This is a genomic window from Bradyrhizobium sp. B120 (assembly GCF_049075665.1).
In the GTDB taxonomy this organism is placed as follows: Bacteria; Pseudomonadota; Alphaproteobacteria; order Rhizobiales; family Xanthobacteraceae; genus Bradyrhizobium.
On the sequence record NZ_CP185242.1, the window covers coordinates 2,497,393 to 2,555,063 of the forward strand.

The 57,671-nt window shown below is 64.9% G+C and carries 48 protein-coding genes (1 of these 48 running past the window's edge); 19 read left to right on the forward strand and 29 right to left on the reverse strand.

Annotated elements, in window-relative coordinates; all coding sequences use genetic code 11:
* Together ACOIX3_RS11520 and ACOIX3_RS11525 are read left to right on the forward strand one after the other, a co-directional pair.
* Positions 1-6,457: the final stretch of a filamentous haemagglutinin family protein gene (locus ACOIX3_RS11520; protein ID WP_420969891.1), read on the forward strand. It extends 6,896 nt beyond the left edge of the window; 6,457 of the gene's 13,353 nt are visible here — the last part of the coding sequence; its start codon lies beyond the left edge, outside the window; it ends in the stop codon at positions 6,455-6,457.
* 176 nt (positions 6,458-6,633) lie between these two features.
* Positions 6,634-7,542: an FkbM family methyltransferase gene (locus tag ACOIX3_RS11525; protein ID WP_420969893.1), complete on the forward strand. Its 909-nt coding sequence runs from the start codon at positions 6,634-6,636 to the stop codon at positions 7,540-7,542.
* 114 nt (positions 7,543-7,656) lie between these two features.
* Here the strand turns inward: ACOIX3_RS11525 and ACOIX3_RS11530 are convergent, their stop codons facing one another.
* On the reverse strand, positions 7,657-9,630 hold the full coding sequence (locus ACOIX3_RS11530) for a substrate-binding domain-containing protein (RefSeq protein ID WP_420969895.1): 1,974 nt from the start codon (positions 9,628-9,630) through the stop codon (positions 7,657-7,659).
* A 107-nt stretch (positions 9,631-9,737) separates the two neighbouring features.
* On the opposite strand from ACOIX3_RS11530, the gene ACOIX3_RS11535 reads away from it, so the two are divergent.
* The 3 genes from ACOIX3_RS11535 (at position 9,738) to ACOIX3_RS11545 (ending at position 15,741) form a co-directional block, all read left to right on the forward strand.
* Positions 9,738-9,941 (forward strand): hypothetical protein, encoded by a 204-nt coding sequence (locus tag ACOIX3_RS11535; protein WP_420969896.1) that lies wholly within the window; start codon positions 9,738-9,740, stop codon positions 9,939-9,941.
* A 301-nt stretch (positions 9,942-10,242) separates the two neighbouring features.
* Positions 10,243-13,347, forward strand: a complete 3,105-nt coding sequence (locus tag ACOIX3_RS11540) for a DEAD/DEAH box helicase (protein WP_420971714.1) — start codon at positions 10,243-10,245, stop codon at positions 13,345-13,347.
* A gap of 843 nt (positions 13,348-14,190) precedes the next feature.
* Positions 14,191-15,741: a porin gene (locus ACOIX3_RS11545; protein ID WP_420969898.1), complete on the forward strand. Its 1,551-nt coding sequence runs from the start codon at positions 14,191-14,193 to the stop codon at positions 15,739-15,741.
* A 496-nt stretch (positions 15,742-16,237) separates the two neighbouring features.
* Here the strand turns inward: ACOIX3_RS11545 and ACOIX3_RS11550 are convergent, their stop codons facing one another.
* The 4 genes from ACOIX3_RS11550 to ACOIX3_RS11565 all read right to left on the reverse strand — a co-directional run bounded on the left by ACOIX3_RS11550 (position 16,238) and on the right by ACOIX3_RS11565 (position 19,891).
* Positions 16,238-17,272 carry an LLM class flavin-dependent oxidoreductase gene (locus ACOIX3_RS11550; RefSeq protein ID WP_420969900.1) on the reverse strand — a complete coding sequence of 345 codons (1,035 nt, stop codon included), beginning with the start codon at positions 17,270-17,272 and terminating at the stop codon, positions 16,238-16,240.
* Positions 17,273-17,489: 217 nt separating this feature from the next.
* A complete protein-coding gene (locus tag ACOIX3_RS11555; protein WP_420969902.1) occupies positions 17,490-18,413 on the reverse strand; it encodes a glutathione S-transferase family protein in 924 nt (307 codons plus the stop codon).
* Positions 18,414-18,525: 112 nt separating this feature from the next.
* The gene (locus ACOIX3_RS11560) at positions 18,526-19,284 is read right to left on the reverse strand and encodes an SDR family NAD(P)-dependent oxidoreductase (RefSeq protein WP_420969904.1); all 759 of its coding nucleotides are present in this window, start codon (positions 19,282-19,284) and stop codon (positions 18,526-18,528) included.
* A 37-nt stretch (positions 19,285-19,321) separates the two neighbouring features.
* The gene (locus tag ACOIX3_RS11565; protein ID WP_420969906.1) at positions 19,322-19,891 is read right to left on the reverse strand and encodes a TetR/AcrR family transcriptional regulator; all 570 of its coding nucleotides are present in this window, start codon (positions 19,889-19,891) and stop codon (positions 19,322-19,324) included.
* Positions 19,892-19,993: 102 nt separating this feature from the next.
* On the opposite strand from ACOIX3_RS11565, the gene ACOIX3_RS11570 reads away from it, so the two are divergent.
* Both ACOIX3_RS11570 and ACOIX3_RS11575 read left to right on the forward strand, forming a co-directional pair.
* Entirely contained in the window at positions 19,994-20,782 is a 789-nt protein-coding gene (locus tag ACOIX3_RS11570) for a crotonase/enoyl-CoA hydratase family protein (RefSeq protein ID WP_420969908.1), read from the forward strand.
* A 275-nt stretch (positions 20,783-21,057) separates the two neighbouring features.
* Complete coding sequence (locus tag ACOIX3_RS11575; protein ID WP_420969910.1) at positions 21,058-21,843, forward strand: division plane positioning ATPase MipZ; 786 nt, start codon at positions 21,058-21,060, stop codon at positions 21,841-21,843.
* A 14-nt stretch (positions 21,844-21,857) separates the two neighbouring features.
* On the opposite strand, the gene ACOIX3_RS11580 is transcribed toward ACOIX3_RS11575, so the two are convergent.
* From ACOIX3_RS11580 to ACOIX3_RS11595, 4 genes are all read right to left on the reverse strand, one after another.
* Positions 21,858-23,264: a hypothetical protein gene (locus ACOIX3_RS11580; RefSeq protein ID WP_420969912.1), complete on the reverse strand. Its 1,407-nt coding sequence runs from the start codon at positions 23,262-23,264 to the stop codon at positions 21,858-21,860.
* 154 nt (positions 23,265-23,418) lie between these two features.
* A complete protein-coding gene (locus ACOIX3_RS11585) occupies positions 23,419-24,279 on the reverse strand; it encodes a sugar phosphate isomerase/epimerase family protein (protein WP_420969913.1) in 861 nt (286 codons plus the stop codon).
* 3 nt (positions 24,280-24,282) lie between these two features.
* Positions 24,283-25,629, reverse strand: coding sequence for an MFS transporter (locus ACOIX3_RS11590; RefSeq protein ID WP_420969915.1), 1,347 nt, complete (start codon positions 25,627-25,629; stop codon positions 24,283-24,285).
* 76 nt (positions 25,630-25,705) lie between these two features.
* Positions 25,706-26,578, reverse strand: a complete 873-nt coding sequence (locus ACOIX3_RS11595) for a phytanoyl-CoA dioxygenase family protein (protein WP_420969917.1) — start codon at positions 26,576-26,578, stop codon at positions 25,706-25,708.
* Positions 26,579-26,676: 98 nt separating this feature from the next.
* Here ACOIX3_RS11595 and ACOIX3_RS11600 point away from each other — a divergent pair, with 98 nt between their 5' ends.
* Positions 26,677-27,687 carry a LacI family DNA-binding transcriptional regulator gene (locus ACOIX3_RS11600; protein ID WP_420969918.1) on the forward strand — a complete coding sequence of 337 codons (1,011 nt, stop codon included), beginning with the start codon at positions 26,677-26,679 and terminating at the stop codon, positions 27,685-27,687.
* Positions 27,688-27,852: 165 nt separating this feature from the next.
* Here ACOIX3_RS11600 and ACOIX3_RS11605 read toward each other — a convergent pair whose 3' ends face one another.
* The 8 genes from ACOIX3_RS11605 to ACOIX3_RS11640 form a co-directional block, all read right to left on the reverse strand.
* Entirely contained in the window at positions 27,853-28,386 is a 534-nt protein-coding gene (locus tag ACOIX3_RS11605) for an NADH-quinone oxidoreductase subunit B family protein (protein ID WP_420969919.1), read from the reverse strand.
* 12 nt (positions 28,387-28,398) lie between these two features.
* The gene (locus ACOIX3_RS11610; protein ID WP_420969920.1) at positions 28,399-29,910 is read right to left on the reverse strand and encodes an NADH-quinone oxidoreductase subunit C; all 1,512 of its coding nucleotides are present in this window, start codon (positions 29,908-29,910) and stop codon (positions 28,399-28,401) included.
* A gap of 16 nt (positions 29,911-29,926) precedes the next feature.
* The gene (locus ACOIX3_RS11615) at positions 29,927-31,375 is read right to left on the reverse strand and encodes a hydrogenase 4 subunit F (RefSeq protein WP_420969922.1); all 1,449 of its coding nucleotides are present in this window, start codon (positions 31,373-31,375) and stop codon (positions 29,927-29,929) included.
* Positions 31,372-32,034: a hydrogenase-4 component E gene (locus ACOIX3_RS11620; protein WP_298364919.1), complete on the reverse strand. Its 663-nt coding sequence runs from the start codon at positions 32,032-32,034 to the stop codon at positions 31,372-31,374. The genes ACOIX3_RS11615 and ACOIX3_RS11620 overlap by 4 nt, the downstream gene beginning before the upstream one ends.
* Positions 32,034-32,990, reverse strand: a complete 957-nt coding sequence (locus ACOIX3_RS11625; RefSeq protein WP_420969925.1) for a respiratory chain complex I subunit 1 family protein — start codon at positions 32,988-32,990, stop codon at positions 32,034-32,036. Before ACOIX3_RS11625 ends, ACOIX3_RS11620 begins: the two co-directional genes overlap by 1 nt.
* A complete protein-coding gene (gene hyfB, locus ACOIX3_RS11630) occupies positions 32,981-34,996 on the reverse strand; it encodes a hydrogenase 4 subunit B (RefSeq protein WP_420969927.1) in 2,016 nt (671 codons plus the stop codon). Before hyfB ends, ACOIX3_RS11625 begins: the two co-directional genes overlap by 10 nt.
* Positions 34,993-35,265 carry a helix-turn-helix domain-containing protein gene (locus ACOIX3_RS11635; protein WP_028339461.1) on the reverse strand — a complete coding sequence of 91 codons (273 nt, stop codon included), beginning with the start codon at positions 35,263-35,265 and terminating at the stop codon, positions 34,993-34,995. Before ACOIX3_RS11635 ends, hyfB begins: the two co-directional genes overlap by 4 nt.
* A 162-nt stretch (positions 35,266-35,427) precedes the next feature.
* Positions 35,428-36,327, reverse strand: coding sequence for a CHAD domain-containing protein (locus tag ACOIX3_RS11640; RefSeq protein ID WP_420969929.1), 900 nt, complete (start codon positions 36,325-36,327; stop codon positions 35,428-35,430).
* A 72-nt stretch (positions 36,328-36,399) separates the two neighbouring features.
* On the opposite strand from ACOIX3_RS11640, the gene ACOIX3_RS11645 reads away from it, so the two are divergent.
* From ACOIX3_RS11645 to ACOIX3_RS11660, 4 genes are all read left to right on the forward strand, one after another.
* Complete coding sequence (locus tag ACOIX3_RS11645; protein WP_420969931.1) at positions 36,400-36,597, forward strand: hypothetical protein; 198 nt, start codon at positions 36,400-36,402, stop codon at positions 36,595-36,597.
* Entirely contained in the window at positions 36,594-37,028 is a 435-nt protein-coding gene (locus ACOIX3_RS11650) for a MarR family winged helix-turn-helix transcriptional regulator (protein WP_420969933.1), read from the forward strand. Before ACOIX3_RS11645 ends, ACOIX3_RS11650 begins: the two co-directional genes overlap by 4 nt.
* Positions 37,029-37,105: 77 nt before the next feature.
* On the forward strand, positions 37,106-37,873 hold the full coding sequence (locus ACOIX3_RS11655) for an enoyl-CoA hydratase-related protein (protein ID WP_420969934.1): 768 nt from the start codon (positions 37,106-37,108) through the stop codon (positions 37,871-37,873).
* Between the two features lie 112 nt (positions 37,874-37,985).
* Positions 37,986-38,876, forward strand: a complete 891-nt coding sequence (locus ACOIX3_RS11660; RefSeq protein ID WP_420969935.1) for an aldose 1-epimerase family protein — start codon at positions 37,986-37,988, stop codon at positions 38,874-38,876.
* Between the two features lie 12 nt (positions 38,877-38,888).
* Here the strand turns inward: ACOIX3_RS11660 and ACOIX3_RS11665 are convergent, their stop codons facing one another.
* The 3 genes from ACOIX3_RS11665 to ACOIX3_RS11675 all read right to left on the reverse strand — a co-directional run bounded on the left by ACOIX3_RS11665 (position 38,889) and on the right by ACOIX3_RS11675 (position 41,111).
* Positions 38,889-39,089 carry a hypothetical protein gene (locus tag ACOIX3_RS11665; protein ID WP_420969936.1) on the reverse strand — a complete coding sequence of 67 codons (201 nt, stop codon included), beginning with the start codon at positions 39,087-39,089 and terminating at the stop codon, positions 38,889-38,891.
* A gap of 82 nt (positions 39,090-39,171) precedes the next feature.
* Positions 39,172-40,173: a tryptophan--tRNA ligase gene (trpS, locus tag ACOIX3_RS11670; RefSeq protein ID WP_420969937.1), complete on the reverse strand. Its 1,002-nt coding sequence runs from the start codon at positions 40,171-40,173 to the stop codon at positions 39,172-39,174.
* Between the two features lie 203 nt (positions 40,174-40,376).
* A complete protein-coding gene (locus ACOIX3_RS11675; protein ID WP_420969938.1) occupies positions 40,377-41,111 on the reverse strand; it encodes an SDR family NAD(P)-dependent oxidoreductase in 735 nt (244 codons plus the stop codon).
* Between the two features lie 198 nt (positions 41,112-41,309).
* Between ACOIX3_RS11675 and ACOIX3_RS11680 the strand changes: the two genes are divergently transcribed.
* Together ACOIX3_RS11680 and puuE are read left to right on the forward strand one after the other, a co-directional pair.
* Positions 41,310-41,723 (forward strand): DUF3830 family protein, encoded by a 414-nt coding sequence (locus tag ACOIX3_RS11680; RefSeq protein WP_021077459.1) that lies wholly within the window; start codon positions 41,310-41,312, stop codon positions 41,721-41,723.
* 1 nt (position 41,724) lies between these two features.
* Positions 41,725-42,663, forward strand: coding sequence for an allantoinase PuuE (gene puuE / locus ACOIX3_RS11685; protein WP_420969939.1), 939 nt, complete (start codon positions 41,725-41,727; stop codon positions 42,661-42,663).
* 238 nt (positions 42,664-42,901) lie between these two features.
* Here the strand turns inward: puuE and ACOIX3_RS11690 are convergent, their stop codons facing one another.
* The 5 genes from ACOIX3_RS11690 to ACOIX3_RS11710 are packed head-to-tail and all read right to left on the reverse strand — an operon-like array spanning position 42,902 to position 48,276.
* A complete protein-coding gene (locus ACOIX3_RS11690; protein WP_420969941.1) occupies positions 42,902-44,434 on the reverse strand; it encodes an ABC transporter ATP-binding protein in 1,533 nt (510 codons plus the stop codon).
* Positions 44,431-45,114: a cysteine hydrolase family protein gene (locus ACOIX3_RS11695; protein WP_420969943.1), complete on the reverse strand. Its 684-nt coding sequence runs from the start codon at positions 45,112-45,114 to the stop codon at positions 44,431-44,433. The genes ACOIX3_RS11690 and ACOIX3_RS11695 overlap by 4 nt, the downstream gene beginning before the upstream one ends.
* A gap of 18 nt (positions 45,115-45,132) precedes the next feature.
* A complete protein-coding gene (locus tag ACOIX3_RS11700; RefSeq protein WP_212311395.1) occupies positions 45,133-46,059 on the reverse strand; it encodes an ABC transporter permease in 927 nt (308 codons plus the stop codon).
* Between the two features lies 1 nt (position 46,060).
* Positions 46,061-47,170, reverse strand: coding sequence for an ABC transporter permease (locus ACOIX3_RS11705; protein ID WP_420969946.1), 1,110 nt, complete (start codon positions 47,168-47,170; stop codon positions 46,061-46,063).
* Complete coding sequence (locus ACOIX3_RS11710; RefSeq protein WP_092124845.1) at positions 47,167-48,276, reverse strand: BMP family ABC transporter substrate-binding protein; 1,110 nt, start codon at positions 48,274-48,276, stop codon at positions 47,167-47,169. Before ACOIX3_RS11710 ends, ACOIX3_RS11705 begins: the two co-directional genes overlap by 4 nt.
* Before the next feature lie 370 nt (positions 48,277-48,646).
* On the opposite strand from ACOIX3_RS11710, the gene ACOIX3_RS11715 reads away from it, so the two are divergent.
* The 3 genes from ACOIX3_RS11715 (at position 48,647) to ACOIX3_RS11725 (ending at position 51,878) form a co-directional block, all read left to right on the forward strand.
* Positions 48,647-49,918, forward strand: a complete 1,272-nt coding sequence (locus ACOIX3_RS11715) for an allantoate amidohydrolase (RefSeq protein ID WP_420969948.1) — start codon at positions 48,647-48,649, stop codon at positions 49,916-49,918.
* Positions 49,919-50,076: 158 nt separating this feature from the next.
* Entirely contained in the window at positions 50,077-51,315 is a 1,239-nt protein-coding gene (locus ACOIX3_RS11720) for an ATP-binding protein (protein WP_420969950.1), read from the forward strand.
* Positions 51,316-51,656: 341 nt separating this feature from the next.
* On the forward strand, positions 51,657-51,878 hold the full coding sequence (locus ACOIX3_RS11725; protein WP_224942950.1) for a hypothetical protein: 222 nt from the start codon (positions 51,657-51,659) through the stop codon (positions 51,876-51,878).
* Here ACOIX3_RS11725 and ACOIX3_RS11730 read toward each other — a convergent pair.
* Complete coding sequence (locus ACOIX3_RS11730; protein ID WP_420969952.1) at positions 51,826-52,797, reverse strand: LysR substrate-binding domain-containing protein; 972 nt, start codon at positions 52,795-52,797, stop codon at positions 51,826-51,828. The two genes, ACOIX3_RS11725 and ACOIX3_RS11730, sit on opposite strands and share 53 nt — an antisense overlap.
* An 86-nt stretch (positions 52,798-52,883) precedes the next feature.
* On the opposite strand from ACOIX3_RS11730, the gene ACOIX3_RS11735 reads away from it, so the two are divergent.
* Positions 52,884-53,957: a YeiH family protein gene (locus tag ACOIX3_RS11735; RefSeq protein WP_420969954.1), complete on the forward strand. Its 1,074-nt coding sequence runs from the start codon at positions 52,884-52,886 to the stop codon at positions 53,955-53,957.
* Between the two features lie 63 nt (positions 53,958-54,020).
* On the opposite strand, the gene ACOIX3_RS11740 is transcribed toward ACOIX3_RS11735, so the two are convergent.
* Positions 54,021-55,034 carry a formamidase gene (locus ACOIX3_RS11740; protein WP_420969956.1) on the reverse strand — a complete coding sequence of 338 codons (1,014 nt, stop codon included), beginning with the start codon at positions 55,032-55,034 and terminating at the stop codon, positions 54,021-54,023.
* Between the two features lie 292 nt (positions 55,035-55,326).
* On the opposite strand from ACOIX3_RS11740, the gene ACOIX3_RS11745 reads away from it, so the two are divergent.
* On the forward strand, positions 55,327-56,004 hold the full coding sequence (locus ACOIX3_RS11745) for a cysteine hydrolase family protein (RefSeq protein ID WP_420969958.1): 678 nt from the start codon (positions 55,327-55,329) through the stop codon (positions 56,002-56,004).
* A gap of 59 nt (positions 56,005-56,063) precedes the next feature.
* Here the strand turns inward: ACOIX3_RS11745 and ACOIX3_RS11750 are convergent, their stop codons facing one another.
* Entirely contained in the window at positions 56,064-56,594 is a 531-nt protein-coding gene (locus ACOIX3_RS11750; protein WP_420969960.1) for a hypothetical protein, read from the reverse strand.
* Positions 56,595-56,778: 184 nt separating this feature from the next.
* A complete protein-coding gene (locus ACOIX3_RS11755) occupies positions 56,779-57,549 on the reverse strand; it encodes an alpha/beta fold hydrolase (RefSeq protein WP_420971715.1) in 771 nt (256 codons plus the stop codon).
* Positions 57,550-57,671 lie beyond the last annotated feature (122 nt).

A 57,671-nucleotide genomic window follows, 5' to 3' on the forward strand; every position in this document is an offset into this window, starting at 1 on the left:
GGTAACGATCGCGAACCCCGGCACCGGCTACACCAGCATCCCTGATGTGACCATCTCGGGCGGCGGCGGATCCGGCGCCCAAGCCGCCGCGTTGCTTGGCGTGGTCAGCTTTGCCGTCGTCAGCGGCGGTTCGGGCTACAGCAATGGCGATCCGGTCACGGTGTCCGGAACCGACAATAATGGCAACCCGGTCACGGCGACCGGTACGGCCATCGTCGATGCCAACGGTGCGCTCACCGGCGTCAAGCTCACCGCGTCCGGCTCCGGCTTCCCCGGTTTTGTCGACTCCATCTCGGTCAATAGCGCCACCGGGGACGGCGGCGCCCAGTTGACCGCGTCGCTAGGCGTGGTCGGCGTGACCGTCACCAATCCGGGCTCCGGTTACACCAGCATGCCGACCTTCTCCTTCGCGAACGGCGGGGGCGGCGTGGCGACAACGGCGCAGGCCGTCGTCAACGTGACGGGAATCAATCTGACCAATCCGGGTGACGGTTACCTGAGCACCCCGACCATCAAGATCAGCGGATCCGGCACGACGGCGACAGCCACCGTGTCCGGCGGCGCCGTCACCGGTGTGACGCTGACCAATGCCGGTACCGGCTATTCGAGCCTGCCGACGCTGACGTTCTCGGGCGGCGGCGCGGCCGCTGCGAACATGGTGCTGTCCGCCCCGGCGATCTTGGTCAATAGCGGCGCGACGCAATCGCTGAGCACGCTGGGCAACATCAGCCTGGTCACCGGCGCGGGTACCAAGCCCGCCAGTGTCGCCAGCAATATCGGCGGCGTTCTCGCCATCGCGGGCGGGTCGATCACGGACAGCGCGACGATCCAGGCGCTGTCCGGCAAGGTCAGCCTGACCGCGACCGCCGGCGACATTGTGCTCGGTAGCGGCGCCCTCATCGATGCGTCCGGCTCGCGCATCACGATCCTCGACGTGGTCCAGGACGCGCCGGGCGGCAATGTGCAACTCGCCTCGACGACCGGCAATGTGATCGTCGGGCAGGGCGCCACCGTCAGCGTCGCTGGGGCAGGCCGCGGTTTTGCCGGGTCGTTGTCGATCCTGGCTGCGAACGCCGCTGTGCTCGACGGCACGCTCGACGGCAGCGCGGCGTTCAAGGACCTCGGCGGCAGCTTTACGCTGCAGGCCAACAGCATCGGCGGGGCCGCCGGCCTGCCGCTGACCGCCTTCACCGGCGGCTTCTCGGTGCGGCTCGGCACCGGCGACATCCGCATCGAGGCCGGCCAGACGCTCAATTCCGGCAAGGTGCTGCTGGTCGCCAACAATGGCAGCGTGGTCGTCAACGGCACCATCGACGCGAGCGGGCCGAGCGGCGGCCAGATATCGCTCTATGGCGCCGGCGTCACCGCGGGCGGCGTGACCACCGGCGGCGTCAGCATCGGCGGCAGCGCAGTGCTCAAGGCGTCCTACGCCGCAGGCGATCCGTCCGATCCGGCCTACGCCGCCGCCAGCCTGGTGCAGACCGGCGGCACCATCACGCTCGGCACCACGGGCACGCCCGACGCAAACGGCGCCGTCAACGCCACCTATGGCTACCAGAACATGTCGACCTCGGGCGCAATCAGCGTCGCCGCGGGCGCCCTGTTCGACGTCAGCGGTGGTCCGGGCGGGCCGAACATCAACAATGCCGGCGGCTCGGTCATCATCCGCGCGCCGATCCTCACGAACAACACCGTCAACGTCGATTTCCGCGGCACCGTCCGCGGCGTGGTCGATGGTGGCGGCAACCCGATCGGCAAGGGTGTCGTGCTCAACCCCTACGCGGTGTGGAGCACCACCGACAGTTCGACCGGCGCGCAGCATTTCGACGGCATCATCGATCCGGCTGGATGGTTCGATGCCGCCGGCAATCCGCTGCCCGGCACCGATCAGAACGGCAACACGACAGATCAGAACGGCAATGCGATCGTGGCGCCGACGCCGCAGGCGCCGCTGGCGACCGGTACGATCTTCATCGTCACGGCGCCGAATGCCGATCACGTCGGCTTCTATCAGAACACGTTGGCGAGCTTCGTCCAGAACCTTGCCGTGACACCGGCAGGCGGCGGCGCGAGCTTCGCCAATATGCATGTGCGGCCCGAGATCGATCTGATCAATCCGAGCCTCGACATCAACAAGGGCAACATCACGGTCGCCAGCAACTGGAATCTGGGCGCAGGCAGCGTCGATGCATCCGGCCACGTCTCGCTGGTGTATCGCACCGCGACCGGCGGCGAGCCCGGGTCGCTGGTCCTGCAAGCGAGGAACAACGTCAACATCAACGCGACGGTGACCGACGGCTTCTTCGTCAACTACACGCCCCGCGGCGGCGACGCCGCCTCGCTTTACGCGAGCGAGCTCAATTCGAGCCTCTATCAAGCCTATCTCGGCATGTTCCCGGACGGTAACAATCTGGTCTACAATTCGAGCGGGATCGTCGACTATCTGGTGAAGACCAACGGCGCATGGTCGGGCCCCTCATCGCCCACAGCATCACCCAGCGCGGCATTCTTCGGGCTCTCGGATGCCGCCTACAATGCGCTCGCGCTGCAGTTCAAGCTGGCGCAGCCGGTCGTTATCTCGTCCGGCGATCCGGCGGTGATCGATCAATACAATCTATATTATTCCCAGTACCTGAGGATGTTCCGCGCCTACGAGACCGAACTGATCGGGGTCAACGTCAACGGGATCAACCCATCGATGACGGGCGTTTCAGCGCAAGGCGGGATCGTGCTGTCGTATGCCGACTTCGTGGCATACACTCAGGCCAGAAACGTCCTCACCCGGCTTGATCCGTCACTCAATGTGATCCCGGCGGCGCCCTCCACGTCAACGTTGTACTACAACCTGACGACCGGCCTGGGCAGGTTGTTGTACAATCCGGGGACCGGCAACGTGGTCGCTGCGTCGGGAGACTATGCTACAAAGTGGACGGCCTATTTCCTCAGTGTCATCAACACCAATCTGGTGAATAGCGGTAAGTTCAAACTGAACAATTTCATCCCCGCGGCGAGCCTCCCGGGCGGCCTGGACAATGCGGCCGGAATTGACTTCGCCGACGGAGTCCTCGCCGCGATCGCGGTGACGCCGCCTGCACCGCCGCCAACCTACACCACCTTGCAGGGTAGCTACATGCCTGCGGGAGATCCGACACCTCCCGCCGACCGGATTGCCAATAACCCGTCGACCTACAATCCGCCTGGCGGCAGAGCTAGTATCGTCTACAACACCACGTCGGCGTCACAACTGATGTCGGCAGCCGTGAGCGGCAAAGGCAGTTTCTCCTACGACATTGTTGCCGGCGCGGCCTTCACCGGCAACACAGCACCCGTCGATCCCAACGCGGTGATCGTTGTGTCCGCACAGTCGCCAACGGTCGCGGGCAACGTCGCCATCGACGGCCACACCTCCTATTCGAATCCCCTCACAGGCACCGGAGGCACAGTCAACGTCCCGACCATTGTGCGCACCGGCACCGGCTCTATCACCATCTCGGCCGCCGGCAATGTCGAATTGCGCGATCAGCTGACACCTGGCGCCGTGTACACGGCAGGCGCCGCCACAGCTACGCCGGCAGATTTTATCGCTCCGACGCTGCCTGTTGGCTACGCACTTAGGTCGAACGGTTTCGTTAGTGCGCCGGCCTGGGCCACCGGTGGTGGTTCGGTCACGGTGACCGCCGGCGGCTCGATTATCGGCATCGAGATGCCGATCGATGTCGATGGCAACCAAACCGGTGTTGCCGGTGCCTCGACCGGTCAGATGTGGAGCGACTGGTACATCCACTATGGCCTGTCGAACGGCACGTCGACGCCATTCGCGGGTTGCGCTTCCGTGGGCTCGGTCGCCTGCCAGACTGCGGCCTGGGTCAACTACGCCACCTTCTTCCAGGGCTTCGGGGCGCTCGGCGGCGGCAACATCACGCTGTCGGCGGGCGCCGACATCATCGATATCGGCGCGTCGCTTCCGGAGACGCTCGTGGTCGGTGGCGGCTTCACGTCGGCCAATCCGCCCAAGGTGACGTATTACGGCGGCGGCAATCTCAGTGTGACGGCTGGCGGCAACCTCCTGAGCAGCGATTTCCTGGTTGGCCGCGGCGCCGGCCTGATCAAGGTGGGCGGCGCGGTCCAGGCTACCACCAGCAATCCGTTGAACCAGGGCCTTCCGACCGTCGGGATCACCAACGACGGTGGCTCTGTCGTGGGCACCTACGCGCTGCCTTTGCTGCTCGCGGTGCAGGACGGCTTCATCACCCTTGCTGCGCGTGGTTCTGTGACGCTCGGTAACGTTTACGATCCTGCTACATTGCCGCTCAACCTCGGGATACAGGCCGACCCTACGAGATATCTGCCTGGCGCGTCGCCTGATCTCTTCAACGCCAGCAACGTTGCCTGGAGCAATTATTTCACCAGCTATGGTTCCGGCAGCGGCATTTCGCTGACCAGTATTACCGGTGACGTGGCGGCTCCGACTGTTTCGTCGGCCAATAACGGAAGCTCGCTGATCGCTGGGCTTTTTGTGCACAATGCGGGCAACCCGATCCTCGGTGGGTTCGCGAATGCCTCGATTGTCGGCTTGCTGCTCCCGGCCACGCTTGACCTCACAGCACTTAACGGAAATCTGACCCTCAGCAAGACGGATGTTAGTAGCTTGGTGCCGAGCAACACCGGCACCGTCAACCTTGTCGCGGCAGGAACCGTCAACCTCGGGGCGGGTCTTGCGATGCCCGATCTCGATCCCAGCACCGCGCGATACGTCGGCTCAAACAGTGATCAAAACGCGTTAGTCAGCAACTCCATCAACCCGCTCGGGCTGCCTTGGGCGACCCTGACGCAGGCGCTGCACGCGAACGATCCCGTGCCCGTCGTCATCTCAGCCGGCAAGGATATCTACGCCGTCAACACCGATGCCGGCTTTGGCTCCAGTCTGACGCTGATCAAGCCGGCGCGGATCGAAGCAGGCAACAACATCTACGCGGGGATAGCCCAGGGCGGCGGCGTTTCGACGACCAGCAACGGCACGCCGCAGGCCAATATCAGTTTGACCTTCATCGGCCAGAACAACAACGCGACCGACATCACCAGCATCGCTGCCGGCAACGATCTGGTCGGCGGTTCCTATCTTCTCTATGGCCCCGGCACCTTCGTGCTGCAGGCCGGTCACGACCTGGGTCCGTTCTCGGCTTCCGACGTGCCGACCCGCGGCATCGCGACGCTCGGCAACGGCAGCGCGGTCGGCGGCGCATTCGCTGGTCTGCCGACAAATCCGCTCAAGCCCTATCTGCCGTCCAAGGGCGCCGAGCTCGATCTGCTGTTCGGCGTGAAGCCCGGCATCAACTACGCGGCAGCGATCGCCGATTACGTCGATCCGGCGCATGCCGGCACCGGCGGCATCGATTTCCTCACCGACATCGCCGCCGTCCTCGGCCAGCCGCGCGATCAGGCTTGGGCCGCCTTCCAGGGCCTGCCGCAGGCGCGGCAGCAACTACTGGTCAACCGCGCCTTCCTCGACTTCCTGGTCCAGGTGGGCAAGGACTTCAAGAATCCGTCGAGTCCCTATTTCGGTCAGTACGCGCGCGCCTATACCGCGATCTCCACGCTGTTCCCGGCCGGCTACGGCTACACCGACGACAGCCTGAGCGTCGGCGGCAAGGCCGCGCCGAAGATCGCAACCGGCAGGTTCAACGTCGCGGCCTCCGTGCTCGAGACCCAGATGGGCGGCGACATCAACATCCTCGGGCCGGGCGGCGGCATCACCGTCGGCCACTCCTCGCTGGATACCTTGAGCCCGAGTCAGGAAGGCATCCTGACGCTCGGCGGCGGCGCCATCCGTGCCTTTGCCAACGACTCGATCCTGGTGAACCAGAGCCGCATCATGACCCAGCAGGGCGGCGACATCGGCCTGTTCACCGCCAATGGCGACATCAGCGCCGGCGCCGGACCGAAGACCTATGTCTCGAGCCCTGCACTCAGCGAGATCTGCACCGTTGACGGCTATTGCTACATCAACCCGCAGGGGCTGGTGACGGGCGCCGGCATCGCCGCGCTGGTCACGCTGCCGGGGCAGGATCCGACCAAGAGCAACGTCACCCTGATCGCGCCGCGCGGCACCATCGATCTCGGCTCGGCGGGCATTCGCGGCAACGAGATCACGCTGGTCGCGCCGGTCGTGCTCAACGCGTTCAACCTGCAGGCCACCGGCACGGTGACGGGCCTCGCCTCCACGCCAACGCCGAGCACCACGCTGTCCGCGGTCAACAACAACGCAACCGCTGCGACCCAGCAGGCCGGCCAACCCGCGCCGAACAAGCCCAACGACCAGCCTTCGATCGTAATTGTCGAGGTGCTGGGCTATGGCGGCAGCGGCGGCGATGACGCGACGCCGGGCAGCAGCGGCGGCGGCAGCCAGAAGCCGAACGGCAGCGATGACGAGCGCCGACGCCGCGGCGGTGAGCAGTAGCAGTCTTTGCCGCGGTCATGTCGGCAGTCACCTCCGTAGCCCGGGTGAGCGAAGCGATACCCGGGTTCGCATGCGGATCGGATCCCGGATGTCGCTGCGCTCATTCGGGCTACGCAATGCCTTCAGCTCACGGTTCAGAGGAACAGGGACGCACTTCGTGCGCCCTGTAGGGTCCCATGACGTCATCCGCATCAATCGCATCCGCGCCATCAGCCCCAGTCACCGAGACTGATGCCCTAAGCGCTCTGCTTGCGCCCGAACGTCTCACCGCGGTGGTCGATATCGGCGCCAACCCGATCGACGTCCCGCCCTATGTGCCGCTGCTGCAGAAGCGGCTGTGCCGGCTGTTCGGCTTCGAGCCGCAGCCCAGCGCGTTGGCCGAGCTGAATGCCCGCAAGAGCGACCTCGAAACCTATCTGCCCTATGTCATTGGCAACGGCGAGCAGGCCCGCCTTCGCGTCTGTGCCGCGCCCGGGATGACCAGCCTGCTGGAGCCCGATCCGCTGATGCTGAAGCACTTTCAGGGCTTCAACGAATGGGGCCGCATCATCGCCGACAGCAAGATCGCGACCCACAGGCTCGATGACATCGGCGAGATCGATGCGTTGGATTACCTCAAGATCGACGTGCAGGGCTCGGAGCTTGCGATCTTCCAGAATGGGCGGCGGCGTCTCGCGGAGACGGTCGTCATCCAGACCGAGGTCTCGTTTCTCCCGCTGTACAAGCAGCAGCCGGTGTTCGGCGAGATCGACCTCGAGCTGCGCAGCCAGGGCTTCATTCCCCATGCCCTGATGGCGATCGACAAGCGCATGATCTGGCCGATGCGCGGCGTCAATCCCTACGAGGCGTTCAATCAGCTGGTCGAGGCCGACGCCGTCTATGTCCGCGATTTCACCAAGGCCGACGCGATGAGCGCCGAGCAGCTCAAGCATCTCGCGCTGGTCGCCCATCACTGCTACGGCTCCTACGATCTCGCGGCGATCTGCATCCAGCATTTGCTCAACCGCGACGCGATCGTCCCCCATGCGGGAAGCCGCTATTTCGAGCTCGCCGCGGCGCACCGCGCCGCGGCCAAGGCCAGCTGAGGGACCGGCTGAGACGGCAAGGAAACAGCCGGGCCCCGATCAAGAGCCCGGCTGCTGATGTCTCGCGTGAAATCGTGATCCGCAGCGTCCCGGATCACGATCTCATATTGGGCGTTACTTCGCGCCGCCGGTGACGCCGGTGCAGCCGTCGGTCTGCGTGCCCGACGTGCTGTAGGCCGCGATCGCGGTCGACGAACCGCCGGCCGCGCTCGAGGTCAGGTAGGCATTCAGGACGTTGGTCGCCCACACGCCGTCGAGCTCGTGGAAGCCGTTGTTGCGAATGACCTTGGCGACATTCGGATCATAGCCGGGATTGTCGGAGTTCGAGGTCGCCGGATTGTAGTTCGGCAGCCCGGTGATCGATCCGCCGAAGTACCAGGCAAGCCAGTTCTTCACGGCGGGCACCCGCGTCCCGGCCGTGTCGCCGTAGCAGCTATACACGTTGAGGAAGCTCGCGCCGGTGACCGGATAGTCGGTCTGCGACTGCAGCGGGATGCCGATGACGGACAGGCCGTCATAGGTCACGCCGCCAACGACGGTGCCGGCGGGATAGAGCTGGGCATACAGGTTCCAGGCATCATAGCTGCTGGTGATGTCCGGGGCCGTCAGGTTGGCGAACGCCTGCTGGGCATTGTTCGGCGTCGGCGGGACGAAGTTCTGTGCCCTGCCGTTGCTGCCGACCTGGCCCGGATGATAGATGCCGAGCAGGCGCTGCCGTTCGTTCTGGATGCTGGCCGACAGCGGCGCCGCCGCGGAGATCGTGGTCCCGGCGATTTCCTCGGTCACGGTCTGCGCATAGGGCTGCGTGTAGTCGGCGCTGAGATAGCCGATCCGGCCGGCGAAGCGCGGGTCCGTGCCGATCTTGAGCGCTTCGTGGTTGCTGCCCGAGGCGCTGATCCAATGCGGATCCGGACGTTCCTCGTCGTCATCCACGTCGTAGGGGTCGCTCTGGTCGGAGCTCTTCACCGCCCTGATGTTGTCGAGCAGGCGGGAGAATTTGCCCGCCGGCAGGTTCGCGGTGGTGCTGCCGCCGACGCCGACGCCGGTGAAGATCTTCTTGTAGTTGTAGGTGCCGGTCGGGTCGAGCAGCGGGCAGAGGTTGGCAAGGTAGTTGGTGAGGATGAAGCTCGCGCCGGCATCGTCCGCACGGTAGACCACCTTGATCGGCAGCCGGCCGCTGGTATAGGCGACCGGGGTCAGCGAGCCGTTGGTGTTGGCGTCGTAGAAGTGCTGGAATTGCTGCACGCCGTTGGCGTCGAGCGCGGGGATCAGCGTCGAGGTGTCGTGCCAGTCCGTCACGGTCGCCGAGAAGATCGCGCAGAGCTGGGCGGCCGAGAGCTGGATCGCTCCGCCGGCCTGGCTGTTCGGCGACAGCGCCGACTGGTTGGTCCAGGTCACGCCCAAGGCGGAATTCGCGGTGTTGACCGCGATCGCAACCGGGACTTCCATGGCCGGGACCTGGATCGGCGCGCCGACGACCGAAGTGTTGAAGCTGGCGGACGAGCTGCTCAGGGCGCCGATCAGCAGCGTGTTCTGCCAATTGGTCGACGGGACGAAATTGCTGAACGAGATGGTGGTCAGGCTGGCAATCGAGCTGGCGAGCGGCGCGTCGCTGGCGGCGAAGTCGAGCCGCGGATAGGGATAGCTCTTGAAGGCCGCATTGGCGGTGTCGCGGAACGGCGGCTTGGCCGAGGGCTTGCGCACCACGGCCGGCGCGGAGTCCGGGCTGCCGCGGAACAGTTGCCGCGCATCGTCGGCGATGTAGGCGCGCTGGCCGTTGCCGGAGCCGACGGCGGCGAACAGGCCCTCGACTGAGGTCGAGAACATGGTGCAGCTGGTCGGCAGCAGGTTCGGGCTCGGCACAGCCGTCGTGAAGCTCGGCGAGAACGCCTGGCCGTCATTGGCCAGCGTCGAGCCCGCATAGCAGTCGAAGATCTGCCGCAGCGCCAGCGACGACAGCGTGCTGCCGCCGCCGTAGATGCCGGTTTGGGCCGCAGCCGGTTGCTGGGCTCCGATCATGGCAGCGGCCGACAACACGACCAGCGAGGTCGTGCCCAGCACGCGTTCGGCGAACGATTTCGTCTTCATGATAACCTTCCCTGTTTTTGTTGCGTGACACAGCAGCGCCGCGCGACCGCCTGACGGCCTCGTGATGTCCGGAACGTCTTGTTCGATGGCTTGTGAATGGGACGGCGATGAAGAAGACCTTGCAGGAACGTCTCAAGACAATCGAAGTTGTTCGCCGCGCAGGGCGAACAGCCCTGCGCGTCGTCGTCGGCATCGGCGCCGATGTGGCTCACACCCCTAAGACAATTCGAGCTGGCGCGACGCGCAGCTGGCTTGCGGTGATTTTTAGGGCCGGTGAGTTCTCGGACGCCCGGTGGCGCTATCCGATGTGAAGGCTTGATTACAATGAGGGAGGCGGCGCGGCGTGAGACATCCCCCGATGCCGCAATTGATCGTGAACCCGCCGCTATCCAACGCGGGTGCGAGACTGTAATGAGAGCGCTGGCTGCGGGCGTCGGGGGGCGCTGGTGGGCCGCGATCGACTTGACGTGCCTGTCACCAGGCGATCGGACTTTACGACATAACGATGGATTTGACGTGGCGAAGACCAAGAAGGCCCGCGCGGCTGCTGGCGCGAAGAAGAACAGCAAGGGATCGACGCGTTCCGGGATCTCATCCTCCTCGCCACTCGGCATGCTGGCGCTGCATCTTCTCGAGCAATGGAAGAAGTCCGGGCGCGACGGCATCGTTTTTCTCGCGGACAGCGAGAACAGGGCAGAGCGCCTCGGCAGCGTGCTGCATTCGCTCGATCCTTCGCTCGACGTGCTGGTGTTCCCGAGGCTGAATACCTTGCCGTTTGACGGGCTGGAGCCGGCGCACGAGATCGCCGGCAGGCGGAGCTCGGTGTTGCGGCGTCTTGCCAAGAGCAGGAAGCCTGTCTTTCTGGTGTCGACGGCGGAGGCGATCATGGAACGGTTGCCGCTGCCCGCCAGCTGGGGCCGCCTCAGCATCAGCCTGAAGGTCGGTGCGCGCTATTCCGAGCAGGATCTCAAGGATCGTCTGGAAGCCCTGGGATACGATCTCGACGAAGAGGCGGATTATCCCGGAAGCGTCCTGTTCCACGGAATGACGTTCGAAGTGTTTCCTGCCGGCGCCCTCGGGCCGTACAGGATCGAGCATTCCGGTGGCGTGATCCGCAGGATCGCCGGGGTCGATCCCAACGAACACGACGTCGTGTTCGACACCCAGGAGCTGCTGATCGATCCGATGTCGGAACGGATCGCGTTGGGAGGCAAGCGGGCACAGCGGGCGGCGCTGCCGGATTATTGTGAGCGCGCCCACTGGATCGCGGACGCCGGAGTTGCGGGTCATGCCGATAGCTGGCTGAGCACGATCAAGGAGGCGGCCGGCCGCAGAGAGACGGAGCGCGAGTACTTCGGCCCCGTCGACTGGAAGCGGCTGACCAAGCGCATGAGTGCGCTGCCTCGCAAGGCGGCGTTCATCCCGACGCCCGATTTCTCAAAGGTCGCCTCGTCGCGAAAGGCGCTCCGCGCCTTTGTCGCCGACACGCAGCGCGCCGGATCGCGGCTGGTGTTTGTTGCGGCGGTGGAGGACGATTTGCGCGCGATCGAACGCATGAGCGGGATCAAGGCGGAGCGCGTCGGAGGTTGGAGCGAGGCAGCGAAGGGGCGGGGTGGCGAAGCGGCGCTGCTGGCTGACTTCGATACCGGCTTCATCGGTTCGGGCCGCAAGCCGGTTGTGGTCGTGACGGCGACCGACGTGCTCGGCAGCCGCGCTCATCATCCGCAGCCTATGGCCAGAGCCTGGGGTGCGGCATTCGATCATCCCGACGTGCCGGAGCGCGGCGCGGTCGTCGTTCATCTGCCGCGCGGGCTGGCCGTGCTCGATGGCTTGCAAACCCTCGACATGGGTAAGGGATCATCGCGCGAGATGATCAGGCTGGGATTTGCCGGGGATGATGCCGTGCTCGTCCCGCCCGCCGACCTTGCGCTGATCTGGCCGTATGCGGCGGAGCGCGGCAAGCTGACCTTGGACAAGGCGGACGGAAGCACGTGGTGGGCGCGACGGACCAAGGCGGAGCAGGAGATTCAACTTGCCGCCAAGGCGCTTGCCAAGCACATCGCGCAGCGACGCCGCCGGCGCGCGCCCAAGCTGGTCGCGCCCGGACCCGCATACGAGCGGTTCGTCGCGCGCTTTCCGTATTTCACGACAGTCGACCAGGCGAAGGCTATCCGGGACGTGCTCGATGACCTTGCGTCGGGTCATCCGATGGACCGGGTCGTCTGCGGCGACGTCGGGTTTGGCAAAACCGAGGTTGCCTTGCGCGCGGCGGCGGCCGTTGCCCTGTCAGGCAAGCAGGTTGCCGTCGTCGTGCCGACGACCGTTCTGGCAAGGCAGCACGTCGCGACGTTCCGCAAACGGTTTGCTCCGCTCGGCATCGAGGTCGGAAGCTTGTCGCGCGCGACGTCGGCTGCGGAGATGAAGCAGACCAAGGAAGGCCTGCGAAGCGGAAAGATGAAGATCGTGGTCGGCACGCAGGCGATCGCATCGAAGGACGTGAAATTCGCCAAACTGAGCCTGGTCATTGTCGACGAAGAGCAGCACTTCGGGGCAGCGGAGAAGGCGAAGCTTTCGGGCCTGGCGAAGAGCGTCCATACGCTTTGGATGAGTGCCACGCCGATCCCGCGGACGCTTGCGGCAGGTCTCGCCGGATTTAGGGACCTGAGCGTGATCGCATCCCCGCCGGTCCATCGGCTTCCGGTCGTGACCAAGATCGCGCCACTTTCGGACGCCGCCATTGCCGCTGCACTGCTGCGCGAGCAGCGACGTCACGGGCAAAGTTTCCTGATCTGTCCGCGCATCCAGGATCTGGATCCGCTGTTGGCGCGCGTGCAGGCGGTGGCTCCGGAGCTGCGCATCGTTTGCCTGCATGGCAAACTACCGGCCGACGAGATTGACGATCGCATGATGAGCTTCGTCGAAGGCGAGGCCGACGTGTTGCTGGCGACCAACATCGTGGAAAGCGGTCTCGACATTCCCCGGGCGAACACCATCGTGGTCTGCTGGCCGGAAAAGTTTGGTCTGGCGCAGCTCCACCAGCTCAGAGGGCGGGTGGGACGCGGTGGCACGCGCGCCTTCGCATACATGCTGACGGAATCGAACTCGGAGCAATCCGGCAAGCGTTTGGCCGTTCTCGAGGAGTTCAGCCGACCGGGCGCCGGTTTCGCGATCAGCGAGCGCGATCTGGACCTCAGAGGTGCCGGAGATCTGCTTTCCGAGCGGCAATCCGGTCACGTGCAGGTTTTCGGACCGGTGCTTTATAGCCACCTTCTGAAACAGGCTTCGGAGAAGACCAATGATCGGTCCGCGGATCTTTGGGTGCCCGACCTCAACCTTCCACTCGCCGATCTGCTGCCCAAGAATTATGTGCAATCGGAATCCATGCGCCTCGAAATCTATGGCCGCGTCGCGAGGTGCCGAAACGAAGACGATCTGGAAGATCTGGAGGAAGAGACCTCTCGCCGCTTCGGCAAGCTGCCGCCGGCCGGCCGGGATTTCTTCACAGCGGCAAGGCTCAGGATCGACTGCAAGCGGCGAGGTATCGTGAGGCTCGACGTCGGGCCGGAGGCCGTCGCAGCGACGTTTCTGCCGGGGCGGCTGCCCAAATCCAGAGCACGGTCGCTCCAACGCGATGGCGATCGCGTCTTTTATTCAGGCAAGACTAATGAGCCGCCGTTCGAGCGGATCGATGATCTGCTCGATATTTTGGACGAGTGAGTACGGCGTTACTCCCGGCCAAGCCTTCGTCGTTGGCGATCTCCGATGCGACCGATCGCGCCGCCGCCTCACGGCGCCGGCTGACGCTCGTCCGATGCGAGTCTTGTGACTGCATCGGACTGCTTTGCGTCATGTGAGTACGTCACGCGAGCAGTGGAGATATTTTCATCGTGTGACGGCTGCGGAGAGCAAATCGACTGATTCCGTGCGCTGACATCGCCGTGACATGTAGGGCCGGTAGTGCACATGTAAGGCGGTCCGTCCGCCGGCTTCCAGCCTGCTCCGAGCAATCGGAATGCCCCCTTCAGGCGTGAGTCGACGGTATCTGGCGCGGGCTATGTTGCTCAGGTACCGGTGTTTTTGGCCGAAATATTGTGCACGGAGCCGGAATCAGCGGCGCCAAAACAGGCTCCGATTTTCACTTTCTCCGTAACAATACCCGTTTTGCACATCGTTCCGCCCGCTGTTGCCCAAACTTGTGCCCGCTAGCGGTATCTCAAATATTATCTTTATATTTCAATGGCTTGTCGATATGCCGCTATTCAAATGCCCGTGATATTTGTGCAACATTTGCCCGAAAACAGCCGCAACTCGGCTCAACGCGAGCGGTCTTTTGTTGCGTGATCGGGGGCCTTCTGTCTCATATGGAACTGCGACGGAGGGGGGCATCCCAAGGTCGTCCCGTATTAGGTGGTTCGCTTAAGTCCCTCGCGTTCATGCGGGTGTGTCCGAAGGCGCGAAGCGACTGAGCGGGGATTTAAGGGACAAAGGGAACCAACCTGAGGGTGTTTTACCCGGCGGATCCGGAACCTTCCCTGAGATAGAGCAACTTGGAGGTTTAACATGAAGATGGTTAAGAGCCTTATCCTCGGCTCGGCGGCGGCTCTCGTCGCGGTCGGCGGAGCTCAGGCGGCCGATCTTCCCGTCAAGGCCAAAGCGGTCGAGTACGTGAAGATTTGCTCCCTGTATGGTCCCGGCTTCTACTACATCCCGGGCACCGATACCTGTATCAAGCTGGGCGGCTACCTGCGTGCCGACGTCGTCGTGAACTCGAACTCGGATCACACCGGCAACACCTCGGGTGCCGGCGGCGCTCAGAACCGGTTCACCAACGGCTACACCTGGCGCTCTCGTGAAGACCTGAACATCGATACGCGCACGGCGACCGAATACGGTGTTGTCCGTACCTTCTTCGATGCGACGTTCTCGTGGACGTCGGACACCTACGCCGGACAGGGTAACGGCGCGACCGTTTACTCGCCGATCGGCACGGTTCAGGCTCCGAACAACGCCAACTCCGGCGCGGTTGCAGGCGGTACGGTCGGCGTCTACTACGCCTTCATCCAGTTCGCCGGCTTCACCATGGGTAAGGCGGTCTCGCAGTTCTCGGCTCCGTGGGCCAACTATCCCGGCAACAACTTCGACGGTCTCGTCGGCGGCGGCGGTACGATCACTGGTGTGAACCAGTTCACCTACACCGCTCAGTTCGGCAACGGCGTGTCGCTGTCTGTGTCGGCTCAGGATCAGACGGCCTACTACCAGGCTGGCGTGAACAACATCCTCGCGGGTGGCGCTTACGGCACCAGCGACTACGCCGGCACGATTTCTCCGGACCTCGTCGCGATGCTGCGCGTCGACCAGGCTTGGGGTCTGTTCCAGGCGTCGTTCGCGGCGCATGACAACCACGCGGCCTACTACGGCGGCACTGAGTTGACCGGTCATCCGGACGACAAGTGGGGCTGGGCTGGTCAGTTGGCCTTGTCGATCAAGAACATCCCGACCGGACCTGGCGACACCATCAACATCCAGGGCGTCTACACCAACGGTGCGACGCGCTACAACATCCAGGACCTCGCTGGTTCGGCTGGTGCCAACACCGTTTATGGTGGAACCGGTCTGCCCGGCGCGTACCAGAGCATCGGTATCGGCGTTGCTCCTGACAGCGTGTTCGGCGCCATCGGCGGCGTGAACACCGGGCAGCAGCTGGTCACGACCTGGGGTTTCCGCGGTGCATACGTGCACAACTGGAGCCCCTACTGGAACACCTCGATCTACGGTGCTTATGCCGGCATCACCTACAACGATACGGCTAAGACCCTGCTCTGCGGCATCGGTGGCGTGGGCGGCTCGGTTCGTACCACCCTCAATGCTCTGGGCGGCGCGATCACCACCTGCAACCCCGACTACAATATCGCGCAGATTGGTACCCAGACCCAGTGGACCCCGGTCAAGAACCTGACCTTCACGGCAGACCTGACCTACACCCACCTGGATCAGAAGTACGCTGGTACGGTCTCGGCGCCCAGCGCCGCGATCGGCAAGCCTGCCGCTCTTTACGAGCTGAAGGACCAGAATACGGTTACCCTGCTGCTCCGCGCTCAGCGCAACTGGTAATACCGGTTGATCTGACTGCAAGCTAACAGAGCCCCCGGTGGAAACGCCGGGGGTTTTGCTTTGTTCAGCCACGCGGCAGCTCTCACAAGAGCGCCATCTTCTTGTACGATGTCATATTCTGTTCATTAATGCTTACCCGCCCACCGATGGATCATTTTGGAACCGATGACGGTAGCTCAACAAATAATTCGCCTCATTCGCGAGCAACCAGGTCTTACCGAACGCCAGATTGCCGAGCGCATCTTCGGCGAGGAAGGCTCCATACAGCGCGTCAATCCAACGTGCCGAAAGTTGGTGGCAGCCGGCTGGCTGCAGCGGCACGGCCGAGGATGGGCGGCGGACCCGTTCACGTACCACACCGCTAGGCCCGATCTCTGAGCCAAGATTGGGACTGATCCGATTGTCTCGGGCAGCCGGGCTTCGCATGGTCTATCTTTAATTTGCCCCCGGCGCCAAAACGCCGGGGGTTTTGCTTTGGTGGGCTCGCTCTCGCCGATCAGGCGGCGAGCATGTCGCGCACCAGCGGCACCACCTTGCGGCCATAGAGCTCGATGCTCTTCATCAGCTTCTCATGCGGCATCGGGCCCGCCGAATATTTCAGCTGGAAGCGCGCAGCGCCGAGCGCCTTGACGGTCGCCGCGATCTTGCGGGCGACGGTTTCCGGCCCGCCGACATAGAGCGAGCCGTGCTCGGCCTCGGCCACGAACTCGTCGCGGCTCATCGGCGGCCAGCCGCGCTCCTTGCCGATCCGGTCACGCATAACCTTGTAGTCGGGCCACAGCTCTTCCCGAGCCTGCGCGTCGGTCTCCGCAATGTAGCCCGGCGAATGCACGCCGATCGGCTTCGGTGTCCGGCCGAATTGCTGGTAGGCCCGCTGGTGCAGGTCGACATAGGGCGCAAAGCGCTTGGGATCGCCGCCGATGATGGCGAGCATCAGCGGCAGATCATAATGCGCCGCGCGCACCACCGATTCCGGGCTGCCGCCGACGCCGATCCAGGTCTTCAGCCGGCCGTGCTCGACCGGCGGATAGACCGACTGGCCCTTGAGCGGCGGCCGCAGCTTGCCTTCCCAGCTCACCGGCTCCTGCTTCAGGAGCTCGGTGAACAGGTCGAGCTTCTCCTCGAACAACTCGTTGTATTGCCGCAGGTCGAAGCCGAACAGCGGGAACGACTCGGTGAAGGAGCCGCGGCCGAGGATCACCTCGGCGCGGCCGTTCGAGACCGCGTCGACGGTTGCGAAGCGCTGGAAGACGCGGATCGGATCGTCCGAGCTCAGCACGGTCACCGCCGAGCCGAGGCGGATATTCTGCGTGCGCGCGGCGATTGCCGCCAGCACGGTCTCGGGGGAGGAAATCGCGAAGTCGGCCCGGTGGTGCTCGCCGAGCCCGATGAAATCGATCCCGAGCTGATCGGCCAGCACCGCCTCGTCGACGACGTTGCGGATCACCTGGGCGTGGGGCAGCGGCGCACCGGCAGCGTCCTTGGTGACGTCGCCGAATGTGTCGAGCCCGAATTCGAGAGAGGTCGTCATCAATCAGTCCAGTTGTCGGCGTGGCGGAACATCCGCCACGGGCCACCCATCGCACGCAGGCCGAAAGGTCGTATTGCTGCGGAGATGTCCGCAAGCCTGCGCTGTGGAGCCTTCGTTGGAGATCCAGTGCAGGTATTGCCTGTTCGCCGGCCGGCAAGGTCACGCTGCGAAACGCAGCGTTTCCAGGTCGCTTGTATCCGGTCTGCGGCCGAGGCGATCAGCCCGGGAGGACCAGGAAGCCGGCCCGCGGGAAATGCACCACGACCTCGCCTGCGCGTTCGTCGGAACGGCGGATCGCGATGTGCTGCGCGGACAGCGAGACGATCTCGCCGCGGACCGGGATCTTGCCGTAGTCATCCGGCATCACGCTGACGATGTCGCCGGGCTTGCGACCGTTCGGATCCAAAGGGTCGCCGAAAACCGGCGATTCCGGCCGCGCTTTCGCCGCGATCTCGAGCGCGTCGGCTGACGACATCTCGGTGCGCGCGCCGTGGCCGATCGCGCGGACGCGCTCCTCCCACGCCGCAAGGCGCGGCAAGGGCTTCACGATCTCGTCGATCGTGGCGACGCTCTGCCGCGCGTACCACACATTCATGTAGGCGCTGACGTCGGCGAGGCTGAACTCGCCGAACAGCCACGATCGGCCGTCGCCGAGTTGCGCCTCGATCCAGTCGACATTGGCGCGGAACTGGTCGCGCATCTGTGGCAGCGCCGCGGCCATGGCGGCGACATCGAACTTGGCGCCGCGCAGCTTCTCGCGATCCTCGATGAAATCCTGCGGGACCTTGTCGCCGATGAAGCCGAACGCGAGGGTCACCGTGTTCTGGAAGAACGGCCGGTCGGTCCACATGCCGAGCGCCCAGGGCATCCCGGCATTGCCTGCGGGAAACAGCGTCGGCGTCGGATAGCGCCGCTCCAGCTCGCGGATGATGATCTGGGTGTCACAATAGATGTCCGCGCCGATCTGCATCGTCGGCGTGCGGCGATAGCCGCCGGTCATCGGCATCAAATCCGGTCGCGGCATGATCCGGGAAATCCGTACCGAGTTCCAGGCGAGCTTCTTGAACCCAAAGATGATGCGGATTTTCTCGGAGAACGGCGATTGATCGAAATGATGCAGGATCGGCGTGGGCTGCGACATGGCCTTCTCCCGGGATAGGGCTGCGATCTCCTCGGACCTTGTCGCACAGCCTGACAAGATTTCGGCGGATCGCAACCCATTTCCTCTCGAGAACGACGACGGCGCCGTGCCGTCAGAACGACTCCGCCCATGGCCGCAGGTCGAGCTCCAGCGTCCATGCGCTGCGATGCTGGTGATGCAGCACCCAATAGGCATCCGCGATCGCTGCGATGTTGAGCAGCCCGTCCGGCCCGCGGTCGTCCTTCAATTGCGGACGCATGCTCAGCAGGCGATCGCCCTCGATGCCGCCGTCGACCACGACATGGCCGACATGAATGCCCTGCGGCCCGAATTCCCGCGCCACGCTCTGCGACAGCGCGCGCAACGCGGCCTTGGCTGAGGCGAATGGCGAGTAGTTCGCCTTGCCGCGCAACGAGCCGCTGGCGCCGGTGAACACCAGCGTGCCGCCGCCGCGCGCAAGCAGGGCAGGGATCGCAGCCTGTGCGAGCTGGAATCCGCCGAGCGCGTGTTCGCGCCAGTGCTCCTCGAAGCGCTGCTCGGTGACCTTCAGAAACGGCGCCGGCCGGTTGGAGCCTGCATTGTGCACGGCCATCGCCAGCGGCGCGAGCTTCCCGGCAGCCTCGACGAAGCGGGCGACATCCGCGGCAGTTGAGGCATCGCCGACGACATGGCTGACCCTGGCGCCGGTTGCCGCGAGTTCAGCCGCCGTCGCGGCGAGCTTCTCGGCGTTGCGTCCGGCGATCGCGACGGGATAACCGCCGGCCGCAAAGCGGCGCGCGATCGCGGCACCGAGGCCGTTGGATGCGCCGACGCCGGCAATCAGCACGCTTCCCTGCACAGCGGTCGGCTCGAGGGCGGATCGGTCGTTCATGGCTTACTCCATCAAGCTGCCCGCGGCGCGGGCGAAATCATTGGTCGGACGCCATCGCGACGATGGCATCGCGCACCGTGCGCAGAATGGCGTCGGACCGCTTCGGATCGGTGATGACGCGCGAGATCGCAAGTGCGCCGACCATCGCGCTGACCGCGACGATTGCGCCGCTGTCGTCAGCGTCGCCGAGCGTCTCGGCGACCTTGGCGATGAAGGACTCGATGTGCGGTTCCATCACCGCGCGGCACTGCTCGTCGGCGCGGCCGACATCGGAGATCAGCGCGCCGATCGCGCAGCCCGACTTCGGCGAGTCGCGATGGCTGCGGCTGAGATAGCTTCGCACCAGGGAGTTGACGCTGACCGGCCTGTCGGGATCGCGCGATGCGCGCGCCGACGCCTCACCCAAGGTCAGCGCCTGTTCCAGTGCCGCGGCGATCAGGTCGGAACGCGAGGCGAAGTGGCCATAGAAGCCGCCATGGGTCAGCTTCACCTGCTGCATCAGGCTTCCGATGCTGAGCGCGTCGAGCCCCTTGTCGCGGATCTGTGTTGCAGCCTCGTTCAGAATGCGCTCACGGCTCCTGGCCTTGTCGGCCTGGGAATGGCCCATCTCGCAGTGCCCCTGTTTGACTCTCCATCTGGATTATGACCATCATGCATCTGAATGACAACCATCATCCAGAAATTTTAGTCACAAAGCAGGGAGGAACGGATGTCCGGCAGCGCGAGCGAAGGGCGGGTCCGCCACGAGCGGCATGATCACATCCTGAAGATCATCATCGACAATCCGGCGAAGAAGAACGCCTTCAGTCCGGAGATGATGGCTGAACTATCCGACGCGCTGACGCTGCTCGACAATGACGATGGCCTCTGGGTCGGCGTGCTGTGCGCCGCCGGCGGCAGTTTCACCGCGGGTCTCGACATGCCGAAATTCTTTGGTCCGACGGCGAGCCGCAAGCCGCTGCCGGAGGGCAACGTCGATCCCTTTGGACTGTCGAAGCGGTGCCGGAAGCCGATCATCACGGCGGTGCAGGGCATCGTGTTCACCGTCGGCATCGAGATGATGCTGGCCGGCGATATCGTCATTGCCGCCGACGACAGCCGGTTCTGCCAGATGGAAGCCAAGCGCGGCATCGCGCCGTTGGCCGGCGCGCATTTCCGCTACATCAGCCGCGCCGGGTGGGGCGATGCGATGTATCACCTCTTGCTGTGCGACGAATTCACCGCCGCAGAAGCGCATCGGATTGGCCTCGTGCAGGAAGTCGTGCCGGCCGGTCAGCAGATCGAACGCGCGATGGCGCTTGCGGAGATCATCGCGCGCAATGCGCCGCTTGGAATCCAGGTGACGAAAGAGGCGGGCCGCAAGTTCATCGAAGCCGGCGAGCAGGCGGCGATTGCGATCATCCCGCAGATCCGCGAACGCGTGCTCAACACATCAGATGCGGCCGAGGGCATCAAGTCGTTCGTCGAGCGCCGCGCCGCGGTGTTCCAGGGGCGCTAGTTCCCGGGACGCCAGTCTTAGCGGCGCGCGTTGCGTTCACGATACGTGCTCGGATTGCGGTTGTGACAATGTTGTCGCAGCCGCATCAATTTCGATCACGATGGTCGTGCGACGACTCTTGTCGAGATTCGTCGAATCAGGGAGATTCGAATCCATTCATTAAATTCTATTTCGTCCTGCTTTCACTCAAGCGTCCGGTATGGATTCCCATGACAAACGCACGAGTAATTGTAATCGGAAATAACAAGGGCGGCTCGGGCAAGTCGACAATTGCCATGCACGTCGCCATCGCGCTGATCAAGACGGGTCAGCGTGTCGCCACCATCGATCTCGACAACAAGCAGAAATCGCTGACGCACTATGTCGATAACCGGCGGGACTGGGCGCGGGAAACCTCGCTGGATCTCGGTATCCCGGCGCATATGTGCTTCGAGACCGTCAGCGGCCGAAGCAGCGAAGTCGAGACGCTCGGGCGCAGCGCGCTTGCCGAGATCGTCGAGCGGCTCGGCCGCTCACATGACTTCGTCGTCATCGACTGTCCCGGCCACGACACCTATCTGACGACGTTCACCCATTCGCTGGCGAACACGTTGATTACGCCGCTGAACGACAGCTTCCTCGACTTCGACGTGCTCGGCACCGTCGATCCGAACGACTTCAAGGTCACCGGCATCAGCCATTATTCGAAGATGGTGGAGGAAGCGCGGCGCGAGCGCCGCGCGCAGGATCAGCCGGCCTTCGAGTGGGTGGTGCTGCGCAACCGCCTCTCGACGATCGGTTCGCGCAACAAGCGCCTGGTCGGCGAAGCCCTCAACGAACTATCGAAGACGCTGAATTTCCGTCTGGTCGACGGCCTGGCCGAGCGCGTGATCTTCCGCGAGTTCTACCCGCGCGGATTGACCGCGGTCGACGATGTCAATCAGCTCGCGCTCGGTGGCCGGCCGACCATGTCGCATGTCACCGCATGGCTTGAGATGGAGCGGCTGATGACCGCGATCATGCTGGGTCACCTGGTGGCGCGCCCGGCGGAATCCGCCGACGTCAGCCGCGACGCAGCGTAGGCGAGGCCAGGTCGCTACCGGCAGTTGGTGTTGCCCGCATTGGCAACGGTCAGGAACGTGATCGTTGCCGGAGCGAAGACGATCGCTCCCGCCGGGGCCGGCTCGCCATTCAGGGCGGGCATCTGGTCGGAAGCCCCAAGCGCGAGCGTACTGCCATTGAGCCGAACATTGCCGTCGACAGGTTTTTCGTTCGCCAATGTGTAGCGTTGCGATGCCGCCGGCAGCGTCAGCCTGCGCCGCGTCCGTCGATCATTGTTGATGACGAGCAGGGCTATTCCGCCAGGAGTATCGCGCGCGCAATGTGCATAGACGTGGAGACCGGATTGCTCGGCGATGCCGGCATCGAGCACGCTGGTTCCCATGAGCCGTCGCCATAGCAGCGCGGCCCAGTAGTTCGGCCGCGGCAGATGGGTTCGTTCGTCGAGCAGCCCGTAGTCGCTCGCGGCAAGCGTGTTGTGCATCACCACCTGAACGCCCGCCTTGGCGAGCCGCCCGAGCTGGTCGAGATAGCGGAACGTATCGGTGAAGGTCGCAGCCCAGCGGTTGCCGCCGCACGCGGTCTCCGCGGTCTCGGTCAGCCAGATCGGCTTGCCCGGTGCAAGCCGGTCGCGCAGCGTCCGGTAGAACGCGAATGTCTTGCCGGTTCGTGCCAGCCATTGGTCTGACAAGGCCTGCTGTGCCGTGCGATCGCCGGAGCATCGCGCCGAGAGCGCGCCATAATGATGGTAGGAGACCGCGTCGATGCCCGCCGCTGAAACGGCAAAGAGGGCTTTTGTATCCGCGCCGGTGCCGATCGTGCCTGGGCCGAGGATCGTGACGTCGGGTGCGGTATCCTTCATGTATGCGCGGAACGTTGCAAAATCGCGGCCGTAAGCTGCGGCATCGTAATGCTCCGGGGCGCCGCCGATGGCCGGCAGATCGGGCTCGTTCATGAATTCGGCTGCGGCGACCTGGCCGCCGGTCGATTTCGTGAAAGCGAGAAGCTGCCGGGCCTGTTCGGAGGTCCATCGGCCGTCAGCATCGCGCGTGCCGGCGCTGATCGCAAAGGAGGTGACAATGGGCGCGTCGACGGCGTGCGAGAAGTCGATCACGTCTCGCCACTGCTGCCGTGTCAGCACACCCTTGAAGCCGGTCGGTGGCGCCGATAGTGGCGCGTCGGAATCCGCAAAAAACGTGCTGTTGGCCCAGGTCCCGCTCACACGAAGGTAGGCGGGAGCGAGTGCCGCTGCGAGCTTGCGTAGCCTGTCGTCGTGCAGATCGATCGGCGTGCGCGCTGCGAACCGTTCCGGCTTCGCGCCCGGCTGTGCGGCGGCATAGGGCTTCCAGAACCGCCCGCCGGTCACCTCGACCATCTCGATGTTGTAGGACTGGAAGCGCGGGTCGATGGTCGCGACCGGCGGCATGGCGGCGACATCAAGCATCAGCTCTGCCGCGGCAGCCTTCGCCTGAGCGAACGCCGCAATGGCCAGGACAACGACGCATGTGAGGCGTCGAGGAGCGGAGACCCGATGGTCGCGCATAAGGGCTTCGGTTCTGAATTGCTTCGCCGCAGCATGCCGCTGCAGCTTCTCTGGATCAACTCGATGGTGCGCCGTGCGGCTCGTTCGCGATGCGGTCCCACAGTGCGCGGATCATGTCCTTCATGACCAGCGCGTCCTGCCAGCGGTCGGACAATTCCTGCCCATCGGGCCCGGTGATGGCATAGGGCGGGGGACCGAGCTCGCACAGAAAGGTCAGGGTCGCATCGGGCCCGGCGCGCTTGCGCCAGGAGCGGATGCCGTAGTCCCACCAGCCCATGAACAGCGACACCCAGCCCTGGTGCTGCGGAAAGCCGAGCGAGATCTGCACCTGCTCGCGGCTCGCGATGCGGCCGTGGATGCCCCAGGCATTGTCGAGGATGCGATGGATCATCGCATGATTGACGTCGTCGACCGGCCAGGCGAACTCACGTCCGACCAGGTAATGCGAGAGATCGGCGGTCAGCCGCAGATCGGGAAAGCAGTCGAGCAAATCGAGCATGAAGAACAGGTCGGTCGTCATGCGGTCGCGATGGGTCTCGACATGCACGGCAACGCCGGCCTCCGTGGCGAGCCGCCGCCAGCCTTCGAGCAGGGGAATGCAGTCGGCGAGCCGCCGCGGCCGAACGTCCGGCTGCAGGTTGACGTGATCGGCGCCGAGCTGCGCCACCAGCTCCAGCACCGGCTTCAGGTCGTCGACACTCTTCGGATAGCATTGCGCCTGCCAGATCATGCCATGCGCGCGCAGGAAGCCCGCTACTTCGCGCGCGAAGGCGGGATCGATGAAGCGTACGCCGGCGCCGTCAAACCCGGCATCGCGGATCATCGCGAGCTGGGTTTGCAGCGGCCATTCGCCTTCATCCGCCCGTCGCCGCTCCATCGCCCAGAGCGACTGCAACACGCGCAGCTGCTGCGCCACCGATCAGGCCCGCGCCGGGATCGCCGCGGGCAGCTCGGCCTGTTCGCTCATGTCCTCGGCGATGTTCTCCTGATAGGTCTCGGGTCCGATCCAGATCGCAACCACCGTGCAGGCGGACAGGAACATCGCGTAGCAGGCGACCGGCCACCAGGTGCCATAGGCCGCCACCAATGCGGTGGCGACGAACGGGGCCGGGCCGCCCGACAGCAGCGAGCCGAGCTCGCGCGCGAAGGCAAAGCCGGCGAAGCGGCGCTGTGGCGGGAACAGTTCGGCGAAATACGCCGCCTGCGGCCCGAACATCGCCGCCGTCACCACGGCGCGCGCCAGGATGAAGGCGAGCGCGATCATGATCCACTCTTTGGTGCCGACCATCCAGAAGAACGGGAAGGAAAGCGCGACGCCGGCCAGCGCGCCGAACATGTAGACCGGCCGCCGTCCGATCCGGTCAGACAATGCCGCGAAGCCGAGGATCGCAAACAGCTCGATCGCGAAGGCCAGCATCAGCGCACTGAGCGCCTCCGCTTTCGGCACACCGAGCGTGGTGATGACGTAGCTCAATCCAAACACCGGGAAGAAATAGCCGAGCCCGTTCTCGGCCATCCGGGCGCCGAGCACGACGAAGAAGTTGCGCGGGTGCCGGCGCAACGCCTCCATCGCCGGATTGCGCTCGACCTTGCCGCGCGCAACCACCGCCTGGGTGTAAACCGGCGTCTCGGTGATGCGCATGCGGACGAAGATGCCGACGACGATCAGCAGGAAGCTCGCCAGGAAGGGCAGGCGCCAGCCCCAGCTCATCAGCGCCTCGCGCGGCAGCATCGTCACCAGCGCGAAGGCGGCGGCGGCGAGCAGATTGCCGACGGAGACACCGAGCGGCGCGAAGCCGCCCCAGAAGCCGCGATGCTTCGGCGGCGCGTTCTCGACGAGATAGATCACCGCGCCGCCATACTCGGCACCGGCGCCGAGGCCCTGGATGACGCGCATCGCGACCAGAAGGATCGGCGCCCAGACGCCGATCTGCGCATAAGTCGGCAGGAAGCCGATCGCGGTGGTGCCGATGCCGATCATCAACAGCGTTGCGACCAGCACCGGCTTGCGGCCATAGCGATCGCCGAGGATGCCGAACAGCAGGCCGCCGAACGGCCGCACCACGAAGCCGACGCCGAAGGTCAGGAACGACAGCAGCGTGCCGACCACTGGATCGCTCTTCGGAAAGAACAGCTCGCCGAACACCAGCGCGGCCGCGGTGCCGTACAGGAAGAAGTCGTACCATTCGAGCGCGGAGCCGATGCTTGCGGCCAGGATCACACGCAGGCGCGATGTGCGAGCGCCATCTCTTGCCATCTCGGTCATTCGTTTCCCCGTTGTTTTGTTTTTATGTCTTGAAAGCAGCAATGCCCGCGGCTGGCCGCGGGCATTGTCTCAGGTCTCAGGCGGCGCGCGTGAAGTAGGATTTCTTCGACGCCGACTGGGTCTCGTAGATCGATCCCTGTCGCTTGGCCGGCGGCAGCGGCATCCGCACCGGCACGTCGGTGAGCCGCGGTGCGACCACGGGCGGCCCCGCCAGCAGGCGGCCGTTGAATTCGTCGAAATCCTTCACGCCCATCAGCGGCCAGGCGTCGCTGGCGGCCACTTCATAGAGCAGCAGGTTGCGCGGCCGGTCCGATGTGTTGGTCGCCGAGCCGTGCAGCGCGCGCACGTGGTGGAACGACATGCTGCCGGCCTTGCCCATGCAGGGCACCGCGCGCTTGATGTCGTCCTGGATCTGGTCCGGATCGATCAGGCCGGCGAAGCAGCCGTCCTCGCCGTGATGATCCCACATCGTGCTGCCGGTGTGCGATCCCGGCGTCACCAGCATCGGGCCGTTCTCGATATCGCAGTCGTCGAGCAGCACGCCGATCGCGAGGATGTCGTCATTGGTGTGCGGATAGAACGCCCAGTCCTGATGCCACTCGACCGGCGAGCCGTATTGCGCCGACTTCATGTTGAGTTTTGAGCCGTGCAGGCGAAGGCCAGGGCCGATCAGCCTGGTCAGGATCGAGATCACGGCGGGGCTGCGGATGATCTCGTCGAAGATCGGGTGCACCTTGTGCGGCGCCTTGATGCGGCGGACGCGCGGGGTCTCCGGCGTATGGCCCGGCTCGAGGTCGTAGACGTCGGTGTGCTCGCTCACCGCGGCGGCGCCGGCCACCAGCTCGGCGAGCACCGTGCGGACCTTGCCGAGGGTCTCCTGGTTCAGCACCTCGGGGACCACGATCACCCCGTCGCGCTTGTAGGCCTGGGCCTGCTCGTCAGAAATCATGCCGTTTCTCCCATTTTGTTCCATGTTAGCGCTAACATGGCTCGATGCTAGCGCTAACATCATGGCTTGGCAACCCGGAATCGTGCAGGGTCCGGCCCATGAGCTCCGACCTGACCGACCCTGGGACCGGCCCGACCGGTGCCGCGCCCACCCTTTCAGAGGTGGCCAAGCGCGCCGGCGTCTCCTCGATCACGGTGAGCCGGGTGGTGCGGATGCCTGACCTCGTCGCCCCCGAGACCCGGGCGCGGGTCGAGCGGGCGATGCGCGACCTCGGCTATGTCCCGAACCTGGTGGCAGGCGCGCTGGCGAGTGCACGGACCAATTCGGTCGGCGTCTTGGTGCCGACCATTGCCAACTCGATCTTCGCCGACACGGTGCAAGGTCTGTCCGACAAGCTCGAGCCGCTCGGCTTCTCCGTGATCCTGGCGCAGTCGCGCTACGACGCGGTGCGCGAGGATCGCGTGCTGGCGGCGCTGCTGTCGCGGCGTCCCGAGGCGATCATCATGGTCGGCTCGCCGGCGACCGAGGAGGGCAGCCGCCTGCTGCGCAATGCGCGGATCCCGATCGTCGAGACCTGGGATCTGCCGGCCAACCCGATCGATGCGGTCGCGGGCTTCGACAATTACCAGGCCGGCGTCGCTGTCGCGAAGCACCTGGTTGCGCAAGGGCGCAAGCAGCTCGCCTTCATCGGCGGCGATGATCCGCGCGGCACACGGCGCTGGTTCGGCTTCCGGGACGAGGCGCTGGCAAGCGGTCTCGCCGAGCCGCGCCGGCTGATCCTCGACCGCAAGGACTCCGGCAGCGTGGCGGCGCATGCGCGCCTGCCCGATGTCGATGCGGTGTTCGCCGCCAACGATGCGCATGCGATCGGCTTCATGTCGGGGCTGCGCAAGGCCGGGCTGTTGCGCGACGGGCCTGCATCGGCGCAGCCGGTCGCCGTGATCGGCCTCGGTGATCTCGAAATGGGCCAGCTGATCTCGCCGACATTGAGCACGATCAGCGTGCATGGCGATGCGATCGGCCGCACCGCGGCGACGCTGATGCTGGAGCGCGGCGGCGAGCGCCGCATCGATCTCGGCTTCGAGCTGGTGCTCCGCGACAGCGGTTAGCGCGGGATGAGATTTGGTTGAATCGGCTGGCGGCGGTTTCGGTTCACCTCTCCCAAGGGAGAGGTGAACCTCCGATGCCGATGCCGATCCAGCTCAACCTAGTCTCATCATGCCTTAGCAACCGACGCCGCCACGCAGGTGGCTAACGCATCTCTCTGCGTGCTCTCACCTTGCCGCGGCGCCGGAGTCCGCCACCTCGAGCAAGCTGACGAGGCCACGCAGAATGGCCATCGGCGAAGGAGGGCAACCCGGAATATGGAGATCGACGGGGACAACCGCCGAGACCCCGCCAACCACCGCATAGCTGCCGGCAAAGCATCCGCCATCCCTGGCGCAATCGCCTACAGCGACGACCCATTTGGGATCGGGGGTCGCGTGGTATGTGCGCTCCAGCGCCTCGCGCATGTTGTTCGTGACCGGACCTGTGACGAGCAGGACATCGGCGTGACGCGGCGAGGCGACGAACCGGATTCCAAACCGTTCGACATCGTAATACGCATTGCTGAGCGCGTGAATTTCCAGCTCGCATCCGTTGCACGAGCCCGCATCGACCTCGCGGATCGAGAGGCTGCGGCCGAGGCATCGTCGTGCGGTGCGGCCGACCGTGGCCGCGAGCTCCGCGAGCGCAGCGTCGTCCGGACGCGGGGCTTGCTCGGTCAATGGCTGGCGAAACAGGCTCTGGAACAAAAGTTTGCGCATCGCCTCAGGTCCTCAGAGGTCCTGCCCGGAATAGGAGCAGTTGAACGACTTGTTGCAGAGTGGGAAGTCCGCCACGATGTTGCCTTCGATCGCTGCCTCGAGCAGGGGCCACTGAAACCATGACGGATCCCGCAGGTGACATCGCTCGATCCGATCGCCGTTCAGGCGCAGCCAGGCCAGGATGTCGCCCCGGAAACCTTCGACCAGCGCGATGCCTTCGCTAGGTTCGGTCGCAGCTTGCAGCGACACTCTGACCGGGCCGGCCTCGAGGCCGATCAGGATCTGGTCCGTTAGCGCAAGGCTCTGCTCGACTTCCCGGATCCGGATCCAGACGCGGGCGTTGACGTCGCCGTCGCTGAGGACGGGGACGTCGAAACGCAGGCCATCATAGGGGCGATAGCCGGGCCTGCGTCGGGCGTCGTGGTTGCGGCCGCTTGCGCGCCCGACATAGCCACCGGCCGCGAATTGCCGGGCGAGCGCCGGCGTCACGATGCCGGTGGTGACGGTGCGATCCTGCAACGAGGCAGTGTTGTCGTAGAGTTCGACCAGCGCAGGGAAATGCCGGCGGATCTGGTCGAGCGCGGCCCGGATTGCGTTGCGTCCGTCGCCGGCGATGTCGCGCGCGACGCCGCCGGGAACGACAAGGTCGCGCATCAGGCGGTGGCCGAATGCAGCGTCGGCCGCGCGCAGCACGCATTCGCGCAGCACGGCGCAATGCGCCTGCATCAGCGCAAATGACGCATCGTTGCAAATCGCTCCGATGTCACCGAGATGATTCGCCAGTCGTTCGAGCTCGGCCATCAGCGCACGCAGCAAGAGCGCGCGGGGCGGCACGGCAATCTGTTGCGCGGCCTCGACGGCTTGCGCGAAGGCCAGTCCATAGGCGACCGTGCTGTCGCCGGAGACCCGGCCGGCGAGCCGCGCGGCCTGCTCGACGGTGCTCCCCGCCATCAGCCCTTCGATGCCCTTATGGGTGTAGCCGAGCCGCTGCTCCAGGCGGACCACGGTCTCGCCGCTCGCCGTAAAGCGGAAATGTCCGGGCTCGATGATGCCGGCATGCACGGGGCCGACCGCGATCTGATGCAGGCCGTCGCCTTCGGCCGGAAGGAATTGATACGGCGCCGGATCCGGCGATGCATCAAGACGCTCACCCAGCGGGAAACGCATTTGCCATCGGCCGTGGTCGAGCCAGGGGCGGGGGTCCGGCGTGCCGGCAGCCTGAAGCCCGAACAGGTCGTGGATGGTGCGCTCCAATCGAAGCGCCGGAGGGTGATAGGCCGCAACCGACGGGAATCGGCGATCGGGACAATCCAGGCTGATCACGCCGATATTGGAGGTGCGGTCGTCGAGGATGGCCATATGCACGCATGATGGTTCGCCCCATAGCCCGAGCAGGCTCAAGCCGCCATCGGCGAGGGCACCAGCGGCGGCACGCCAGGCATCGCCGTCCACCATCGCGCGCGGCCATGGATGGTGCCGTTGGACGGCGCGGCCTGCCTGGATCAGATCGATCAACGTCGGCATGTCCCGTTCTCCCTCGCTACCCCAGAAGGTTGGCGACGTGCTGGAACCAGACGACCAGCGGTCCCGGAAGGTAGATGCCCGCAGTCAGCACCAGCGCGAAATGCGCGAACATCGGCAGATAGGACGCATCCGCCGGTGCGACATTGCCGCGCGGCTCGCCGAAAGCAAGGCTGGTCAGGCGCAGGATCAGCGCGCCGAAGGCGAGCAACAGGCCGAAGACGAGCGGGATGGCGAGCAGCGGCTGGCGCGCAAAGGTGGAGCTGACGATCAGAAATTCGCTCATGAAGATGCCGAGCGGCGGCAGGCCGGCGATCGCGACCACGCCGATCACGAGGCTCCAGCCGAGCGCCGGATGGGTCTCAGTCAGGCCGCGAATGTTGGCGATCCGCTGCGTGCCCTTCACCTGCGCGATGTGGCCGACCGCGTAGAAGATTCCCGACTTGGTGAGGCTGTGCATCACCATGTGCAGCAGGCCGGCAAAGTTGGCGAGCGGGCCACCCATCCCGAACGCAAACACGATGATGCCCATGTGCTCGATCGAGGAATAGGCGAACAGCCGTTTGATGTCGCGGCGGCGGTAAAGCATGAAGGCTGCGAAAAGCAGCGAGGTCAGCCCCATCGTCACCATCAGCGGGCCCGGCGATATCGCATCCGGATTGGCGGCGAGCAGGATCTTGAAGCGGAGCACAGCGTATAGCGCAACGTTGAGCAACAGGCCGGAGAGCACGGCGGAGATCGGGGTCGGGCCCTCGGCATGGGCATCCGGAAGCCAGGCGTGCAGCGGCGCCAGGCCGACCTTGGTCCCGTATCCGAGCAGCAGGAAGATGAAGGCGACGTTGAGCAATGCCGGATCGAAGGTTGCGGCGCGGCTGATCAACACCGTCCACACCATGGCGTCCTGGCCCTCGCCGATGACCGGTCGCGCCGCCATGTACACCAGGATCGTGCCGAACAGCGCGAGCGCGATGCCGACACTGCCGAGGATGAAATACTTCCAGGCGGCTTCCAGCGCCGCATGGGTCCGATAGATGCCGACCATCAGGACGGTGGTCAGCGTGGCGATCTCGACTGCGACCCACATCAGGCCGATATTGTTCGACACGAATGCGAGGTTCATGCCGAACATCATCACCTGATACATGGCATGGTAGAATCGCAGATAGCCCGGCGTCAGCCGTCCGGTCTCGAGTTCGTGGGCGATATAGCTCGCGCTGAACACGCTCGTGGTGAAGCCCACGAAGGTGTTGAGCACGATGAAGACGATGTTGAGATCGTCGATCAGCAGGTACGGGCTGGGCTGCGGGCGCTCGATGACGAGCAGCGAAAGCGCGGCCAGCAAGGTGCCGAGACTGGCGAGGATATTGAGCCCCGCGGTCAGCCGGTAGCCGGGCAGCGCCGCAAGCACCGCCGCGGCACAGATCGGTATCAGCAGAACCCAGGCGACGGCATCCGACGCCGCAGTCATCGACGCTCTCCCCTGAATTCATCGAGCGCGCCGACGTCGACGGTATCGAACCGCTCCCGGATCCGGAACAGGAACACGCCGATGACGATGAATGCGATCAGGATCGAGAACGCAACGCTGATTTCCACCACGAGCGGCATGCCCTTGGCGCCGGTCGCGGCCAGCACCAGGCCGTTCTCCAGCGACATGAAGCCGACGACCTGGCTGACGGCGTTGCGCCGCGTCACCATGACCAGCAATCCCAGCAGCACCACCGACAGCGCGAAGGCGAGGTCTTCCCGCGCCAGCGGATCGGCCGCGCCGGTCACACGGAGCATCACCATCATGGAGAGGGCGACGAGCCCCATGCCCGCCAGCATGGTCAGGCCGATACCTACCGAGGTCTCGATATCGCGATGAATGCCGAGCTGCTTGACGATCCGGTGCAGCGCCACCGGGATGATGGTCGCCTTGAAGACCAGCGCGATCACCGCCGTCACGTAAAGATGCGGCGCGTTCTGGACGAATGCCTGCCAGGCGACGGAAGCTGCGAGCACCACTGCATGAAGCGCGAAGATGTTCAGCAGCGCATACAGGCGGTCCTGGTACAGCATCATGAAGCTGATCAGCACGAGGCCGCCGGCGAGCAGATGGGCGATGTCGAAGGCGAGGTTGTGCATCAGAAGCTCCGTGACACGAACCGAAGCAGCGTGCCGAGCAGGCCGAGCATGAGCGCGGCGCCGAGGAACTCGGGGACCCGGAAAACCCGCACCTTCGCCGTCGCGGTCTCGAACACAGCAAGGAGCAAGCTTGCGACCGCAAGCTTGAGGATGTAGGCGGCGACGCTCACCAGATAGGACAGCGGACCCGCACCCTCGGTGGTGATCTGCCACGGGAAGAACACGCAGATGATCAGGGAGATGTACAGCAGCAGCTTGAGAAAGGCGCCGAACTCGATCATGGCAAGGTGACGCCCGGAATACTCGAGGATCATCGCCTCGTGCACCATGGTCAGCTCCAGATGCGTCGCCGGGTTGTCGACCGGGATGCGCGCGTTTTCGGCAAGCGCCACCATGATGAGGGCGATCATCGCCATGCCGAGCGAGACACGCAATCCCACTTCGGACGACGCCATGAAGGTCGCGACCGTCGACAGCTGGGTCGAGCCGGCAATCAGCGCGACGCAGAACACCATCAACAACATGGCCGGCTCGGCCAGTGCAGCGATCATCACCTCGCGGCTAGAGCCGATGCCGCCGAAGCTGGTGCCGACATCCATGCCGGCAAGTGCGAGGAAGAAGCGCGCGCTGCCGAGTAGGGCGACGATCGCGATCAGGTCGGCGCTCCAGTTGAACTCCAGGCCGGTTGCAAATGTCGGGACCAGCGCCGCAGCGACCCAGATCGCCGCGAACGTCACATAGGGTGTGACGCGGAACAGCCAGGACGCGTTTTCGGCGAGCACGACCTCCTTGCGTAGCAGCCGCAGCAGGTCGCGATAGGGTTGGAAGACCGACGGTCCTCTCCGGCGCAACAGGCGGGCCTTTACCTTGCGTACGACGCCGGTCAGGAGCGGCGCAAGCAGCAGCACGAGCGTCATCTGGCCGAACTGAACGAGGATGTCCGAGATCACGACCATATCGCGACGACCAGCAGCAACGTGACGAGGGTTACGAACACCAAACTGAGGTAGCGGCGGATGGTCAGGAACTGGAGCTGGTTCAGCCGATCGGCGAAAAACCAGACGACTTCAGTCACCGGCGTATACAGCCGCTCCCAGACCAGATCGTGCATATCGACCCTGAAGCGGGCCGGCCGCAGTTCGCCCGGCGAAGGCATGTCAACATGCTCGCGAGCCTGGAAAACCAGGGTGCCGAACACCCGGCGGATCGGCTGGACGAAGCTCGCTCCGGAATACTGCGCCGCCGGTGTCGGATCGGTGAAGCCACAGCCCCAGGCCGGTCCGCGCCGGATCGCGCGCGACGCGAAGCGATGGATGAAATACACCGCAAGCGACGCCGCGGCCGTGATGAAAACAAAGACGAGCAATCCGTTGTAGGAACTGCGGCTCTCCTCGATCGGCACGATCGAGAGCCAGGGGTCGTTCGCCTGAACCGGCATCCGGTGGCCGATCATGGCCTGCGCGACGGGCGAGAGCGCGTCGATCACAACGCCCGGCAGAACGCCGGCGAGGAAGCAGAGCACGGCGAGGCTGAACATCGCGGCAAGCGAATAGCGATCGACTTCGCAGGCGGCTTCCGCGGCCCGGCTCCGCGCGCGGCCGAGGAACGTGATTCCGAACGCCTTGACGAAGCATGCGGCGGCGAGCGCCGCCGCCAGCGCCAACAGGGCGCCGACTGCGGGCACCATGATCTTCAGTAGCCATTGCGGCAGATCGGGGCTCTGCAGGACGGCCTGAAACATCAGCCATTCGGAGACGAACCCGTTGAACGGCGGAAGCGCCGAGATCGCGACGCAGCCGACGAGAAAGACGAAGCTGGTGAGCGGCATGCGGTGGATCAGGCCGCCCAGCTTCTCCATGTCGCGTTCGCCGGTCGACGTCAGCACGGCGCCGGCGCCGAAGAACAGCAGGCTCTTGAAGAACGAATGGTTGAGCACGTGGAACAATGCCGCCGTGAAGGCGAGGGCCGCCGCCAGGCCGAGGCCGTTCGCCTGAAATGCCAGCGCCAGGCCGAGGCTTGCGAAGATGACGCCGATGTTCTCGATCGTGCTGTAGGCGAGCAGGCGCTTGAGATCGTTCTCCATCAGCGCATAGAGGATCCCCATCACGGCGGTCGCGCCGCCAAGGACCAGCACCACGACACCCGCCGACCAGCTTGGCGGCCCGAGCAGATCGAACACGACCCGGATGAATCCGTAGATCGCGACCTTCGTCATCACGCCGCTCATCAGCGCCGAGACATGGCTCGGTGCTGCGGGATGGGCCAGCGGCAGCCACACGTGCAACGGAACCAGGCCGGCTTTCGATCCGGCGCCGAGCAGCATCAGCCCGAGCACCAGCGCGGCTTCGGACGGGGCGTGCTGGGCGCTGCGGATGGCCGCAAAACTGTAGCTGCCGCCGGCTCCCGCCAGCAGGCCGAAAGCGAGCAACAGAGCCAGCGTCCCGAAGCTTGCCATCACGAGATAGACGTAGCCCGCACGCGCATTGTCTGCCTCACGGTGGTGCGCCATGACGAGCGCCCAGGACGCGAGCGACATGAATTCCCAGCACAAGAGGTAGGTGAATGCATCGTCGGCCAGCACAACGAGGTTCATTCCGGCCAGGAATGCCGGAAAGAAGGGAAGGATGCGCTGTGGTGCGGATTCGTGACTGCCATAGCCGAGGCCATAAAGACTTGCGGCCGCACCGCCGAGATTGACCACGGCGAGAAAGAATGCCGCGAGCGCGTCGAGGCGGAAATGCGATCCCAGCCACGGCAAGCCGATCGGCAGTATCAGTTCCGTCGCACTGGCGTGGGAGATGAGCGAGAACAGGGCTCCGGCCAATGCGACCAGCGAAATCGCAAAGGTCGCGCCGTAGATGATGGCTGTCGATCGGCGCGATCGGCTCGTTGCGATCGCGAGAGCGGTCGTTTCCAGCAGTGCGGCAACACACCAGACCTGCTGAGTGACCGTCTGGATCATGTCTGCACCTTCGGCGAGCCGGACCCGGCCTTCAATCGCACGCCGCGGCCGCCGCCGCTGCTGACGGCGCCCTCGTTGATGACTTCGACGCCGGCCGTGCCGAGCGCGTCGATCAGTTTCACAAGCGAGTCGACATTGCCGCGAATGGTGCCCTCGCTCGCCTCCATGCGCTGGATGGTCGGCACCGAAAGTCCGGACAGCTCGGCGAGCTGCCTTTGGTCAATGCCAAGCAAGGCTCTGGCAGCCCGGAGCTGCGCCGCGGTGATCATCGATCAAAGCCGTCGATTGAGAGTCGGGTCTGTTTGAATGTCATTTATGCACATCAAGTAGTGATGCGACAAGGCCAATAAATGATGTTTTATACATCATTTTCCTGCGCGGCCATCGATGCGGGTCGGATCCGCGCCGCTGCCGACGCGCTGACGCGCGCTTTAGTCGGAAATTTTTCGATAGACCGCCGCGGCGCGGCGCAGCAGGCGGCTCTTGCGCTTGCGCTCATGCACGCGCTGGTGCTTCGCCTTGCGCTCGTCGGCGCGCCGCGCGAGGGCATCGGCACTTTCGAGCAGCGTGCGACGGACCTCGTCATCGTTTAATTCGCCGAGCAGTTGTTGTCCCTTGCGCAGATGCTTGAGGACGGTCCGCCATGACGCGTATTCGTCGGGGGGCAATCCGCCTTCCGAGAACTCGATGGCGTAGCGCAGCCGCTTGCTGGCGAGCCGAACGCGGTGGCGCTTGTTCTTGCCCATGCCCTGCAGCCCGCGGCTCTTCTGGCACAGTTTGCCATGCCACCGCGCCAGCCGGCGCGCGTGAAACACCGACACCGGCACGGCGCGCCGTTGCGCGGCACGGCGGTTCTGCCGCGTGCTCCAGGGGCCGCTGCCGACCCAGTCCCACATGCCGTCGAACCATTGCCAGTAACGGTCGCTTTGCAAGGCCTCCTTGAGCGCTTCGAACGCATCGGTTCGCGCTGTCTGGAGCATGCGCTCTTCCGGCAAGCCCTTGCTGTTGTCGATCGCAACGTCGAGGTCGCGTGTTGCGCTGAGATAAGCGCTCAGCCATTTCAACTCGGATTTCAGCCGCGTCCATTCGCTGTCCGCCACCATCGGTCCGTAGAAGGCGATCGCCGCCTTCAGCCGCGTCAGTGCAATGCGGGTCTGATGCAGCGCGGCCGGATCGCCGGAACTCAGGGCCTCGTGGTTGGTTGCGACTTCCTCGAGGCATTCGGACAGGATCAGGCGAAACGCGGTCTCACAACGCATGGCTTCGCTGAGATGGCGCAGCCGCTTTGGGCGGACAACGCGCTCCCTGTCCGAACTTGCCGCTGACGTCATGACACTCTCGTGACCCCGCCCGAGCCGCAATGCAAACCACGGCTCCCGGATCGAAGATTTCCCGTTTGATCGTTGTCGATCAAGGGTTTTCTGCTGGAGCGCAGTGCAGCGATAAGGCGACGCGATCAAAATGTCGCAATCAACCCGGTCGCGGGGGCTCATTCCAGTCAATTGGCAAAGCTCGCACCGTCGGCGAGCGTCAAATATCAAGATATTTCGCGCGCGAAATATCTTGATATTTCGCATGCGAAATATATAACAGCGGCATGAGAGCGGAACACCGGCTGATCTTTCTTCTGACCGTGGCCTATCGGCGGCTGCAGCGCGCCATCGAGCAGGAGACGGCCGCGCACGATCTGACCTCGGCGCAGGCCGGCGTGCTGTTCTTCCTCGGGCGCAACGACGGCGCGCTGATCGGCGACGTCTCGCAGGCGGTCGACATCGTGCCGTCGGCGATGACAGGACTAGCCGACCGGATGGAGCGTGCGGGCCTCGTCAAGCGCCGGCGCGACGGTGAGGACGGGCGCAGCCAGCGGCTCCATCTGACCGTGGCCGGGCAGGAGCTCGGCAAGCGCGCCGCGGCGCGGACCAGGGTGATCAACAACCGCCTGATGGACGGGTTTTCGGAAGCGGAGATCGACGTGGTGGCGCGCTGGCTGACCAGCCTGCAAGAGAAGTTTCCGAAGGACAAAGACGGCTAGCGCGTTTTCAAGCGAAACGGGTACCGGTTCGCGTCAAGACAACGCATCAAACAGGAAGCAAGCAACAGGAGTGAGACATGAGTGAAGTGGTCGTAGCGCTGGACGGTGGCGTTCTCACCGTGACGATGGCGCGTCCGGACAAGAAGAACGCGATCACCAACGCGATGTATGGCGCGATGGCCGACGCGCTCGAACGCGCGGAAAGCGATTCCACGATCCGCGCCGTGCTGCTGCAGGGCGACGGCGACAGCTTTACCGCGGGCAACGATCTCGCCGATTTCGCGGCGGTGTCGCGCGGCGTGCAGGGCGAGCGTCATGTGTCGCGCTTCCTCGCCGGGCTCGCCAAGGCAACGCGGCCGCTGGTCGCCGCCGTGCAGGGCAATGCGGTCGGCATCGGCACCACCATGCTGTTGCATTGCGACCTCGTCTACCTCGCGCCGACCGCGCGGCTGATCACGCCGTTCGTCAATCTCGCGCTGGTGCCCGAGGCGGCGTCGACCTATCTGCTGCCGCAGCGCATCGGCTATGCGCGGGCCTATGCGATGTTCGCGCTCGGCGAGCCGGTCGAGGCGGAGACCGCGGTCTCCATCGGCCTTGCCAATGCCGTGGTGCCGCTTGCGGATCTCCGCGCCAAGGCACGTGCGGCGGCGGATGCGCTGGCGAAGCGGCCGTTCGGCTCGCTCCAGCACACCAAGGCCTTGATGCGCGATCCCGCTGGGATCAGCGCGCAAATGGCGCGCGAGGGCGAAATCTTCCAGCAGCGGCTGATGAGCGCGGAAGCGCGTGAGGCCTTTGCCGCCTTTGCCGAGCGGCGCCAGCCCGATTTCTCCAAGATCGCCGGGTAGGCTTGAGGCCAGGGGCCGCCACGCGCGGGCGGCCCCATCGCTTTGGGGTTGACGGCATCGCCGGCATCGAACATCTCGTGTCAGGGCATGGCGCAAGGCGGCGAGGCGAGGCATGAGCGACAGTCACACGCTGCGCGGCGATGGAATCGCCGCGACCATTCAGGCCCATGGTGCCGAATTGTCGTCGCTCAGGAATGCCGAAGGGACCGAGTTGCTGTGGCGGGCCGGCCCGCAATGGCCGCGCCATGCGCCGATCCTGTTCCCGATCGTCGGCCGGTTGAAGAACGACACGCTGCGTCACCACGGCAAGACCTATCCGATGACGCAGCACGGCTTTGCGCGGGACCGGCGTTTTGAATGGGTTGAGCAGGGGCCGCGATCCTGCAAGCTCGCGCTGACCGACGATGCGGAAACGCGGGCACACTATCCGTTCGCGTTCAGGCTCGAGGTCACCTATGCGGTCGATGGCACCGATCTCGATGTCGCCTTCGATGTCATCAACACCGGCGACGAGATGCTACCGGCCTCGCTTGGCGGTCATCCCGCCTTCAACTGGCCGCTGGTGCCGGGGCTGCCGAAGGAGGCCTACACGCTGACCTTCGGCAAGGCTGAACCTGCGCCGATCCGGCGGCTGAAGGATGGATTGATGCGGCCGCAGCCTGAACCCAATCCGGTCACGGGCAGAACGCTTGCGCTGTCGGAGGAGCTGTTCGATGACGACGCGATGGTGTTCGATCAGGTCGCAAGTACATCGGTTCTCTTTACGGCGACACTGGGCCCGGCAGCAGCCACCCAAGGCCGCGCGATCGAAATGTCCTGGCGCGGCTTTCGCGAACTCGGGATCTGGTCGAAGGTCGGCGGCGCGCCGTTCCTCTGCATCGAGCCGTGGCACGGCTTTGCCAGCCCCGCGGAGTTCGATGGCGAGTTCGCCGACAAGCCGGGCCTGATGCACATTGCGCCGGGCGCACGTCGGTCGCTGGGCTATCGCATTCGCGTGAGCTGATCGAAGATCAGGTCAATGCGCGCGGCTGCCGAGCGCACCGGTGAGCGCACCGACCGATGGCGGGTTCTCGTGTGCCCAGGCCTCATGCGCGGCGAGATCGCGGTAATGCTCGGCCATGCGCAGCAGCCGCTCGCGGATGCCGGCATCTTGCTCGCCCTTGGCCTGATCGGCCAGTTGTGCGACGCGTTCGAGCAGCGTTTTCGGATCGATCACGACGAGCTCCAAATCCGGTTTCGCCAAGCGGACAACCGCTACAGCCAAGCACAGTTCCTGCCATGGTTTGATGACGGCGCGTTCAGAGCTGGAACAAGCCGAGCCCCTCCATGACGTCGCGCCTGGTGCGCTCGGTAATCTCCCGCGCTTTCAGGGTTCCGCGCCGGATCACCTCAGTGACGTGGTCGCGATTGGTCGCCAGTTCGGCGCGCCGTGTCCGGATCGGTGCGATCAGGGCTTGCAGGACATCCTCCAGCCGCTGCTTGACGGTCGTATCGCCGAGACCGCCGCGCCGATAGCGCGCCTTCAGGTCCTCGACGGCGTCGCGATCGTCATCGAACGCGTCGAGATAGGTGAACACGACATTGCCCTCGACCTTGCCGGGGTCGGCGACACGCAGATGATCGGGATCGGTGAACATCGCGCGCACCGCAGCCGAGATGTCATCGGGGGAAGCCGACAGCGGAATCGCATTGCCCGCGGACTTGCTCATCTTCGCGCGTCCATCGACGCCGGGCAGCCGCCCCGCGCGTGGGATGATGGCTTCGGCTTCCTGCAGCAGCGTGCGGCCGGCGAGCGCGTTGACCCGCCTGATAATCTCGTTGGTCTGCTCGATCAGGGGCGCCTGATCCTCGCCGACCGGCACGATTGTGGCGCGAAACGCGGTGATATCGGCGGCTTGCGCCACCGGGTAGCACAGGAAGCCCGCAGGGATGTCGCGTCCGAAGCCGCGCGCGCGGATCTCGTCCTTGATGGTGGGGTTGCGTTCCAGCCGCGCGACGGTGACGAGGTTGAGATAGAGCATCGACAGTTCCGCCAACGCCGGGAGCTGCGATTGCAGGCAGATCGAGGTGCGGCCGGGATCGATCCCGACCGCAAGATAATCCAGCGCGACTTCGATGACGTTGCTGCGGACCTTGCCGACGTCGTGCGCGTTGTCGGTCAGCGCCTGCATGTCGGCGAGCAGCAGAAACTGCTCATGGCTGTCCTGAAACGTCAGGCGGCTTCGGAGCGAGCCGGCGTAATGGCCGAGATGCAGCGGCCCGGTGGTGCGGTCGCCGGTGAGGATGATCGGTTTGGTCACTGGTATCTCCATTCGGTTGAATGGGGACACCGCATGCGGGCTGGATGACGCCGAACAAAAGGCCGCCCAATGCGGCGGCCCCGAAAATGCATGAACGCGTTCGGCCCGCCTGTCAGTCGGCGAGCCACCAGAAGTTGGCGATGAGGTTCGATCGGTTCATGGTGTGAGCGGTAGGGCAAACCTGCGATGCGGTCAAGGCAACCCTAGTTGAACGCCATGCCGCCGCTCATCGCAATCGTCTGCCCCGTCATGTAGGGATTGTTGACCAGCAGCATCACGGCCTGTGCGACTTCCTCGGCGGTGCCGAAGCGGCCGATCGGGATCCGGCTGACGAGGCCGCTCTGTCCCTTCATCATGTCGGTCTCGATCAGCGACGGCGCGACGGCGTTGACGGTGATGCCCTCCTTGACGAGGCGCGCGGCATAGCCTCGGGTCAGGCCCTCCATCGCCGCCTTCGATGCGTTGTAGTGCGGCCCGATCGCGCCGCCGCCGCGTGCAGCGCCGGAGGAGATGTTGACGATGCGGCCCCATTTCCGGGTGCGCATCATCGGCAGCACGGCTTGCGTGCACAGAAACGCGGATTTGAGGTTGACCGCGATGGTGCGGTCGAAATCCTCCTCGGTGAGGTCGTCGACACCCCTGACGATCGCGATCCCGGCATTGTTGACGAGGATGTCGACCGGGCCGAGTTCGGATTTGGCGCGCTCGACCAGCCCGGTGACGGCGGCGGCTTCCGAGACGTCGGCGCCGACAGCGACGGCGCGGCCGCCGGCGGCGTTGATGCCCTTTGCCAGCGTCTCCGCCTCGGCCGAGCGCTCGCGATAGTTGATGGCGAGGGCAGCGCCGGCATCCGCCAGCATCTTGACGATGGCCGCGCCAATGCCGCGCGATCCGCCGGTCACCAGCGCTACATGTCCGTGCAGACTGTTTGTCGTCATCGGCCGTTCTCCTTTGCTCGTGCGGAGAGGTTCGCAAAGCGGGAGCCGGGGTGCAACGCAACCCTGCTCAAATCTGCGTTGCCGTGGAGGCCATTGCGGCAAAAAACCGGCTTCCGCGGCCGGAATCGGTCTTGCGTCCGGCGTGGGCCGGCGTCAAAGGTTGGGGCATCACTTCTTCCAGCTACCCACGAGAGTCCGATGAGCAAACTGATTGTCCGCGCCGGCGATTTCACCTTTGACGCCCGTTTCGAGGAGCAACTCGCGCCGAAGACGGTCGCCGCGTTCCGCAAGGCGATGCCGTTCGAGAGCCAGGCGATCCATGTGCGCTGGAGCGGCGAGGGCGTCTGGATGCCGCTCGGTGATCTCGACTTCGGCGTCTCCTACGAGAACCACACCAGCTATCCGGCGCCCGGCCAGATCATCCTCTATCCCGGCGGCATCAGCGAGACCGAGATCCTGCTCGCCTATGGCGGTGTGCATTTTGCCAGCAAGATGGGCCAGCTCGCCGGCAATCATTTCATCACGCTGACCTCGGGGCTGGAGAACCTCACTGCCTTCGGCAAGACCGTGTTGTGGAAGGGCGCGCAGAACATCCGCTTCGAGGAAATCTGATGTGACCGAGGCCCGCTATCCGCGCGATCTCCGCGGCTACGGCCGCAACCCGCCGGATCCGAAATGGCCCGACGCTGCGCGTATCGCCGTGCAGTTCGTGGTCAATTTCGAGGAGGGCGGCGAGAACAACATCCTGCACGGCGATCGTGCCTCGGAAGCGTTTCTGTCCGACGTGCTCGGCGCGCAGCCCTGGGTCGGAAAACGTCATGCCAATATCGAGACCATGTTCGAATATGGCTCGCGCGCCGGCTTCTGGCGGCTGTGGCGGATGTTCACCGAGCGGAAGCTGCCGGCCACGGTGTTCGGCGTCGCGATGGCGCTGAAGCGCAATCCGGATGTCGTCGCCGCGATGCAGGAGGCGGGCTGGGACATTGCGAGCCACAGCCTGCGCTGGGTCGAGCACAAGGACATGTCGGAGGACGAGGAGCGCGCGGAGATCGCGCGTGCCATCGCCGTGCATACCGAGGCGACCGGCGCGCGGCCGCTCGGCTGGTACACCGGCCGCTCCTCGATCAACACGCTGCGGCTTTTGATGGAGGCGGGCGGCCTGCGCTATCTCTGCGACTCCTATGCCGACGATCTGCCGTACTGGATCAAGGCAGCCGGCACCGAAGCCCACCTTGTCATTCCCTACACGCTCGATGCCAACGACATGCGCTTCATCAATCCGCAGGGCTTTGGCGGCGGCGACGAGTTCTACACCTATCTGAAGGACAGTTTTGACGTGCTCTATGCCGAGGGCGCGACCTCACCCAAGATGATGTCGGTCGGCCTGCATTGCCGCGTGGTCGGCCGTCCCGGCCGCGCCGCTGCGCTGATGCGCTTCCTCGATTACATCCAGAAGCATGAACGGGTCTGGGTACCGACCCGGCTTCAGATCGCCGAGCACTGGCACGCCAATCTGAAGCATCTTGCCGCGCAGGCGTTCGAGATTGGCTAGTTTCGGCGTTGATATGATGCGGAGTGCTGATAAGCCGCTTCGTCGCCACAAACTCGGTGTCGTCCCTGCGAAAGCAGGGACCCATAACCACGAATGCTGATTGTTGCGCAACGCTGGAACGACGAATCCCCGTTCACAACATCCGCTGCGGAGTATGGGTCCCTGCTTTCGCAGGGACGACATTTTTGTGTGGCCAGAGCTGTGCGTCATTGCGAGGAGCTCGCGATGACGCGGATGGTCAGTGCCCGGCCATGTGCCGGCCGATTTCGGTGAGGTCGGCCTCGCTGGCGCGGGCCTCATGGACGAACGCGCCGTGGAACATCACGACCAGCCGGTCCGATAGCTCCAGCAGCTCGTCGAGGTCCTCGCTGACCAGCAGCACCGCCGCGCCGCGGTTGCGGGCGGCCATGATCTCGGCGTGGATTTGCGCCACCGCCGCGAAGTCGAGCCCGAAGCACGGATTGGCGGCGATCAGCACCTCGACGTCGCCCGAGAGCTCGCGCGCCAGCACCGCGCGCTGCACATTGCCGCCGGACAATGCCGCGATCGGCGTCTCCGGCGTCCGGGTCTTGATCTTGTAGCGGTTGATCTTGCGCTCCGCGTCGGCGCGGAAGGCCGAGCGGTTCAGCCACCAGCCGCCGCGCGCGAACGGGGCGCGATCGAACTCGCGGAACGCGATGTTGTCGGCGACGCTCATGCCGCCGACGCAGGCGTTCTTCAACGGCTCCTCCGGCAACAGCGACATCTTGTGGCGGCGCATCTCCTCGCGGCTTGCCGCATAGGCCTCGCCCTGGACGCGGATCACGCCGCCCTCGGCGTCGCGCTGGCCGGCCAGCACCTCGACCAGCTGACGCTGGCCGTTGCCGGAGACGCCAGCGATGCCGACGATCTCGCCGCTCTTCACAGTCAGCGACACGCCGTGCACGGCAATCGCCCCGGCATCGTCGAGCGCGGTGAGCTTGTCGAGCTCGAGCCGCGGCGCGCCGGTCTCGCCGATGCGCGGCGGCTGCACCGTCAGCTGCTCGGCGCCGATCATGGTGCGGGCCATCTCGTCCGGCGTGAGATCGGCGACCCGGCCGGTGCCGGCGAGCTTGCCGCGGCGCAGGATCGTCACGTCATCGGCAAACGCCATCACCTCGCGGAACTTGTGCGTGATCATCAGGATGGTTAGTTCGCCCGCGACCACCATCGCGCGCAGCATGCCGAGCACCTCGTCCGCCTCGCCCGGTGTCAGCACCGAGGTCGGCTCGTCCAGGATCAGGAAGCGGCGCTTCAGATAGAGCTGCTTGAGGATCTCGCACTTCTGCCGTTCGCCGGCGGAGATGTCGGAGACTTTCGCGTCAAGCGGCACCTTGAACGGCATCCGCGCCAGGAACGCCTCGAGCTCTTTCTTCTCCTTGCGCCAGTCGACCATGGCAGGCACGTCGTCGCGCGCCAGCACCAGGTTCTCGGCGACCGTCATCGCCGGCACGAGGGTGAAGTGCTGGTAGACCATGCCGAGCCCGAGCGCATGCGCGTTCTTGGGGTTGGCGATGGTCTGCTGGCGGCCGCCGACCAGGATGTCGCCCTCGGTGGCGTGGTAATAGCCCATGATACATTTCACGAGCGTGCTCTTGCCCGCGCCATTTTCACCAAGCAAGGCATGGAACGAGCCGGGACGCACCTTGAGCTCGACATTGTCGAGCGCTGTGAAGTCGCCGAACCGCATGGTCATGGCGATGGCGTCGACGCCGAATGCGCCTGATGGGGCGGGCGGTTCGCCGATGATCACGACAGCGCTCCGATCAGGTCGGCGGATTTCGCCACCGCGCCGAACACGCCGCCCTGCATCTTGATCATCTTCAGCGCGTGGTCGTGATTGCTCCTGTCGGTCGCGCCGCAGCAATCCTCGACCAGCACGCATTCGAAGCCGCGATCATTGGCCTCGCGCATCGTGGTGTGGACGCAGACGTCGGTGGTGATGCCGGTCAGCACGATGTTCTCGATGCCGCGCAGCCGCAGCATGAGCTCGAGGTCGGTCGCGCAGAACGAGCCCTTGCCGGGCTTGTCGATAACAGGCTCGCCCGGCAGCGGCGCAAGATCGGGGATGATATCCCAGCCGGGTTCGCCGCGCACCAGGATGCGGCCGCAGGGCCCGGGGTCGCCGATGCCGGCGCCGATCTGGCGCGAGCGCCAGCGCTTGTTGTCGGGGAGGTCGGCAAGGTCAGGCCGGTGGCCCTCGCGGGTGTGGATGATGTGAAAACCCTGCGCGCGCATCACCGCGAGCAGTTTCTTGATCGGCTCGATCGGCGCCCGCGTCAGCGACAGATCGTAGCCCATCTTGTCGACATAGCCGCCGACGCCGCAGAAATCGGTCTGCATGTCGATGATGATGAGCGCGGTGTTTTGCGGCCGCAGATCGCCATTGTAGGGCCAGGCATAGGGCTCGGATTTGATGAAGCGCTCGGGCATGGAATGATCTCGCTGAAGTTATCGGGTGATGGACAATTCGGCGGGCGCGCCGGTCAGCGTGCGCTTCGGCGAGCAGGTGATGATCATGATCGCAAGCGTCAGGATGTAGGGCGCGGCGTTGAACAGGTGATAGCCCGAGGTGATGCCGACCGATTGCAGCGCAGGCCCGAGCGCCGCGGCGCCGCCGAACGCGAGCGAGGCCCACAGGCACAGCATCGGGTCCCAGCGCGCGAAGATCACTAGCGCGACCGCGGTGATGCCCTGTCCCGAGGAGAGCCCTTCGTTCCAGCTGCCGGGATAGAACAGCGACAGGAACGAGCCGCCGATGCCGGCGAGAAAGCCGCCGACCATGGTGGCGCGCAGCCGGATCAGCAGCACGGAATGGCCCATCGCGCGCGCCGCGTCCGCGCTCTCGCCGGCGGTGCGGATCAACAGGCCCCAGCGCGTGGTCCTGAACGCCCAGTAGAGCAGCGGCGCAATCGCAACGCCGATCAGGAACAGCACGTTGATGCGCAGCGCCGCGCGCACCTGCGGCACGTCGCTCCACCAGCCGAAATCGATCGCCGGCAGCCGTGCCGCCGTCGGCTCGATCAGCGGCTTGCCAAGGAAGAAGGCGAGCCCAGTGCCGAGCAGCATCAGCGCGATGCCGACCGCGATGTCGTTGACCCGCGGCAGCGAGCAGATGCCGGCATGCAGCGCGCCGAACAACGCGCCCGTGATCCCGGCCGCGAGCACGCCAAGCCATGGCGAGCCGGAGAGATAGGAGATGCCGTAGGCGCTCATCGCGCCCATCACCAGCGTGCCTTCGAGGCCGAGATTGATGCGGCCACTTCGCTCGGTGATGCATTCGCCGAGGCTGACAAACAGGAACGGCGTCGAGACGCGGATGGCGCCGCCGAACACGGCGAGCGGGACGGTCCAGAGCCCGAGCGAGCTATCTGCCATGTCAGGACTTTCCCTTCAGGAAGCCGATCCGCCCGTAGAGCGCATCGCTTGCCAGCACGAACACGAAGATGATGCCTTGCAACACCAGCACCGAGGCGTCGGGCAGGCCGAGCCGCCGTTGCAACAGGCCGCCGGAGGCCGAGATGCCGCCGAGCAGGATCGCGACCGGAATGATCGCCAGCGGATTCTGCCGCGCCAGGAATGCGACGAGGATGCCGGTGAAGCCGTAGCCCGCGGCGAGGTTGGCGTTGGTGCGGCCCTGCACGGCCGCGACCTCGATCATGCCGGCTAGCCCTGCGCTGCTGCCGGCAAGGAAGCAGACGGTCAGGATCAGCTTGCCGACACCAAGCCCCACGATCTTGGCGGCGCGGATGTTGCCGCCGGCAACCCGCGCGGCGAAGCCGAAGGTGGTGTGATAGATCAGGATGTAGGCGGCCACGGCCGCGACCAGGCCGAACACCAGGCCCCAATGCACGTCGGTGCCGGGAATGCTGCCGATCATGTTGGCGGCGCCGATCTCGCGCGTCGACGGCTTGTTGAGGCTGGCCGGATCGCGCATCGGCCCCTCGACCAGATGGTTCAGAATCGCAAGCGCGATATAGACCAGCAGCAGGCTCGAGATCGTCTCGTTGACCCCGCGATATTGCCGCAAGCCGCCGGACAGCGTGATCCAGAGGCCGCCGCCGATCATGCCCGCGATCACCATCGCGGTCTGCACGACGATCGGGGCTGCGCCCTGCAACGCCAGCGCCGCTGATGTCGCCGACAGCGCGCCGATCAGAAGCGCGCCTTCGCCGCCGATGATCACCATGCCGAGCTGCGCCGGCAGCGCCGTGCACAGCGCGGTCAGGATCAAGGGCGCTGCGCGGGTCAGCGTGTTCTGCCAGGAGAACCAGGTGCCGAATGCGCCGTAATACATGTAGAAATAGAGGTCGAGCGGGTTCTTGCCGTAAAGCGCGATGAAGCCGCCGAACACCGCGAGCGCGCCGACCAGCGCCGCGCCCGGGATCAGGATGTATTCGATGCTCGCGCCGTAGCGCTGGAGGAAGCCGGGATCGGCGGCCGGAGCGACGCCGGCCGCCTCCACCGATTCCGCCGCCTCGGTCGTCACGCGGTGGCTCCGATCACGCCCTCGACGAGATAGTCCATCTTCTCGAGCTCGGGATCCTGCTGGCCCCGGTCGGTGCCGGAAGCGATCACCGTCTTGCCCTTGTTGTCGACCAGCGGGCCCTTGAAGATCGCGTACTCGCCGGACATGAACTTGGCCTTGACGTCGTCGGCATGCTTGCGGGCTTCCGCCGAGACCATCTCGCCATAGGGCGAGACCTTGACGATTTCTTCCTTCAGGCCGCCCCGGTAGAAGTTCGGGATCGCTTCACCCGCGGTGATCATCTTGACGAACTTCGGATAGAGCGCTTCCCAGTTCCACTCGGCGCCGGTGAGATAGGCCTTCGGCGCCAGCGGCGACTGGTTGACGTGATAGCCGCACACCATCGCGCCACGGCGCGCGGCGTTCTCGACCATCGTCTTCGGTCCGTCGACGTGGCAGGTCAGCACATCGACGCCCTGGTCGATCAGGCTGTTGGTGGCCTCGGCTTCCTTGACCGGCATCGACCAGTCGCCGGTGAAGATCACCTGCGTGGTCGCCTTCGGATTGGCGAGCCGGGCGCCGAGCGTGAATGCGTTGATGTTGCGCAGCACCTGCGGGATCGGCTTGGCCGCGACGAAGCCGAGCTTGCCGCTCTTGGTCGAATAGCCGGCGACGATGCCGGAGATGTATTGCGCCTCGTCAATGTAGCCGAAATAGCTGCCGGCGTTCTTCGGGTCCTTGTCGGACCACAGGCCGCCGCAATGCTCGAAATGCATCTTCGGAAACTTGCCCGCCATCTTGACGACGTGCGGGTTGTAGTAGCCGAACGAGGTCGGAAACAGCAGCGTGGCGCCGTCGAGATTGATCATGGACTCGATGGTCTTCTCGACCGCGTCGGTCTCCGGCACCTTCTCTTCCTCGACCACCTTGATGCCGGGAAGCTTCTTCAGCGCCGCCGCGCCCTGGGCGTGGGCCTGGTTGTAGCCGTAGTCGTCGCGCGACCCGACATAGATGAAGCCGACCGTGGTTTCCGCTGCCGCCGCGCCGCGAACGCCGAGCGTGCTGCCGAGCGCCAATGCCGCGCTTCCCTGCAATAAATGCCTTCTTGAAATCCTGCCAAAATCCATCGCCTGCTCCCTCCGGCGGGCCGACCCGCCTGTCCTTGCCGCAGCCGCCGTAACGACGGCGCGTGACGGAGTGTCGCAAGCTTCGTGCCAGAGCACATTTGGCGGTCATGGCTCTGTAAGCGGCTGAATATGAATGTGAATAATAGTCAGCATGGGTCGCCTCCGGAATCGGCAGAGTCCGGACTGCCTATTTGATGGGCGATCAATCGTCGTTGTATGCAATGCCGTTAAGCAGTCGCTAACCCCCGGACGGCCGATGCGAGCCGCGCCGGGGGCGGCGTCAGGGCGCCATTTGCCGGCTGGTGAATCGGACCGGGCCTGCTACGAGTGAAGCGGGCTCGGGTGGCGGGTCGGACTGATGGGAAACAGCATGAGCGAGAAGAAACCGTCCTCGAAACCGGCCTCCCTCGGCGACGGCATCGTGGCGCGGATCAATCAGCTCGCGGCGATTTCCGAGACGCCGGAGCATCTGGCGCGCGTCTTCCTCACCGACGAGCATCGCAAGGCGGCCGATCTCATCCTGTCCTGGATGCGCGAGGCCGGCATGAGCGCCCATCTCGATGCGATCGGCAATGTCTGCGGCCGCTACGAGGGCGAGAGGCCGGGCCTGCCGGCCCTGATGCTCGGTTCGCACTACGACACCGTGCGCGACGCCGGCAGATGGGACGGCCCGCTCGGCGTCGTCACCGCGATCGCCTGCGTCGCCGATCTGAACCGGCGCGGCAAGCGGTTGCCGTTCGCGATCGAGATCGTGGGCTTCGCGGACGAGGAGGGCGTGCGTTTTGCGTCGACCCTGCTCGGCAGTCGCGCGGTGGCCGGCACGTTCGACGAGAGCGTGCTCAACACGCGCGACCGCGCCGGCACGTCGATGCGCGATGCGCTGGTCGCCTTCGGGCTCGACCCCGATCATATCGGCAAGGCGGCGCGCGCCCGCCGCGAGCTGCTCGGCTATGTCGAGCTGCACATCGAGCAGGGGCCAGTGTTGGAGGAGAAGGCGCTGCCGGTCGGCGTCGTCACCGCGATTTCCGGCGCGACCCGGCTTGCCGCCAATCTCACCGGCGTCGCCGGCCATGCCGGCACCGTGCCGATGAAGCTGCGGCGCGATGCGCTGACCGGCGCTGCCGAATGCATCGTGGCGATCGAGCAGTTCTGCCGGAGCGATGAAGCCGGCCTTGTCGGCACCGTCGGCTATATCAGCGCCATGCCCGGCGCCACCAACGTGATCCCCGGCAAGGTGTCGTTCACGATGGACATCCGCTCGCAGAGCGACATGAATCGCAAGCGCGCGGTCGCCGACATCGTGCGGCAGATCGAGGCGATCGCAAAGCGCCGCGAGCTCGCCTTGCAGATCGACGTCACCCACGAGAACCGCAGCGTGCCCTGCGCGCCGTGGCTGAAGACGCAGATCGCCGAGGCGGTCGCAGCCGAGGGCCATGCCGTGTTCGAGCTGCCGAGCGGCGCCGGGCATGACGGGATGGCGATGGTCGATGTCGCCGATATCGGCATGATCTTCGTCCGCTGCCGCGGCGGGATCAGCCACAATCCGGCCGAGCATGTCGAGCTCGCCGACGCCGACACCGGCGCGCGAGTGCTGCTGCGATTCATCGAGAATTTTCATCCGCACGGTGCAGTGAATAGCTGAGGCCGCCGCGCCTGGCGGCCCACATAGCACCAGTCCTGGCTCCGCCGTCGTCCGTCCGTGCCGAATTCGGACAGATTTGATTGGCATTTTCTGCATAGGTTGGGGCTATTTGCGGCCCGGCCATGAAGCGCTAGACTTGTCCGAACGGGGGGAAGGACATGCGCTCGTCCGTCGTCCAGGACGTTCAGTTCCCGAAACAACCGGCGCTGCAGCTGATCTATGACACTGCACCGATCGGTCTTGCCTACCTCTCTCCCGATTGCCGTTATCTTCAGATCAATCAGCGGCTCACCGAAATCTGCGGCATTTCGGTCGAGGGTCATCTCGGACGCACGGTGCACGATTGTGTGCCCGCGCTCGCCACGGCGGTCGAAGGTATCGTTCGCTCGATCATGGAGACTGGGCAGCCCGTCACCGGCGTGGAGGTCTACGGCCAGCGCCCGGGCCACAATGACGAGCGATGCTGGATCACGCATTGGCACCCGCAGCGCGAGCCGAACGGCAGCATCGTCGGCGTCAACGTTGCAGCCGAAGAGATCACCGATCGCAAACGCAGCGAACGCGAGATCCGTGCCGCGCGCGATGCGGCCGAGAAGGCGCTGCATCATCTGCAGGAGACCCAGGCGTCGCTGATCGAGGCGGAAAAGCTCGCGGCGCTGGGCCGGCTGGTGGCCGGTGTCGCGCATGAGATCAACAGTCCGGTCGGCACCAGCCTCACGGTCGCCTCGGTGCTGGAGCAGAAATGCGCCGACTTCGCTGCCGAGGCTGCGCGCGGCAAGCTGAAGCGCTCGAGCCTCAGCGATTTCATCGAGGTCGTCGAAAGCGCCTCGTCGCTGCTGGTCGGCAACCTCAAGCGCGCAGCCGATCTGGTGCAATCGTTCAAGCAGGTCGCCGTCGATCGCAGCTATTTCGACCGCAGCCAGTTCGATCTCGGCGAGGTGACCGAGCAGGTGCTCTCGAACCTGCGCCCGGCGTTGCCGAAGAACAATCTGACGCTCGAGGTCGATTGTCCGTCCGGCCTTGCGATGAACAGCTATCCCGGCCCTTACGGCCAGGCGCTGACCAATCTGTTCGTCAACGCGGTCGCGCACGCATTTCCGGACAGCAAGGGCGGCACCATCACGATCCGGCTGCGCGCCTTGGGTGCGGACCAGGTGGAAATCCTGTTCGCCGACGATGGCTGCGGGATGAGCCGCGACGTGTTGCGGCAGGCCTTTGATCCATTCTTCACCACGCGCCGCGACCTTGGCCGCATCGGGCTCGGCCTCCACATCGTCCATAACATCGTCACGAACCGGCTGGGCGGAGAGCTCCATCTGGACAGTGCCCCGGGCATGGGGACGAGCGTGCGGATCACGCTGCCGCGCCTGGCGCCGCAGCGCGGAACCGATGGTTGATTGCAAAGATTGTCGTCCCTGCGAAAGCAGGGACCCATAACCACGAATGCCGGTTGTAGCTGACGCCGGAACGACGAATTCCGCTCACAACATCAGCCGCGGAGTATGGGTCCCTGCTCCCGTGCGCAATTGCGCACTAGGCAGGGACGACACGGAGTTTGTGGCGTGCGATCTCGGCAAGGTGGCCGCGAGGCTATTTCTAGCCGCCGGAGAAGAAAACTCTATTCGCCCCCACTCGAACGAAAGGTCCTTCCAGCTTGGAGCCGCAAAAGGCATTCCACGACCCTTGCTTCCGCCCCCGTCGTCGCGACATTGTTACGGTATTCCCTGATGGTGCGACGATGAGCCAATCCGCATTCGATCCCTTCGGCGAGCCGGTTCCCGCGGTCGATTCCTCGGCCGCGAGCGAGGGTGTGTCGAAATGGCTGAAGACCGCGGGCACCAGCGTGTTCTGGGTGCTGGTGGTCGGCATCGTGCTGGCCCGCGCGGTCTATTTCGAGCCCGGCGTGTTCAGTTTCGAGCATGCCGTTGCGTGGGCGCAGGGTCTGTTCGCCGCGCTTTAGCGGCAGGCCCGCGCGGCACCGTCTTCGCGGACCGTGTCTCCCGAATGATCCCCTCGAACGCGACTGCCGCCGGCACGTCGAGCCGGCCGGGCGATTTCAATTGCCACAGCGTGCGCTCGATATGAACGCCCTTGATCGGGATCACCTTGAGCTTTCCGAGCTTCACCTGATCGTCGATCGTCGCGACCGATACGATGGCGACGCCGACACCTGATGCCACCGCCTGCTTGATTGCCTCGGTGCTGCCGATCTCGAGCGTGCGCTGCGGCTCGACCCGGTGGGCGGCCAGCGCCTGCGCGACCACCTCGCGGGTGCCGGACCCGGGCTCGCGCACGATCAGGATCTCGTCGTTCAGCAGGCGGACGTCGATCGCCCCGGCGGCGGCTGCGAAGCGGTGATCCGGAGCCGCGATCAGCACCATCACGTCGGTGCGCCAGGCTGCGCTGATCAAATTCTCGTCCTCGACTGGCCCCTCGACCAGCGCGATTTCGATCTCATGCCCCAGCATCAGCGCCGCGATATCAGAGGTATTGGCGCTCACCACATGCAGGTCGATGCCGGGAAAGGCGCGGTGAAACACGCCGAGATATTCCGGGATCATGTAGGTCGCGATCGTCGTGCTGGCGCCGATGCGCAGCGAGCCGCTGTCGAGGTTGCGCAGCGCCTGCAACTCGTCCTCGGCGGCACGCTCGGCCGCGAACAGCGTCTCGGCATGGCGAGCCAGCGCCGCGCCCTCCCGGGTCGGCCGCACCCCCTTCGGCGTGCGGTCGAGCAACCGGCAGCCGACCTGCAGCTCGAAATCCCGCACACCCTTGGAGATCGCGGGCTGGCTGATGTGCAGGAGGTCGGCGGCGCGGGAGAAACTTCCACTTCTCGCCACGGCCGCGAACAGGCGGAGCAGATGCAGGTTGAGGGACATAACTTCTCTCTATCGGGGCAGTCCGAAAAGATATTAGCCAAGCGGGGCGCCATGGCGCATAAAATCTTCTCCGAAAAGAGGATTTCGTGCCGCAACAAGAACAAGATCAGGGGCAGAAGCAGGGCGCGCTGAAGCGCATTTTCCTGCTCATTCCGGGCATTCTGCTTTGCGGGGTGGTCACCGTCATCTCGCTCGGCGTCCAGGCCGTCGAGGAGCGGGTTTTCGACCATCCCTATATCGAGGCCCTGGTCGTCGCGATCCTGCTCGGCATGGCGGTGCGTACCGCCTGGGAGCCGCCGGAGCGCTGGCGTTCGGGCATTGCCTTCAGCGCCAAGCAGCTGCTCGAGGTTGCGGTGATGCTGCTCGGCGCGTCCATCAGCTTCGCCGCGATCGTGGCGTCGGGCGGGCTCCTGATCGGCGCGATCGCCATGACCGTCGTGATCATGCTGGCGGTGACCTATGGTCTCAGCCGGATCCTCGGGCTCAAGACCAAACTCGCGATCCTGATCGCCTGCGGCAATTCGATCTGCGGCAACTCCGCGATCGCGGCGGTGGCGCCCGTGATCGAGGCCGATGGCGACGACATCGCGTCGTCGATCTCGTTCACCGCCATTCTCGGCGTGCTGATGGTGCTCGGCCTGCCGCTGCTGATCCCGCTGCTGAAACTGACGGCGACGCAGTACGGCATCCTGGCCGGGCTCACGGTCTATGCCGTGCCGCAGGTGCTGGCGGCGACCGTGCCGGCCGGCATCGTCTCGACCCAGATCGGCACGCTGGTGAAGCTGGTGCGCGTCCTGATGCTGGGCCCGATCGTGGTCGGCCTCTCGCTGTTCGTCGCGCGGCGGCGCAAGGCCGCCGGCACCGCCAAGGAAGGGACCGCAAAGGCCGCCTCGATCAGCCCGTTCAAGCTGGTGCCCTGGTTCATCATCGGCTTCCTGGTGCTGGCCGCGCTGCGCTCGTTCCAGCTCGTGCCTGATATCGCGATCGCGCCGGTGACCAAGACGGCGGCGATCCTCACCGTCGTCTCGATGGCCGCGCTTGGGCTCGGCGTCGATGTGCGCGTGCTCTCGACCGTCGGCGGCCGGGTGACGGCGGCGGTCACGCTGTCGCTGATGCTGCTGCTGGGCCTCAGCATCGGCCTCGTGCACTTCTTCAAGTAGAGCATGATCCGGAAAAGTGTGTAGCGGTTTTCCGAAGAGATCATGCTCAAATCAAATGGCCGGCTACTCGGCGGCCTTCGCGGTCTTGCCGAACATCCGTGTCGGCGCAGCAAAGCCGCAGGATGTGCCGTCGGTGATCTTGACCTGATCTTCCCAGGGCAGGCGGAAGCGGCCGGACACCATGTCCTGCATGAAGGTGTAGGGGCAATCCATCGCGCCGCCTTTGACCGCGACATAGCCGCGGTGCCAGAGCTGATAGATGTTGTTCTCGACGCCCCAGTTGATCCGCGCTTCGCGCACGAGGTCGGGTCGCACCTCGGCGGTGATGATCTCGTCGGCCCGTCCCGTGGTCCCGTGCGCGATGATGCTGCCGTCGAAATTGACGATCATGCCTTCGCCCATCGAGTCGAACGACCCGTCCGAGCCGCACATGCAGACATTGGCCGTCACCATCAGGTTCTGGAACGCGTTGGCCTGGTTGGTGAAGCGCCAGCTGTCACGGATCGGCGCGGTGTAGCCTGCGGTGCGGATCATGATCTCCGCGCCCTTGTAGGCACATTCGCGCGCCATCTCCGGGAACATGCCGTCGTGACAGATGATCAGCGCGATCCTGGCGCCTTTCGGTCCGTCGATCACGGGAATGCCGACATCGCCCGGCTCCCACGGCTCGACCGGAATCCAGGGATGGAATTTGCGGTAATAGAGCTTGATCTCGCCGTGATCGTCGATGATCAGCCCGGAATTGTAGGGGTTGCCGTGCGGGTTGAACTCCATGATGGAGAAGCAGCCCCAGATCTTGTTGTCGATGCAGGCCTGCTTGAAGGCCGCGACTTCAGGCCCGTCGAGCCGGCACATGATCTCCGGATTGGTATCCATCGAGAGACCGTGCAGCGAATATTCCGGGAAAACGACCAGATCCATGGTGGCGAGATTGCGCCGTGCCTTGCCGACCATCCAGACGATGCGCTCGGTCTGCCGCGCCAGATCGGCCTTGGTCACCACCACGGGCAGCTGCAGCTGCACCAGTCCGATCACGACGCCATTGGGTGACTTGTTGAGACCGCCAAGTCCATTCATGCCTGTCCTCCCGCCTGTTTGAAATGGGCTGTCATTTTCGCGAACGATTGTTGTCGTTCGCTCGGGCTTCCGTCCGGCCCTTAGCTAGCAACGATCATGCCAGCAAGATCGAACGACCGGCAAATCAGCTGCCGGTGAGAACCTGGGAAGATGGCGCGGAGAACGGCCGAGCGTCCCAACGAATTGAGATGCCGGACGTTTCGGGCGGTTGAGGGCACAAGCCGCATCATTGCGCAATGGCACGCGGTTTGCTTGATCAAATGCGGGTCTTCTCGCATTCGGGGCGTGCGCCATGGCGAATTCAAGCGGGACAATCGCGGCGGAGCCGGCGCCGATCACGCTCGACTGGAGCAAGACCGCGCTCGTCATCATCGACATGCAGCGCGATTTCATGGAGCGAGGGGGTTTCGGCGAGACGCTCGGCAATGACGTCGGCCAGCTTGCCCGCGCGGTGCAGCCGATCGCCGCCGTCCTCGCCGCGGTACGCGACGCCGGGCTGCTCGTGGTCCATACCCGCGAGGGCCATCTGCCCGATCTCTCCGACGCGCCGCCGGCAAAGCTCGAGCGCGGCGCGCCGTCCTTGCGGATCGGCGACCCCGGGCCGATGGGGCGGATCCTGATCCGCGGCGAGGCCGGCCACGACATCATCCCCGAGCTCTATCCGCAGGGCAGCGAGATCGTGATCGACAAGCCCGGCAAGGGCGCGTTCTACGCCACCGAATTCGGCGACATCCTGCAGAAATACGGCATCGAGAATCTGCTGGTCTGCGGCGTCACCACCGAAGTCTGCGTGAACACCACGGTGCGCGAGGCCAACGACCGCGGCTACCGCTGCGTCGTGATATCAGACGGCTGCGCGTCGTATTTTCCGGAATTCCACGAGATGGGCCTGAAGATGATCAAGGCCCAGGGCGGCATCTTTGGTTGGGTCACCGATTCAGCCGCGGTGCTGGAGGCGCTCGCTGCGTAGAGCGTGATGAGATTAGGACGCACACTCATCAACACGCAGCCATAGCTGGATCGAAGTGCCTAGCCCTTCGCGGCGGGTACGGGCGGCACCGGCAGAATGATTTCGGAAGCGACCTTCCAGTCCTTTCCGACGCGAAGCCAATTGATGATCATGAGAAACGGCCTGGCTGTTCCATCCTGCCCCGCATAAGAGACCGTGATGTTCATCGGCACGTAGGACTCGGCGACGTCACGCGTCAGGCCGACAACCCTGAGCTTCGAATAATCCGGCTCGAGCACGACCGGACCGGAGCTGCCGATATCATGCAGCTTCTGATCAATCGCCTCGTTGCCCCAAAAGCCGGCCCAGTTCCCCTCGGACGGGATTGCGCTCTTGGCCACCAACAGGGTCGACGGCGATTGCCAGAACATCCCATGCAGAGCCTTGAAATCGTGCTTGTTGGCCAATTCCATCAGCCTGCCGAACTGCGATTTTATCGCGCTGAGGGTCGCAGCATCCAGCGGCTCTTTCCTGACGGCGGGGGAAGCAGACGCGACCGTCCCGGTGGCAAGAGCCGTGGCAGCGATGGTGGCAAGAAATGTCTTGTACATGCAGGAATTTCCCTTCGAACGTCTGGCTCGCGTCATGACAACGCCCGTGGCGGTTCGCGATTGGTACGAGTTGCGACTTCCATCGGCGAAAGCTCCATCAGGATGTTCTAGCTTGCACGATGCGTTCTGCATTCTCTGAGCGAGCGTGCGCGCTCCCGGCGCGTTCGCGCCGGGAGCAGTACCGTCACTTCGCGAGCGCGGCCTTTTCGATGACCTCGGCAACTTGCTTCGCATGGACGACGAGCGAGGCATGGCTGCCGGCGACTTCCGTCGTCTGCGCCTTCATCCTGGCTGCGAACGACTTCTGGGCCTCGGGCGCGAGGACCTTGTCCTTGGTGCTGATGACATAGAAGGTCGGCTTGTCGTGCCAAGCCGCAATGTCGACGGGGGCTTCGAACGCAACGTGGTTCAACGGAAGCTGCGAGTTGGCCAGGTGCGCGGCGATTTCCGGAGGAAGGTCGGCCGCGACGGCTGACGGAAACACCTTGGGATCGATGTACAAATTGCCCTTCGCGTCGGGATGAATCGCATTGCCGCCTTCGGTCGGCGGGCCGGCCTTTGCCAGCGACGCCAGGGATTCACCGACCTCCGGCGCGAAAGCGGAGACATAGACGAGCGCCGACACCTTCGGATCGTTACCGGCCTGCGTGATCACCACGCCGCCCCATGAGTGGCCGACCAGAACGGTCCTGCCGTCCTGCTTCGCGAGCGCCTGCTTGGTGGCATCAACGTCGGCGGCGAGCGAAGTGAGCGGATTTTCGACGAGCGTGACGTTGTAGCCTTTCTTCGTGAGAATATCGGCAACGGGCTGCCAGCTCGTCTGGTCCACGAAAGCGCCGTGCACGAGTACGATGTTGTGGGCTGCTCCCTTGGGCAACTCGGCGGAATGGACGGATCCGACCAATGTCGTTCCGGCCAGAAGTACGGCGGCGGCTGAGAGGAAGATATTTCGCATTGATTGTTCCTGTTGGCGTATCGGACGAACACGGTCCGGAGGAATGGACAGGCGTTTCCAGCAGGGTCGCGGTTCTTCCATCTGCCGTTGGCAAAATGGTTGCCGCTCGTAACGTCGGCCCG

Coding starts and splice junctions, on each gene's coding strand:
- ACOIX3_RS11525 (WP_420969893.1), top strand. CDS start 6,634: ATGACGTCATCCGCATCAATCGCATCCGCGCCATCAGCCCCAGTCACC.
- ACOIX3_RS11530 (WP_420969895.1), bottom strand. CDS start 9,630: ATGAAGACGAAATCGTTCGCCGAACGCGTGCTGGGCACGACCTCGCTG.
- ACOIX3_RS11535 (WP_420969896.1), top strand. CDS start 9,738: ATGAAGAAGACCTTGCAGGAACGTCTCAAGACAATCGAAGTTGTTCGC.
- ACOIX3_RS11540 (WP_420971714.1), top strand. CDS start 10,243: ATGCTGGCGCTGCATCTTCTCGAGCAATGGAAGAAGTCCGGGCGCGAC.
- ACOIX3_RS11545 (WP_420969898.1), top strand. CDS start 14,191: ATGAAGATGGTTAAGAGCCTTATCCTCGGCTCGGCGGCGGCTCTCGTC.
- ACOIX3_RS11550 (WP_420969900.1), bottom strand. CDS start 17,272: ATGACGACCTCTCTCGAATTCGGGCTCGACACATTCGGCGACGTCACC.
- ACOIX3_RS11555 (WP_420969902.1), bottom strand. CDS start 18,413: ATGTCGCAGCCCACGCCGATCCTGCATCATTTCGATCAATCGCCGTTC.
- ACOIX3_RS11560 (WP_420969904.1), bottom strand. CDS start 19,284: ATGAACGACCGATCCGCCCTCGAGCCGACCGCTGTGCAGGGAAGCGTG.
- ACOIX3_RS11565 (WP_420969906.1), bottom strand. CDS start 19,891: ATGGGCCATTCCCAGGCCGACAAGGCCAGGAGCCGTGAGCGCATTCTG.
- ACOIX3_RS11570 (WP_420969908.1), top strand. CDS start 19,994: ATGTCCGGCAGCGCGAGCGAAGGGCGGGTCCGCCACGAGCGGCATGAT.
- ACOIX3_RS11575 (WP_420969910.1), top strand. CDS start 21,058: ATGCACGTCGCCATCGCGCTGATCAAGACGGGTCAGCGTGTCGCCACC.
- ACOIX3_RS11580 (WP_420969912.1), bottom strand. CDS start 23,264: ATGCTTGATGTCGCCGCCATGCCGCCGGTCGCGACCATCGACCCGCGC.
- ACOIX3_RS11590 (WP_420969915.1), bottom strand. CDS start 25,629: ATGACCGAGATGGCAAGAGATGGCGCTCGCACATCGCGCCTGCGTGTG.
- ACOIX3_RS11595 (WP_420969917.1), bottom strand. CDS start 26,578: ATGATTTCTGACGAGCAGGCCCAGGCCTACAAGCGCGACGGGGTGATC.
- ACOIX3_RS11600 (WP_420969918.1), top strand. CDS start 26,677: ATGAGCTCCGACCTGACCGACCCTGGGACCGGCCCGACCGGTGCCGCG.
- ACOIX3_RS11605 (WP_420969919.1), bottom strand. CDS start 28,386: ATGCGCAAACTTTTGTTCCAGAGCCTGTTTCGCCAGCCATTGACCGAG.
- ACOIX3_RS11610 (WP_420969920.1), bottom strand. CDS start 29,910: ATGCCGACGTTGATCGATCTGATCCAGGCAGGCCGCGCCGTCCAACGG.
- ACOIX3_RS11615 (WP_420969922.1), bottom strand. CDS start 31,375: ATGACTGCGGCGTCGGATGCCGTCGCCTGGGTTCTGCTGATACCGATC.
- ACOIX3_RS11620 (WP_298364919.1), bottom strand. CDS start 32,034: ATGCACAACCTCGCCTTCGACATCGCCCATCTGCTCGCCGGCGGCCTC.
- ACOIX3_RS11625 (WP_420969925.1), bottom strand. CDS start 32,990: ATGGTCGTGATCTCGGACATCCTCGTTCAGTTCGGCCAGATGACGCTC.
- hyfB (WP_420969927.1), bottom strand. CDS start 34,996: ATGATCCAGACGGTCACTCAGCAGGTCTGGTGTGTTGCCGCACTGCTG.
- ACOIX3_RS11635 (WP_028339461.1), bottom strand. CDS start 35,265: ATGATCACCGCGGCGCAGCTCCGGGCTGCCAGAGCCTTGCTTGGCATT.
- ACOIX3_RS11640 (WP_420969929.1), bottom strand. CDS start 36,327: ATGACGTCAGCGGCAAGTTCGGACAGGGAGCGCGTTGTCCGCCCAAAG.
- ACOIX3_RS11650 (WP_420969933.1), top strand. CDS start 36,594: ATGAGAGCGGAACACCGGCTGATCTTTCTTCTGACCGTGGCCTATCGG.
- ACOIX3_RS11655 (WP_420969934.1), top strand. CDS start 37,106: ATGAGTGAAGTGGTCGTAGCGCTGGACGGTGGCGTTCTCACCGTGACG.
- ACOIX3_RS11660 (WP_420969935.1), top strand. CDS start 37,986: ATGAGCGACAGTCACACGCTGCGCGGCGATGGAATCGCCGCGACCATT.
- ACOIX3_RS11675 (WP_420969938.1), bottom strand. CDS start 41,111: ATGACGACAAACAGTCTGCACGGACATGTAGCGCTGGTGACCGGCGGA.
- ACOIX3_RS11680 (WP_021077459.1), top strand. CDS start 41,310: ATGAGCAAACTGATTGTCCGCGCCGGCGATTTCACCTTTGACGCCCGT.
- ACOIX3_RS11695 (WP_420969943.1), bottom strand. CDS start 45,114: ATGCCCGAGCGCTTCATCAAATCCGAGCCCTATGCCTGGCCCTACAAT.
- ACOIX3_RS11700 (WP_212311395.1), bottom strand. CDS start 46,059: ATGGCAGATAGCTCGCTCGGGCTCTGGACCGTCCCGCTCGCCGTGTTC.
- ACOIX3_RS11710 (WP_092124845.1), bottom strand. CDS start 48,276: ATGGATTTTGGCAGGATTTCAAGAAGGCATTTATTGCAGGGAAGCGCG.
- ACOIX3_RS11715 (WP_420969948.1), top strand. CDS start 48,647: ATGAGCGAGAAGAAACCGTCCTCGAAACCGGCCTCCCTCGGCGACGGC.
- ACOIX3_RS11720 (WP_420969950.1), top strand. CDS start 50,077: ATGCGCTCGTCCGTCGTCCAGGACGTTCAGTTCCCGAAACAACCGGCG.
- ACOIX3_RS11725 (WP_224942950.1), top strand. CDS start 51,657: ATGAGCCAATCCGCATTCGATCCCTTCGGCGAGCCGGTTCCCGCGGTC.
- ACOIX3_RS11730 (WP_420969952.1), bottom strand. CDS start 52,797: ATGTCCCTCAACCTGCATCTGCTCCGCCTGTTCGCGGCCGTGGCGAGA.
- ACOIX3_RS11740 (WP_420969956.1), bottom strand. CDS start 55,034: ATGAATGGACTTGGCGGTCTCAACAAGTCACCCAATGGCGTCGTGATC.
- ACOIX3_RS11745 (WP_420969958.1), top strand. CDS start 55,327: ATGGCGAATTCAAGCGGGACAATCGCGGCGGAGCCGGCGCCGATCACG.
- ACOIX3_RS11750 (WP_420969960.1), bottom strand. CDS start 56,594: ATGTACAAGACATTTCTTGCCACCATCGCTGCCACGGCTCTTGCCACC.
- ACOIX3_RS11755 (WP_420971715.1), bottom strand. CDS start 57,549: ATGCGAAATATCTTCCTCTCAGCCGCCGCCGTACTTCTGGCCGGAACG.